The 57,671-nt window shown below is 41.3% G+C and carries 39 protein-coding genes and 1 tRNA gene (1 of these 40 running past the window's edge); 16 read left to right on the forward strand and 24 right to left on the reverse strand.

Going from position 1 to position 57,671, the window contains the following annotated elements:
- The first annotated feature begins 98 nt into the window (after nt 1-98).
- Nucleotides 99-890, forward strand: a complete 792-nt coding sequence (locus tag FO442_RS12245) for a DDE-type integrase/transposase/recombinase (RefSeq protein WP_144333490.1) — start codon at nt 99-101, stop codon at nt 888-890.
- Between the two features lie 268 nt (nt 891-1,158).
- Here the strand turns inward: FO442_RS12245 and FO442_RS12250 are convergent, their stop codons facing one another.
- Together FO442_RS12250 and FO442_RS12255 are read right to left on the reverse strand one after the other, a co-directional pair.
- Nucleotides 1,159-1,581, reverse strand: a complete 423-nt coding sequence (locus FO442_RS12250) for a hypothetical protein (RefSeq protein WP_144333491.1) — start codon at nt 1,579-1,581, stop codon at nt 1,159-1,161.
- Nucleotides 1,582-1,584: 3 nt separating this feature from the next.
- Nucleotides 1,585-3,165, reverse strand: a complete 1,581-nt coding sequence (locus FO442_RS12255; protein WP_144333492.1) for an RHS repeat-associated core domain-containing protein — start codon at nt 3,163-3,165, stop codon at nt 1,585-1,587.
- Between the two features lie 226 nt (nt 3,166-3,391).
- Between FO442_RS12255 and FO442_RS12260 the strand changes: the two genes are divergently transcribed.
- Nucleotides 3,392-4,675 carry a DDE-type integrase/transposase/recombinase gene (locus tag FO442_RS12260; protein WP_144333493.1) on the forward strand — a complete coding sequence of 428 codons (1,284 nt, stop codon included), beginning with the start codon at nt 3,392-3,394 and terminating at the stop codon, nt 4,673-4,675.
- Between the two features lie 323 nt (nt 4,676-4,998).
- Here FO442_RS12260 and FO442_RS12265 read toward each other — a convergent pair whose 3' ends face one another.
- From FO442_RS12265 to FO442_RS12295, 7 genes are read right to left on the reverse strand one after another with little or no spacing between them, the layout of a single operon-like run.
- A complete protein-coding gene (locus FO442_RS12265; protein ID WP_144333494.1) occupies nt 4,999-5,544 on the reverse strand; it encodes a hypothetical protein in 546 nt (181 codons plus the stop codon).
- A complete protein-coding gene (locus FO442_RS12270; RefSeq protein WP_186280096.1) occupies nt 5,507-19,300 on the reverse strand; it encodes an RHS repeat-associated core domain-containing protein in 13,794 nt (4,597 codons plus the stop codon). The genes FO442_RS12265 and FO442_RS12270 overlap by 38 nt, the downstream gene beginning before the upstream one ends.
- A 20-nt stretch (nt 19,301-19,320) precedes the next feature.
- Entirely contained in the window at nt 19,321-20,037 is a 717-nt protein-coding gene (locus tag FO442_RS12275; protein WP_144333496.1) for a LolA3 family protein, read from the reverse strand.
- On the reverse strand, nt 20,034-21,002 hold the full coding sequence (locus FO442_RS12280; RefSeq protein WP_144333497.1) for a hypothetical protein: 969 nt from the start codon (nt 21,000-21,002) through the stop codon (nt 20,034-20,036). The genes FO442_RS12275 and FO442_RS12280 overlap by 4 nt, the downstream gene beginning before the upstream one ends.
- Before the next feature lie 11 nt (nt 21,003-21,013).
- Nucleotides 21,014-26,713, reverse strand: coding sequence for a hypothetical protein (locus FO442_RS12285; RefSeq protein WP_144333498.1), 5,700 nt, complete (start codon nt 26,711-26,713; stop codon nt 21,014-21,016).
- A gap of 34 nt (nt 26,714-26,747) precedes the next feature.
- Nucleotides 26,748-27,467: a hypothetical protein gene (locus FO442_RS12290; RefSeq protein WP_144333499.1), complete on the reverse strand. Its 720-nt coding sequence runs from the start codon at nt 27,465-27,467 to the stop codon at nt 26,748-26,750.
- Nucleotides 27,468-27,472: 5 nt separating this feature from the next.
- A complete protein-coding gene (locus FO442_RS12295; RefSeq protein ID WP_144333500.1) occupies nt 27,473-29,395 on the reverse strand; it encodes a hypothetical protein in 1,923 nt (640 codons plus the stop codon).
- A gap of 169 nt (nt 29,396-29,564) precedes the next feature.
- Here FO442_RS12295 and FO442_RS12300 point away from each other — a divergent pair, with 169 nt between their 5' ends.
- A complete protein-coding gene (locus FO442_RS12300) occupies nt 29,565-29,810 on the forward strand; it encodes a hypothetical protein (RefSeq protein WP_144333501.1) in 246 nt (81 codons plus the stop codon).
- A 288-nt stretch (nt 29,811-30,098) separates the two neighbouring features.
- Here the strand turns inward: FO442_RS12300 and FO442_RS12305 are convergent, their stop codons facing one another.
- The 7 genes from FO442_RS12305 to FO442_RS12335 form a co-directional block, all read right to left on the reverse strand.
- On the reverse strand, nt 30,099-30,677 hold the full coding sequence (locus FO442_RS12305) for a hypothetical protein (protein ID WP_144333502.1): 579 nt from the start codon (nt 30,675-30,677) through the stop codon (nt 30,099-30,101).
- A gap of 36 nt (nt 30,678-30,713) precedes the next feature.
- The gene (locus FO442_RS12310; protein WP_144333503.1) at nt 30,714-30,971 is read right to left on the reverse strand and encodes a hypothetical protein; all 258 of its coding nucleotides are present in this window, start codon (nt 30,969-30,971) and stop codon (nt 30,714-30,716) included.
- Nucleotides 30,972-31,246: 275 nt separating this feature from the next.
- Nucleotides 31,247-32,926, reverse strand: coding sequence for a T9SS type A sorting domain-containing protein (locus tag FO442_RS12315; RefSeq protein WP_144333504.1), 1,680 nt, complete (start codon nt 32,924-32,926; stop codon nt 31,247-31,249).
- Between the two features lie 422 nt (nt 32,927-33,348).
- Nucleotides 33,349-33,756 carry a hypothetical protein gene (locus tag FO442_RS12320; protein ID WP_144333505.1) on the reverse strand — a complete coding sequence of 136 codons (408 nt, stop codon included), beginning with the start codon at nt 33,754-33,756 and terminating at the stop codon, nt 33,349-33,351.
- Nucleotides 33,757-33,759: 3 nt separating this feature from the next.
- Nucleotides 33,760-34,209, reverse strand: a complete 450-nt coding sequence (locus tag FO442_RS18820) for a hypothetical protein (protein ID WP_144333506.1) — start codon at nt 34,207-34,209, stop codon at nt 33,760-33,762.
- Between the two features lie 314 nt (nt 34,210-34,523).
- Nucleotides 34,524-34,597 (reverse strand) — tRNA-Ile (locus FO442_RS12330).
- 103 nt (nt 34,598-34,700) lie between these two features.
- Nucleotides 34,701-35,738, reverse strand: coding sequence for a COX15/CtaA family protein (locus FO442_RS12335; protein WP_144333507.1), 1,038 nt, complete (start codon nt 35,736-35,738; stop codon nt 34,701-34,703).
- A 215-nt stretch (nt 35,739-35,953) separates the two neighbouring features.
- On the opposite strand from FO442_RS12335, the gene FO442_RS12340 reads away from it, so the two are divergent.
- Complete coding sequence (locus FO442_RS12340; protein WP_144333508.1) at nt 35,954-36,358, forward strand: hypothetical protein; 405 nt, start codon at nt 35,954-35,956, stop codon at nt 36,356-36,358.
- Between the two features lie 70 nt (nt 36,359-36,428).
- Complete coding sequence (locus FO442_RS12345; protein WP_144333509.1) at nt 36,429-37,214, forward strand: NAD(P)-binding domain-containing protein; 786 nt, start codon at nt 36,429-36,431, stop codon at nt 37,212-37,214.
- Here the strand turns inward: FO442_RS12345 and FO442_RS12350 are convergent.
- The 3 genes from FO442_RS12350 to FO442_RS12360 form a co-directional block, all read right to left on the reverse strand.
- Complete coding sequence (locus tag FO442_RS12350; protein WP_144333510.1) at nt 37,204-38,049, reverse strand: DUF4412 domain-containing protein; 846 nt, start codon at nt 38,047-38,049, stop codon at nt 37,204-37,206. The genes FO442_RS12345 and FO442_RS12350 overlap by 11 nt on opposite strands.
- Nucleotides 38,050-38,142: 93 nt before the next feature.
- Nucleotides 38,143-38,868 carry a LytR/AlgR family response regulator transcription factor gene (locus FO442_RS12355; RefSeq protein ID WP_144333511.1) on the reverse strand — a complete coding sequence of 242 codons (726 nt, stop codon included), beginning with the start codon at nt 38,866-38,868 and terminating at the stop codon, nt 38,143-38,145.
- Nucleotides 38,869-38,871: 3 nt separating this feature from the next.
- On the reverse strand, nt 38,872-41,889 hold the full coding sequence (locus FO442_RS12360; RefSeq protein ID WP_144333512.1) for a sensor histidine kinase: 3,018 nt from the start codon (nt 41,887-41,889) through the stop codon (nt 38,872-38,874).
- Between the two features lie 195 nt (nt 41,890-42,084).
- Between FO442_RS12360 and FO442_RS12365 the strand changes: the two genes are divergently transcribed.
- Nucleotides 42,085-44,766 carry a PKD domain-containing protein gene (locus FO442_RS12365; RefSeq protein ID WP_144333513.1) on the forward strand — a complete coding sequence of 894 codons (2,682 nt, stop codon included), beginning with the start codon at nt 42,085-42,087 and terminating at the stop codon, nt 44,764-44,766.
- A 97-nt stretch (nt 44,767-44,863) separates the two neighbouring features.
- Here FO442_RS12365 and FO442_RS12370 read toward each other — a convergent pair whose 3' ends face one another.
- Complete coding sequence (locus FO442_RS12370; RefSeq protein ID WP_144333514.1) at nt 44,864-45,211, reverse strand: group III truncated hemoglobin; 348 nt, start codon at nt 45,209-45,211, stop codon at nt 44,864-44,866.
- Between the two features lie 277 nt (nt 45,212-45,488).
- Here FO442_RS12370 and FO442_RS12375 point away from each other — a divergent pair, with 277 nt between their 5' ends.
- A complete protein-coding gene (locus FO442_RS12375) occupies nt 45,489-46,094 on the forward strand; it encodes a hypothetical protein (RefSeq protein ID WP_144333515.1) in 606 nt (201 codons plus the stop codon).
- A gap of 62 nt (nt 46,095-46,156) precedes the next feature.
- Here FO442_RS12375 and FO442_RS12380 read toward each other — a convergent pair whose 3' ends face one another.
- Both FO442_RS12380 and FO442_RS12385 read right to left on the reverse strand, forming a co-directional pair.
- A complete protein-coding gene (locus FO442_RS12380; protein ID WP_144333516.1) occupies nt 46,157-46,669 on the reverse strand; it encodes a gamma carbonic anhydrase family protein in 513 nt (170 codons plus the stop codon).
- 93 nt (nt 46,670-46,762) lie between these two features.
- Nucleotides 46,763-47,683, reverse strand: coding sequence for a LysR family transcriptional regulator (locus tag FO442_RS12385; RefSeq protein WP_144333517.1), 921 nt, complete (start codon nt 47,681-47,683; stop codon nt 46,763-46,765).
- Between the two features lie 173 nt (nt 47,684-47,856).
- On the opposite strand from FO442_RS12385, the gene FO442_RS12390 reads away from it, so the two are divergent.
- From FO442_RS12390 to FO442_RS12405, 4 genes are all read left to right on the forward strand, one after another.
- On the forward strand, nt 47,857-48,303 hold the full coding sequence (locus FO442_RS12390; RefSeq protein ID WP_144333518.1) for a Dps family protein: 447 nt from the start codon (nt 47,857-47,859) through the stop codon (nt 48,301-48,303).
- 229 nt (nt 48,304-48,532) lie between these two features.
- Complete coding sequence (locus tag FO442_RS12395) at nt 48,533-49,150, forward strand: peroxiredoxin (protein ID WP_144333519.1); 618 nt, start codon at nt 48,533-48,535, stop codon at nt 49,148-49,150.
- 6 nt (nt 49,151-49,156) lie between these two features.
- The gene (locus tag FO442_RS12400) at nt 49,157-49,471 is read left to right on the forward strand and encodes a thioredoxin family protein (RefSeq protein ID WP_144333520.1); all 315 of its coding nucleotides are present in this window, start codon (nt 49,157-49,159) and stop codon (nt 49,469-49,471) included.
- Complete coding sequence (locus tag FO442_RS12405) at nt 49,452-49,709, forward strand: DUF6952 family protein (RefSeq protein WP_144333521.1); 258 nt, start codon at nt 49,452-49,454, stop codon at nt 49,707-49,709. The genes FO442_RS12400 and FO442_RS12405 overlap by 20 nt, the downstream gene beginning before the upstream one ends.
- Before the next feature lie 100 nt (nt 49,710-49,809).
- On the opposite strand, the gene FO442_RS12410 is transcribed toward FO442_RS12405, so the two are convergent.
- Both FO442_RS12410 and FO442_RS12415 read right to left on the reverse strand, forming a co-directional pair.
- A complete protein-coding gene (locus FO442_RS12410; protein WP_144333522.1) occupies nt 49,810-50,256 on the reverse strand; it encodes a cold-shock protein in 447 nt (148 codons plus the stop codon).
- Nucleotides 50,257-50,347: 91 nt separating this feature from the next.
- The gene (locus FO442_RS12415; protein WP_013684866.1) at nt 50,348-50,542 is read right to left on the reverse strand and encodes a cold-shock protein; all 195 of its coding nucleotides are present in this window, start codon (nt 50,540-50,542) and stop codon (nt 50,348-50,350) included.
- A 413-nt stretch (nt 50,543-50,955) separates the two neighbouring features.
- On the opposite strand from FO442_RS12415, the gene FO442_RS12420 reads away from it, so the two are divergent.
- The 5 genes in view from FO442_RS12420 to FO442_RS12440 are tightly spaced (at most 57 nt apart) and all read left to right on the forward strand, a layout consistent with a single transcriptional unit that may run on beyond the window.
- Nucleotides 50,956-51,510 carry a phage tail protein gene (locus FO442_RS12420; RefSeq protein WP_144333523.1) on the forward strand — a complete coding sequence of 185 codons (555 nt, stop codon included), beginning with the start codon at nt 50,956-50,958 and terminating at the stop codon, nt 51,508-51,510.
- A gap of 30 nt (nt 51,511-51,540) precedes the next feature.
- Complete coding sequence (locus tag FO442_RS12425; protein ID WP_144333524.1) at nt 51,541-52,095, forward strand: phage tail protein; 555 nt, start codon at nt 51,541-51,543, stop codon at nt 52,093-52,095.
- Nucleotides 52,096-52,144: 49 nt separating this feature from the next.
- Complete coding sequence (locus tag FO442_RS12430; protein ID WP_144333525.1) at nt 52,145-53,299, forward strand: ABC transporter substrate-binding protein; 1,155 nt, start codon at nt 52,145-52,147, stop codon at nt 53,297-53,299.
- Nucleotides 53,299-54,228: a methionyl-tRNA formyltransferase gene (locus FO442_RS12435; RefSeq protein WP_144333526.1), complete on the forward strand. Its 930-nt coding sequence runs from the start codon at nt 53,299-53,301 to the stop codon at nt 54,226-54,228. Before FO442_RS12430 ends, FO442_RS12435 begins: the two co-directional genes overlap by 1 nt.
- 57 nt (nt 54,229-54,285) lie before the next feature.
- Nucleotides 54,286-57,671, forward strand: the 5' portion of a protein-coding gene (locus FO442_RS12440) for a T9SS type A sorting domain-containing protein (protein ID WP_186280099.1). Its footprint extends 1,810 nt past the window's final position; the window shows 3,386 of its 5,196 coding nt (coding positions 1-3,386); it begins with the start codon at nt 54,286-54,288; its stop codon lies off the right edge, out of view.

The raw sequence follows: 57,671 nt of genomic DNA on the forward strand, positions 1-57,671 counted from the left end.
CAAATCATCCACACAAATCTTTAGCGGGGCAAAGCCCCTGGTTGTTTAAGGGAAGTAATAGATTGGAAAAAGTAAAACAGAATAATTATATTTAATCATTGTCTGAAAACGGGGAAGGTTACAACTGGTTGTCAAAACCGGAGTATGCACATTGGGGAATTCACTCCATTTGGGCATTGGCTTTTAAAACCGGTGAAACCAGCCTATCCAAACAGGCATGGTATCATTATAACCGTTTATTGGAAATAAGAAAACAAGTTAGAAAAGGAAACAAACCTAAGTACAAAAGCATCCTCGCACAGAACGTCAATCAAATCTGGCATGCAGATATTACCGTGTTCAAAACATTGGATGGAGTGAAGCATTATATTTACACGGTCATGGATAATTATTCCCGGTTTATCCATTCATGGCAGATTGATACCGTTGTGTCAGCAACCCTTAGACTAAAAACTATTCAGGATGCTATTCAAAGTGCTTTTCAGGGAAAAAAGTATGAGAACCTGCAACTAGTCACAGATGGAGGTCCTGAAAATGATAATTTAACTATCAAAGAGTTTATTCAAACAAACAATATCAACCACACCATTGCTCTCAGAGATATCAAACAATCCAACTCCATGATGGAGGCTTTCTACCGAACAACAAAATACCAATGGCTTTACCTGAAAGACATTTCAAACGGAAAGCAACTATTAAAAGAGTTCGAACTCTGGATCAAAGAATACAATCATGAAAAACCTCATTATGCATCGGGAATCTATACTCCCTGCGACATTTTAAATGGAAATGACAAACACGAATCTTTCTCTGAAAGAATGAAAAGTGCTGCCCAAATGCGAAGAGAAATCAATAAAAATGCAGGATGTAACGCAAAATGTATTGAGTAAATGAACTTCGAAAAACCAAATTCAATTGTTCATCCTTTGTACAACTTATTTATTTCAGCAATGAATCATCAGGGAAGAGTCCGCCTAGACGGACTCTTATTAATTCCAGTGTTTTCAATAGATTACGAAAATTCGTATGTGTTTTCTAAGAAAGTTTTGGATGTAGCCCGGATAGGAACAACCATTTTAAGCAAAAAAAGAACCCTTCCGAATTTCGAAAGGGTTCTAAAAACATATTTCAATAGCAGATAATTTGACACACTATGTACTATTTCATCTGATAATTTGAGATACTACGCTTTTTTAAAGGGATTTGATACAGGTCACATATTTCTTGTATTATTTTTACTGTTTCATCATTTGCAAAAAACTTAATTTTACCTCCCTCTTTTGAATAAAGAACGTAATTCCTTTTCGCTTTGAAACCACCCCGAAACTCAACCGCTTTAATATTATCCCATAAAATTTTCTTTTTCTTTCCGAAAAAAATTGATTTATAAAGAATATATGTGTCAGTCAAGTTTGCTGTTTTAAAGCAACTATTTAGTAGTAATAAAAATATAGTCGTTCCAATTCCAATTCCAAAAACATTTTTGGAAAAGAAAATGAAAAATATTGCAAAGAAGCTCCCCACTATAAATGAAAGCCAATCATATGGGGTATAATGATTTATGTTCTTAGTTTGATCCATTTTTTAAAATTGAACAGCAAATTTCCCCTTAGATAATCTATCTGACGGCTCTTTTGGTTTTAGCATATCAGCACCGGACAAAGTTGTAGTGAAAGTTGAATAACCAATATTAAAGAGACCAAAATTTTCAGCAGTTGTTAGCGCAGATCCAAAATTTGGCGTCTTAGCAGCTGTTGAAATAAAACCTTTTGTACCATTAGCTAGGTCGGCTGCTCCAAAAACAAATTTGATATTATTCAAAGTTCCTGGAGCAATACCCGTAGTGCTCGAAAGAAAGGTTTGTCCTCCTCTTCTTGTGGTCATATCATCTGCACTGGAAACTAAGCCTCCATAAGCCCAAACACTTCCGCCTTCCAAAGCAATTGTTCCTCCTGACAAAACGACTCCAATCGTTCCAAAAAAGAGTTCTTTTCCTCCATTCTCATTCCATCCCTTCTCGCCACCAAGATAGCCCCCAGCATTCGCTCCATCATCTCCACCTTCCATAGGGTCATAATATGTTGGATCAGATGCATAATAATCACTTCCATGAGCAAATGATTGACTAGGTGGGGCTTTCGCAGCTTGCGTTGATTTAAACTGCATATAAACATTGTCCATATTTGGCTCTCCTTTATACTTTACAAAATAGTCTTCACCATTTTTCTTTCCATGTACTTTTGTTTCAACAATTTTTTTGTCTTTCCAAGTATGATACATGTTAATATTTTGCTTCAAATTATTATCTATTTCTGTCCATTCATGTTTTAGTTTTTTTGTTGTAGGATTATAAGAATAATGTTCAATTTTTTCTAATCCCTCTAATTCTAAACAATGAATAACATTATTCTCACTAAATGCGTAGGGACTATTCCATGGATAATCTTTTGTCAATGGATCAAGTGCAAAGAACCTTCCCAACCTCGGATCGTGCATTCGATATTCAAAATTCAAGCTGTTTCCTTCTCCTTTGATCTCATCATCCCTTTCTTGACCTTGGAATCCGTATCGATAACTCCCCCTCGCAATCAACGTATATAGCGTGTCCACATCAATACCCACCAATTTCATATTCGCCAGCGAGTAAGCTGCGCTGCCACTGTAGCGCACACGCACAAAGGCCTCAGTTGGTGTAAAATACTTCGTTTGCGTTCCGTTCATACTCGTGGTGTTCACTAAACTTGTCCAGCCGCTGGTTCCGTTCGGACTTTGTTCTACCGTGAAAGTTACCGAATTATTTTCACTTTGTGTATACGTCAGTTCATAATCGTCATTCGGTGAAACCGGGAAATTGCGCTGAATAACCGGTGTTTCCCCTGCTACGCGCAGTTTGTTCGGTGAGCCTGTCAGCACATTCATATACGCCGTAGCCCAGTTGGTACTCCAGCCATCGGTGTTTTGTGAAACAATGGTTCCGCTAACAAAATTGGAGGTGTCCAAATTCGTTCCGGTCATACGCGCTAAACGCAGGTTATCCAAGTAATAGCCATAACCAACGGCCGTGGAGGTGTTTCCCGGCACAAACTCTGCTTTGATGGAAACGCTTCCCGCAGGGGCCGTGAAGGTGAGCGAGGCCAGGAAACTGCTGGTGTTATTGTATCTCAAAGCTTTGATGCGCGTGGCAACGCCGCTCGAGTTGATACTGCAAAGGATTTGTTCGGGTCGTATTTTGGGCACCCCGCTGATGAAACCATTCCGTTCCTACATGGTTTATCAGGGCCGGGCTTTCCACGCTACAAGGTAGCCTGCTCCAATCCCTGGTGCAGAGATACTTTTAACAAGTACAATTCGAAGTAATTCCCGCTATTTTTGTTGAGTTGAATAATCAAGTATGAAAACCTACCAAACCTATTCCACTGCACTCAAAACCTATTACTCGTTGGGTTTACACGAACAATTTGTAACTAAAAACATCCGTTCTCAAATTCCAGCAACCACTTCAAACTCCTGGAAAAAGAGTTCTTTTACTGCCATCATTGGAACCGATTTGGAAAAGAACATTCATAAAAACCTGTCAGAAATTCAATTACTCTATCATCAGCACGCAACTATTCCAAGGAAGATAGCAACTGCTCAAATTCGTTTGATAATTTTTATAATCTCTTGTTTTGATAAATCAGTATTCCAAAAAACTCTCAGGAATAGAAAAACTGAACTCATCAATTTTATAGAACGCTTTGAGGAGCAAATCTCCTATAAACAACTCTGTAAAGTTTTGGATATTTCAGCTAAAACACTTTACCACTGGAAAACACAAGTCAAGTTCAAATGTGATCATTCCCCATTGCTGTTATGTGTCAAACGGCATCCCAATCAGGCAACAATTCATGAAGTAAAAACAATCAAAAACTGGTTGTCAAAACCGGAGTATGCACATTGGGGAATTCACTCCATTTGGGCATTGGCTTTTAAAACCGGTGAAACCAGCCTATCCAAACAGGCATGGTATCATTATAACCGTTTATTGGAAATAAGAAAACAAGTTAGAAAAGGAAACAAACCTAAGTACAAAAGCATCCTCGCACAGAACGTCAATCAAATCTGGCATGCAGATATTACCGTGTTCAAAACATTGGATGGAGTGAAGCATTATATTTACACGGTCATGGATAATTATTCCCGGTTTATCCATTCATGGCAGATTGATACCGTTGTGTCAGCAACCCTTAGACTAAAAACTATTCAGGATGCTATTCAAAGTGCTTTTCAGGGAAAAAAGTATGAGAACCTGCAACTAGTCACAGATGGAGGTCCTGAAAATGATAATTTAACTATCAAAGAGTTTATTCAAACAAACAATATCAACCACACCATTGCTCTCAGAGATATCAAACAATCCAACTCCATGATGGAGGCTTTCTACCGAACAACAAAATACCAATGGCTTTACCTGAAAGACATTTCAAACGGAAAGCAATTATTAAAAGAGTTCGAACTCTGGATCAAAGAATACAATCATGAAAAACCTCATTATGCATCGGGAATCTATACTCCCTGCGACATTTTAAATGGAAATGACAAACACGAATCTTTCTCTGAAAGAATGAAAAGTGCTGCCCAAATGCGAAGAGAAATCAATAAAAATGCAGGATGTAACGCAAAATGTATTGAGTAAATGAACTTCGAAAAACCAAATTCAATTGTTCATCCTTTGTACAACTTATTTATTTCAGCAATGAATCATCAGGGAAGAGTCCGCCTAGACGGACTCTTATTAATTCCAGTGTTTTCAATAGATTACGAAAATTCGTATGTGTTTTCTAAGAAAGTTTTGGATGTAGCCCGGCTTGTAGCGAAAATAGCAATTGTTAATAAGTTTCTTGGATTTAACGGACAGGAACGACCATTTTTAAAGATTATGAGCAAAAAAAGAAAGCCCTCCCGAAAATTCGAAAGGGCTTCTAAATGTTTATTTCAATAGCAGATAATTTGATAGCGTTATAAATTCAAAATATATTTTTGAAGTATTTTTTTTTCAATGCTATCTAGGCAATAATAATTCCAATGCACATTCCCCTTTTCGATATAAAAAAAATCGCTTTTAGATACGCTTAGTACCTTTGGCTTATACTTCAATAATCTCTTATCCAAATTGATAATCTCGTCTTTTGACAAAGGTTTTTGGACATGACAAGCAAAACAATTTTTTTGAAATAAATATAAACCATTATTACGTTCTTCAATTGCATTAGAGAACTCAGAAATATTAACAGTATAGTTACTCTTAATTTTAGTATCTACATAACTACCTAGTTCCTTAGTTCCATAATATAAATAAAATACATCCAATTTATCTAAACGACTTCTTACCAAAAGAGAATCTCCAAATTTAATAGTATCCACTCCTCTATCGACAAGAAGATTTGCTATTCCACAATTAACTGTTTTACAATTTTTCTCATCCTTACAACCGAGTAAAAGAAATAGATAAGCAACAATAAAAAAACTAAAGGCCTTGTAATGATTCTCCATTTGTACTTTCATTTACATTATATCTTATCGTTCCTCCCGCATCCTTGTTTTTCTGATAATCTGCAGGCTTAGTAATTGGAACTATCCAATTATTCCAATTTCCCATATTTGGTTTTTGAAGTAAAACATTATGAGCTTGCCTAGCAATAATCAATAAATTCATTCCTAATTCATATTTTGTTATAGGTGCTAAGGAAAAATTTCTAGATGCGGACCCCATAACGCCTATTCCTGGGCTTGTTTTTGTATATGTATCATCTGCACCATCTAAATGAAGTAATTCATGAATAGAAACATTACTTGCCTTAAAATTCAAATCGAGCGTTGTAACATCTCTTGGCGAAATATAGGATGCTTCTACCACACAAGCCTCTGCTCCTTTTGAGTCCGCCAAACCAGCAGGGTTGTTAACTTCTCCTGAGGCTGCCAAATCATCACGGATTCCTATTAAAGTTGACTCATCATTAATTTTACTGGCATCATCTTGTGCTAAATATGATACTTTACCAGCAACAAAATTTACATTTACATTAAAGACAAGCTTATAGTCTTTTGGTATATGTCCATACTGAGGACGTATTAACCCATCCAAAACTTCAGCTTCTTTTCCAGCAAAACTATATGAGAAATCACTATTTGCCCATTGTTGTGCAATTGATTTTGCTAATTCTAATCCTTGAGCAACTGTTAAATTTAATGTTGATTGATTAACCAGGGTTATATCTCTAGTAACTGTAATGTCGTATGTAATAGTATAAGTTTTTGTTTTGTCATCTTTAGCCATGCTATGAACCTTCCACCCAATAATTGGACCTTCACCATTTTTATCTGATAAATAAATAGGATTATTAGCCGCATAGCAATAAGATGACATAAATGGATAAGCAGACGCCTTTGGATCAAGGCTAAAGAATCTACCTAGTCTTGGATCATGCATCCTAGCTCCAAAATCATAACTGTTTCCTGCTCCTTTCAGTTCGTCATCCTTTTCCATTCCGTTGAATGCATATCGATAACTCCCCCTCGCAATCAACGTATATAGCGTGTCCACATCAATACCCACCAATTTCATATTCGCCAGCGAGTAAGCTGCGCTGCCACTGTAGCGCACACGCACAAAGGCCTCAGTTGGTGTAAAATACTTCGTTTGCGTTCCGTTCATACTCGTGGTGTTCACTAAACTTGTCCAGCCGCTGGTTCCGTTCGGACTCTGTTCTACCGTGAAAGTTAGCGAATTATTTTCACTTTGTGTATACGTCAGTTCATAATCGTCATTCGGTGAAACCGGGAAGTTCCGTTGAATAACCGGTGTTTCCCCTGCTACGCGCAGTTTGTTCGGTGAGCCTGTCAGCACATTCATATACGCCGTAGCCCAGTTGGCACTCCAGCCATCGGTGTTTTGTGAAACAATGCTTCCGCTAACAAAATTGGAGGTATACAGGTTGGTACCCGTCATGCGTGTCAAACGCAGGTTGTCCACCACATACACTCTCCCGGAAGCCAAACCGGCGTTCCCTGGTTTAAACACGGCCTGGATGGAAACACTACCAACTGGCGCCGTAAAGGTGAGTGAAACAGGGACTGTACCGGTTAATAAATTGTACCGCACAGCTTTCAATCGGGTCAATGCTCCGCCAGAGTTCACACTGTATATAATCAAAGAATCTTGCGTACTTCCTGTGCTTGGAATACCTGTTGAAGGGTAGCTCACATAGTTTACATCCCCTCTGAAACGGTAAACTGCCCCTGCGGTTGTGCCGGTATACGTTCGTTGAACTCCTGCAATCAACACATTATTGGACGAGATCGTCACTCTGCGTAAAAGCTGTGTTTGGGTATCGATCGTCCATCCGTCCCAACTCGGTTTGATAACTACCGGTGAACTAAAGTGTCCTTGATAAATCGTCGTACTTCCAACAATTAATTTGCAAACGGTTAGTTTGATTGCGGCATCAAATATTCCTGTCCATACAAGGGTATATTTGGACCCTACCGTTAATGTAGGCAAATTAAAGGCATAATTTCCACTCGCCGTAATGTCTCCAAGGGTTGCTACCAATCCGGTTAACTGACCCGATGAATTCACGGAATAAACATGTAATTGTGCTTTGCGGGACGGGTTAGTACCCAATAAATTCGCGGTGAAGTTTACTTTGTGCAATCCGGATGTTGCAACAAACGGGGTCAGGTAAATGAGACCAGATGCGTTCGGATAAATAAAATCAGCATTACTCGCATTATACACGATGGCAACAGAAGGATCATAATTCCAGCCATCCACTACCGGTGCTACATAAGTCGGGCTCTCCAGGTCGGTAAAATGAACATCCGTTAAAGTAGTGTCGGTAATCACGATATCATCCAGGGTGAACACCCCGCCCTCGTGGAATTTTAAGCGCATTCCGGTTGCATTAGGTGTTACCACAAACGAATAAGTGGTCGCAGTAGATCCTGCAGTCAACGCCTGTGACAGGATTTGTGTTGGAACTCCACCGGTAATCGAATAAGCCTTAAAATAGGCTCCTGTAGATGCATCGGTCACATTAAACGTTACCCGGTACTCATGTCCGGCCTGTGTGGTGAAATCACGGATTACTCCGTCATTCGCATCCGTACTTTCTACCCGCAGTCGGTTTGTTGCGCCGGTGATTCCCAGTGATACATCATTGGTTTCTGCCTTCCAGTTATCGTAGAATGGCTGTGTCCAGGCACCTGTGGTGAAATTAGACAGGTAAACCGTATCGATGTTTTCAATGTAAGTAGTATCATACATCGGCGCAATCTTCTCAGTGGAACGTCCATCCAGCATCACCCCGAACGGAGAGTAATCAAACACAAGATCAATTGCCACCCGGTAGCCGTCCACATCTCCATCGGAATTTTCATCCAACGGTGCAATGTGGTCGTTGATCACGGCCAGTACATTCCCCAAGTGGTTGCTAAACTCGTAGTTACGCAATCCAAGCTGTCCGTAACTTGGCATTGGCTCAGGGTTCATCATGTCCACCTGTTCCTTCAACGTTCCCAATCTACTGGACCCGTATAAATTGCGTTCTTCCAGGAAGTAATGAACTTCCGAGGCTTCCACCTTGTGTTCGTACATACTCAGTTGATTCCCCTGCGCATCCAGGACATAATACGTTGATTTCTTTAAGATCGACGGCACTGCATTGGTATATTCGTGTTTGGCAACCCGGTGCCCCATGGCATCGTAATCAAAACGCAAATGATTTTTTACAGAGGTCGACATGCGCTGAATTTCTTTTACCTTGCCGTCTACACGCCACACAATGCGCTCAATCTCTTCCTGGGTATCGTGTACCAGACGTCCTTCGGCATCGTATCGATAGTTATTGCTTGTGGCAATCACGGCTGAAGCCGGGTAGAAAGGTCCCATATCATCGATATCCGTACTGTCCAGTGATGCGTTCTCACTGTCATTGACATGATACAGGCGGTTTCGGACCAATTTGTTGGTGGTATTGTCTAAATGGTAGCGATAGGTCAGATCCTCTATTCTCGTTCCGTCTCGCTTATGGCGTTTCTGAAATAAGATGTTCCCCATAGCGTCGTAACTAAACTCATTGTAATACGAATTCGTGTAGGAATCCGGCCTCCATTCGCCGCCACTCAATCCATTCTCGTAACTTCTGCTTTCCTTCAAACGATTCAGCTGATCGTATTTATAAGCATTCAGCATCGGTAGTTGGGCATGCGTTTCAGGATGTGTAATAGCCGTTTGCATGTACCGGATATTTCCGTTGTACAGATCCGAACTGTTTAGTCCGGCATGACTGCTTGCATTTACCGGTGCCTCCGGTGTGGCTCCTGAAATAGCCGCATAATCTCCTTCATAATAATGCAATCCGAAACCAAAGACATCTTTTGCAAAATAAGCATTCACTCCGTCCGGATCACTGTCTTGCCCCGGATCGGTTCGGTCTCCGGCATTCTCATCTGCTTCCAGGACGGAAGAGTTCACCCCTTTTAGCCAGCCTTGCAGGTTGTAGTAATAATCCACTCCCTGCAGGTTGTTTTGTCCCACTTCCACACGTGCCAACGGACCATGCGCATAATAATAATACTGCGCATCATTCTGCCAGTCGGCATTTGCAGACAATTCATTCTCTTTATTCTGGGTCAGGCGGTTGATTTTCGTCAATGGTTCGTGTGTATTCGTATATACTTTACGGATACGATTATCCGCGTCATACGTATAGGCATGGTGCCACTGATCTGCTTGTCCTGCCTGAACGCTCATACGGTGCACATTTCCACTCAACAGATCATACGAATACTCCATTTGCTTAAATCGCTGGGAAGCCAATGAAGGATAAGTCACCGCCATTTTCTGGTTATCATGGACCAACAATTTCACATTTCCGTGAATGTCGTAGTTGTAATGGGTTGCATGATCGAAAGTCTGATCGTCTGCATCGTAAGTCTCTTCATACGTAACATGCATAATCCGTAAACGCATATTAACCGGATTTGAGGTCAGTGCAGACGGTAATCCTGTTATGTAGGTGGTATCGTAGTAAGATCGGGTAACTTGAGAACGCGTCCCCGTTCCACTAATCCAATCGGTTAAACGGGTATCATCCATCGTAACAGGACTGAAATACCCGTTCACAATGGTTCCGAATAATTCCCTGAAGTTTGTTTCGGCACCCGGATTCTCCTGTTTCTCCCCCGCTTCATAGACACGGCCAAGTTCATCATACAAGGTGTAGCTATAGAGGTTATCCGCTTCCTGTCGTGCATTGCGGCTTACAACTATGCGTCCTAAACGATCGTAATAGAAATGATTCGTATAGCGGCTGCCCTCATCGTAAATATGTCGTACATACGGATAAGCAGCCGTTGATGCAGAAGCCGGGTTTTCACCACCCACCAAAATCGTTGTGGCAGAAGCAAGTTCGATGGTATAAATCGGTGGTAAAGCCACCGATAACGGATCCGTAGTTGTCAGGTTGCGGGCTTGCCAGGTACAAGCTGACATAAACCCGTTCGTTGTAATCACCGGACTCGCATTTCGGTAATAGGTTCCGTTGTCCCCCACAATAATTCCGGATAAATTATCGAAGAATGCAATATCCCGGAAATTAGCAGATGACAATCCTGTTGGATACGTCAGTGGAGCTCCCGCAGCTGTATAGTGTTGGTATAGTCCGGCATTACCCACCACAATATAATCCCCGTTTCCGAAGACATGCAGCGCATTCACACCACTTGAGACTGTATTCACCGTTGTTTGAGTAAACGTGCTGTTCAAATCAATGCGTTTGACCGTAGTTCCGTCAACCACATAAATATTCTGCGGATTCGTTCCTTTCGATACGGTCAAGATGTTCGTTGCGGCAAATGCAACCGAAGTGGTACCGGTATTGGTATTTGCCTTCAAAGTAGATCCATTACCAAACAACAAGGCCTCACCGGAAGACAAAGTCCAGACAAACTTGTACGTCGCTACCGGATTCTGTGTCCCCTGAGGCCTTCCGATCTCCCAGCTTCCTCCACCGTTCCCTGTGGTACGAACCACGTAATTCTTCGCCACAATAGATCCCAACGAACCATCTTTAAAATGCACATCCGTAATACCCGGAATAAACACATTGTTGTTCACCAGGGTAGCCGCACCGAATTGCTGCTGTACATGTCCTTGTTCTCCACCGATCAGGACATTCTCCGAACTACTCTTTTTAGCGATACAGCTCAGGTTCATATTACCCTGATTGATCAAACTCAATGGAATACCCGATACTCCGCTCACTGCAGGAGAATAAAGGAGTGTTCCGTTATTTCCGGCAATGTAAATTCGCTGACCCGGGGTCACAGCTACGGCATTCAAATCGGTTGTTGGTAAACCTTGCAACACGGTGTTTCCTGTGGTCATCATCAAATCGGTGCTGGCCATACTGGTGTAAGAAGTCAGTGTTCCTTTTTTGGCCAACCCATTCTGCCCCACAAAATAAACGGTCGAAGCGTTGACCTGTGCATCATAAATATGCTCGTTCACGCGATTCAAAATACGCTTCAATGTGGAAGTGCCTGCATCCCAATGATACACCAATCCGTCATTACCAAAGGCAAGCAGTTTATTTTGTGCTTCGTCCTTCACCAATACGTTGAGTTTATCTGCATACACTTTATTGGAGTAATCGATTGTGGAAGTAATCAATGAACCTGTTCCGTTTAGGGTCACAAAGCAGCTGTTTCCGGTCGCATTGGCAGCCACCAAACTTGTTCCACGGGCTTGAATTGTTGTGGAACTAAATGGTAAATTCCCAATGCTCGTATTGGTTGTCGTCGCATCCAGAGCAACCGAACCGCAGCTTGTTCCGCTTACATTACTCAAATAGAAACGCTGATCTCCCAAACTCACTTTATTGATCCCGGAGCTTGCTATAAGGGTTGATAAAGCCTCAATATATGCAGTGCCAACGCGTCTTAAACGAACTGCCTGGCCGGTTTCCGTGACAGCCACCCCGTAAATGGTACTGCCGGATACCCAATGTGCTTCCAGTTGGATAATTGGATCAGCAATACCAGAATAACTAAACTGCTGCCAAACCGGCTGTGCAACTGTTGCGTCTTGCGTATAGAAAATCGTTTGATCATTAGAAACAATCAACTGAACCGCGCCCGTTGTTGTTTTTGTAACACTGACTGCCGTTAAATTACCGGCACCGTTTGGAGCAACGACATCTACCAAGTGGTCCTGACCCGAAAGATAAGGGAATATAATTGCAAGGTGCTTGTTTTCCCCGACTGCCGCAATCACATTGCGGTCTTTCGAAATACTCATCGCTTCATAGGTCGTATCGGACAGCTTGGCCCAGTTCTGAGCCCCGTCAATGGTACGATATACTTGGCGCTTTCCATCTTTTTCAACCAAGGCAATCCCCTGGTTCTGATCAAAGAAACGAATGCTGTTGATAGTGTCAGACAAATTAGATGAGCGATGCACCCAGCGGCTGGAAGAGTTGGTGATATCCGTATTTGCATAAATCCGGCCTTCCAAATCAGATCCGTATGCTTTATCTGTATCATAATAATCTACATCTGTGAAGTTCAGGGTGCTTGCATTCGACAGTTCTACCCAACTTGATCCGTTAAACTGGTAGAAACGGGATAACTTCTCTGAAGGATTATAGGTTGTACAAAAATAACTTCCCGACACCACTTCAACACTCAATACGTCATTTCCGTTCAGACCGCTGTTCAGCAGGGTAAATGCTGGTGTAGCAGATGTAAAATTCGTACAGTGTGCAGCCAATCCATTATCACCCACAAACAGGATAGATGATGAACTCAGCACAGCCACATCATTAATTGTTTGAATCATTCCTGATGTCCCCCATGAAATCACTAAATCCCAGTTTTGGCCGCCGTCAACAGTTTTCAATATTGTTCCGGCCTCTCCCACAGCAACTCCATAATTGGCATCTATCATCACCATTTTCTTCAGATCCGCCGAAACCAAATTCGTAACACGGCTCCAACTTTGGCCTCCATCCTGTGTTTTATATAGATAGCCTCGGTTTCCGATTTCTCCAACCAAATAACCATTGGTTTCGGTCACCATCTGAATTTTCCGTGTAATCAATTGACTGTTTAAGCCATTGGGTAAAGTCTGCTCAAATCCTGTCATCGGATCCATATCCGGAGAGGACTGAGCTACCAATTGGTTCAGGCTATTATACTCATATTTTGTCTCCAACCGGTGCGTTGTGAAAACAGTCTTCAATCCTTGTGTTCGGTCATTGTTAATCTGAACATTCAAAGGGTCCGTATCCGAAGTAATGTCCAGTAATTCCACTCCTGCCGGTGGAACTGTTTTGATCAGATTACCCGCTAAATCATAATAATAAAGCATGTAATGATGTTGTTTGTCGCGGTAATTCGTAAGCAGTTTTTCCTGTGTTTGCAAACAATGATCCAGGTACTTTTGGCGTGTAATGGAATTCACACTATCGATGTATTGATTGTATGCATTCTGTGCATTTACGGTTGCAAGGGTAACTTGCATGGCAATACAATCATTTTCCAGTTCTACCTCCGGCATTTCAGGGAATATCCCGGAAGTCGGCTGCGGGGTACATGGTGGTCGCTGGATACAGTTCATTTTACCCAAAATGTAATTGTCAAATTCGGTCTGACTGCTAAACGTTACAAGTCCGTTAATTACTGCATCCAGCGCCGCACAATAGTTATTCATACAGTTACATAATTCCAGACTGTCAAACACCTCATAGGTAAAATAAACTAAAGTATAAGTCGATTGAAGAGTCAAAAAGTTACGTGTACATACCAGATACTCCGAATAAGCAGTTTTACAAGGATCTTCGGTTACATTAATCAGATCATTGCTACACATACGCGCAATGCTGGAATAATTGTCAAAATGCCCCTGGGTCGCAAAGGAAATGTTGTTGGCAACTATCGACTCCAGGGTATCGATGAATGCTGCTGTACAATTACACAATCCATAAGCATTAAAAAAACCGGATGACATGGTGTCCTGGATAAGATAAGTGGCAGTGGTAGAATTATACGTCCCTACGGCTTCGAGGTAATCATAATATTCCGGACATGAATTACAAGCGTTGTCGATGGAAACAAAGGCATTGAAGTCGTTCACATTTGCAAACGGAACATGATACGTTAATAAATCATCCAGCAAGTCATTATATGTTTGCACACAAGCACAGTATTTGGAAATGAACAATGCCTGCGATATCGGTGTTATATCATAGGGGTAATTCGAATTTTCATTGAAGTTAGTGACGGCATTCAGATAATTGGTATAAAATTCGGAACACGTAACCGAATCATAACCTACCATCGGCATCATTTCAACCATTCCGGTAAATGAATTCTCAGATGAGTAACTAAATGCTGAAATCTCATTGTTTCCAACTGTTAATTGGTCGAATTCTTCAACAGATTCAACAACTGTTCCCATTTGAGCCAGGAATGATACTCCCAGAGAAGCAGTATCCGAACATGGCTTACATTCTTTCAGCGTGAAGCAGGTAGATCCATGAATAGTATCATAAACCAACCCTGACGGCGTATTAAAACTGGCAACACAAATAAAATGAGTATAACCGGATTGATTGTCCAACTCACCGGTCAGTTCAAAATTACCCACACTGGAGATATTGTCAAATTGAACGTATGGAGAAGTATTCAAGGTTAATACCAGGTCACAATTCCCCGAACTGATTGTCAAGACACTATCTGCATCAATACTTGTTGTTGCAGTATCTCCATAAGGAAACGCACCTACAATTTCAGGTGTGGTGTAAATACTTGAATACAAATCAATGGTATTCGTTCCGTTGTAATTTACAAGTTCATCAGCCAATAAGACCTTCAAATCTTCAAATACTTCGAAAGCCGGTCCCTGACAATTCGCCGGTGTCGGTAAATCACACTCCCCTGCAGAAATCCCTATGGTATCCCCATTGTGAATTTGATACATTACTCCACTCAAAAGAACAGGTGCTGCACCATTTTCAACGTATTCCATCTCAAAGGAATAATCGCTCGTGGAAGTCATCGTTCCGAAATAACCCTGTGATGAAAACGGACCGCTTAAATCAGCAAAATTAAGGTACAATCCGTCTGTATTCATTACCGACGCGTCATAAATCCGTAACGCTCCCGAAGTAGTGGTTTCCAGCATCAGATTAGATCCTGTATTCGATGCATTTTCAATGTAAATAGACGTTAAATTAACTGTGTTTCCCATAAAAGAGGAAGCGTAATTAGTCAAATTAACCGGGCTCGAAGGAGCGAAATTCCCATCCAGTAACAATACATTCATGGCGGTCGTTAAATCCAGTGCCAATTGATTCGAAGAACATTCCTGTTCAAAGGTACAACCGTCCAGTTCAAAATAGGTCAAGCTTCCTGTCATCGAAAACACATGCGACATCGTATCAAAATAAGTAGCTTCTGCAGTAAAAGTATGTTCACCCGTTGCAAACAAATTGGTCACACCTGTAACATCTGCCCAGTTCTGAGATGCAGATTTGTTTAAGGTTAAGGTTGCAAAAGTAGTTCCTCCTTCCTTCCAATCAGCAGTAATCGTATTCGTTCCAACTGTTGCTTCATAGGTTAATGCAGGAATGTTTCCCGGGTTGTAAAAGGAATTGCTGGCCTGGAATAAACCGCTCAGGAAGGTGTTCAAATTCAGGTTATACGAACCTGAGGTCAAATGATCCGACGTTGCCAATTCATTCAGTAAATACTGCAGCGTAAATGCTGTGGGACACTGACCTGTTTGAAGGTAAATATTGTATGAAGTACTGTTTGCGTCTTGCTGTGCTGCATCGTCGTGATTCGGGAAACGTTTCGTCTTATTGCGGTAAAGTATATAAGAAAAAACCGAACAGGGCTGGCCCTGATCCCAAAAAGGAAAGTAATAGGACGATGGTCCTGTCGGGAAAAATCCGAACAAAGGATGCGGAACGTATCCTTCATCGCCGATACACGCGTTGTAGGAATCACAATTTCTAATGGCCTTACAGGTTGCTAATGCTTGCTGATATTCTTGTTTGGTACTCATGTACAATGCTTTCAGAATACTCCATTCCATATTCAAAACAGCTGTATCCGTTACGCCATTGTATAGTTGTCCGAAATTATAACAATCCACATCCGGAAGAGAAGGTAAATTGGATCCGCATCGTGCAGTATATGCGGCGATTTCCGGCATCGAATGCCATTCTCCGGATACAAACTCATATTGCCCGAACTTCTGCATAAAATCCAGCCAGTACCCGTCACAGGTTGGTGTTTCGAAATCTCCGTGATAAAATACAAACGGATCCCAGGGTTTTAATGAATCCAAAGGATTATTTCCAGTTGGTGCAAACCAAAAAGTGGGTTCACCCTGCGAATCAATAAAGCCATTGGCTTGGGCAGCGGCAAAAGAATTGGTATTGTACAATAAATTATCGAAGGAAGCACTACTGAAGGCATCAGTAAGCGCGTGTTTATCCTCGTATGAAATACACGATTCATAGTAGCAATATTCCGGATGGTACTTCACCAACGAGTTAGCCCAACTTAGTTCGAAGAGATCAACAAAATCAAGAACTGAATTTAATTGCTCCGGATAAATATAATAGTGGTTCAATGTTGCATCATACTGAACCATGTTATTGTTTACCGGTGCCGGCAGATAAGCACCCGGATTCAACGGGTCTTCCTCTACAACTATTCGCGAACGTATACCGTTTTCATCTGCATAGATATTCAATGTCCCGTTCGGAGTCTCCAATATGGGTAATCGCCAGCTTGCTGATGGTTGCGGTAAAATATTGGATGTGTTTAATATGGATAACGGACCACTTAAATCAGTTGCCCCGGTTGAAGGATTTCTGTACTCCGCATACTGTCCTCCCGGAGACATATCAATCTTTAATGTACTCAGATAAATCTCGCAATCTGTCTTTTTATCCTTACACAATTCCTGGCAATCCTCCACGCGCTGGTAATACTCCTGAGCAGTTCCGATTCCATTGCTCACAAAGTTCTGAAGTGTCCCTAATTCCTCCAGGCAATTATCGCAGGTAATAGCACAAATCGAAGAATCAATCTGCGCCATTTCAGCATCCAAAAAGTCTTGATATGTTAAAATACAATCACTCGAGTCTACTAAATTCACATAGGCCTGAACGGCTTCTTCCAATACCTGAATCTCCTTCGACAAGGTATATTTACCCATCGGGAGATTCACGCTGTTCTGAGCGGAATAAATCACCGAATCCGGACACGAAGAAAGAAAAACCAGGTTACCCAATGTATCCCGTGTAAAACTGCCTATCAGCTGATTTTGAAGTGTATCGGAAAGCAAATCAATCCCACATTCATCTTTTAAACTCAATTCCAATTCATAGATACAGTCCACACAGATACCGTCCAAACAGGTATCAGCCAACGGAAATGTAATCAGCTGATAATTAACGCCTACCAATGTCGGAGATGAGACTGTGAATGAAGTTGAAAATGTCACCTTGTTCGATAAATAATCAATCGTCTGATTCGATCCGTCTGCATGAATATGATTGTTACTAATGGAATCAAACTCTGGTAAGGATAAAGGCTCCAGATTCGCCGGTTGTTCCCCTGCAAGAGCCGTTGCTACTACTCTCCCTGCCATGTCAATATAAGAAACCGATACCTGTCCATTCGGATCAATTACCATATTTTTCTGGTAGTGCTCTGCATACCCGACTTCCGAACCGAACATCCGGTTCAACTCCACCTGATTCGGATTCGAATACAAATAGCGTGTCTCCTTATTGGTTCCTATTTGAAAATCGGGTCCAACACCACTCTGACTGGAAACTCGTCCTGTATTGTCAGGAGTGTAAACAATCTGTGTAAACGGAAAGCCTTGTGCATCAGGAACGTATGCCTGTTGAAGAGTTTGATCCGGGTTATTCGGTGAGTAATATTGAGACGCACCGCTTGAAGTATCCATCCCCGCAGCATTTGCAGCACAGGTTGCACCTTCACCTCCGTTATCGACATCAAAATCGGTTTTGGAATAAGGTATCCCGTTCATATTCCGGTTGAAATTATCGTAATACTGAATAACTGGTTCCCCATCATTTACTCCACAGGTCGGAACATTAACCGGTGTCGGCAATACCTGAACGGCCGGTCTGCCCTGATGATCATATAGTGTTTCTCCAACAATCACGTTCTTCTCCGTATTCACTTTTGTAACAGACTGACGATTACGCAACGTTCCATCAAAATAACTGATCACCTCTTTTCGCTTTCCCTGCTCGGCATAGGTAGCTGAATACTGCCAGTTCAACTCCTTGAAATGAGCTTCGGCAGCCGTAATTTCTTTCTTATTCGTTGTCCCGATAGATTGAATCGTTCCGCTCGTCTGGGAAATATCCCAATCTCCCATAATCAAATGATCCGGGTTAGTGATATCAACCCCAACCGGCCGGATGCGATACACCAGCCATCCTCTATCAAATATTAAAGGCAACTCATAAGAAAGGTTACTGGTACTAATACGAGTAGAATTGTGCTTAAAATCATATGCTAATAATGATGCGGAAAGAACTGTATTCTGGGCTCCATAATTGCTTACATGTACAAACTCCAACTGGTATTCTTCTGCTCCGGTCAGGGGTTGCCACGATAGTTTAATACCATCACTCTCCAGATTACAGTCGATATCCAAAAACACAGGCTCATTGGTTACAACTGGTGTGGCCGCAAGTGTGGTATAACGTTCTACAAACAAATCTGTTTGAACGAATAAATTCTTGGGTAAAATATTGGTCAATGTCCCGTTAACCCGGATCGTATCAATTTGGAAAAATACGCGATAAGCTCCCGTAAATTCGTAGCTGTCCAAAATTTTTGATTTGGCCGTGTCTGCATGATTGAAATCAATGTTCAATTTAAAGTGCAGATCCGGTAATGGATTATTATTTACGTCCCATTGCTTAACGAGCATCGAAACCTGAACCTTTTGGTTGCTTGATACAAATTCGGGATACTGCAGATCGACTCCGAAACTTACTCGGTCGAGAACGTTGTAATCCTGCTGCCCCGAACCTAAAGGGTCCAGTGAAATAGTATCTTTAGCAGTTGAAGTTAACAACTGCACAGGAGATCCACCAACAGGCGTGTGAATCGATTTTGTTTTATCTCCTCTGCCCCCAAATGCAGAAAAACTTACTAAAAATACAAGCAAAAATAAGCTGGTTAGTGCTTTCATGTGGTATGTTGGTATCATAATTAGTTTCTTAAGTCTATCAGTTCGTAGTGAGAATAACTCCCCGTTGGAATCAGTTTCTCCCTTTCCTGTTTAATAAAATCGCCAATGGTTAAAAACCCCTTAAAATCAACGGATTTACCTTTTCTAAAGTCCCGCATATCCATAACTATTTTGGCCCGGGCATTGGAGTAATCCGTATTATCAACCTGGTATGGCTGATTACTGTAAATAATAACTTGTGTAATAGTACCCTGCTTAGTTACCGTTATCTCCATAGATTTGTAGGGAAATCCCTTTTTCAATTCCAGGATATAAACATCCTGTTCAACCAGCTTTTTTCGATATATACCCTCTGCCATTTCAGAGAATTTCAAATAATCATCTACCGTTTTACGATAGAAAAAAGAAGGATCTGCTTGTTGAATAACCAGTTGTTTGCTAACCGTATCAATGGTCAGGTTCATTGCCGGATTCTGAATCATCAGTTGTCCCATCTGCCTCACATTCAACTCTTTTCCTGATTTACAAATCAAACTCCCTTTAAATTGTTTTACCGGTGTTTGGTCTTTGTGATCATTATAAATACTGTAATGTGTTTCAAAGGAGTAACTCTCACCCTCCGCAATCGTTTTTTCAAACGTGCGCAAAACTTCCACAAACACTTGTGGATCCACTTTTTCCCAATCGCCCTGAGAAAAGCTTATAAATGGAATAAAGATTAGCAAATACTTGATCATGGCTTCTGAATGTTATTTCTATTTTCCTGGATGGTCATTATCCCTTTTTCGGTTTCTTTTTTTGTACGGATCAATTGACCTTCTTCATCGTACTCATACAAAGTGGCAAAATTGCGCTCATCCAATTGAGCAGTTAATTTCAAGGTAACCGGATCGTATACATAAGAAATCATACTTCCGTCATTCGGTATAAACCGGATGTCGTCAAACAAACAATTGCCCGTCTGACATTTCAATTCAATCTTGATCTCCGTAGCATTAGCAGGAATGGTGGCAATACCTTCTATTCGCTGCCACTCATCAATGATTGGCCCGCTTGGTGAAAACGTGAAAGAATTGGTCGAGCCCACAAAGGAAACCGTTAAACTTGGATTGACATACGACGTATTCTTGTTTTGAGACTCGCCTTTAACCCACGCTGATACCAAATACTGGCCCGCACCGGGTGCAAAAGTTCCCAAACAATCTTTACAAGTAACAGATTCTCTACAGTTTGCATTACTACTCCCACCAACATTGATGTGAACTTGCTTGTTAGAACCACTCGTAATACAATTGGTTGGCTTTACACGTAAAATATAATAACCAGCAGTGGCCATAGTTATTGGAATTGACCCTGCCAGGTTCCCGGTAGAAACTTGAGTTACTTGCCCCAAATCCAGTTGTTCACAAACAGATATACCGAATCCAGTATCAGGTTTATACAACGTGTAAGTTCCCGTATGACCGTATGTATTTAAGGTAATACTTCCCGATACAAGCATATTGAACTTAAAATACTGAGCATCAATACCGGCGGTACAAAAGGAATCATTGGTGCCGAAATTGCAAAACACATCAACTGCAGTATTACATACCTCGGCTGCCGTTACACAGCTATTATACACCTTTAAAGGTGCGTCCACTTGACCTATGGAACAGAAACCAAGGCAAGTAATCAGGATAGAAAAAACAATATATTTCATCGTTCAATTTTTTAAGGTTGTGTACTTACGGGTATGGTAATAACACATCCCGGAGCTTTTGTAAGTTTAACGTTCACCAGGAAGGCGCCCGCTGCGGTAAAACTAATTTGATATCCTCCCACAATTTCTGTCAACTGAGGAGCTGGTGTTCCGTGAATAATATCATATGTCATGGTGACTCCTTCACTGGCCATAACCCTCACCGTATGTACAGGACTTCCAGTTTGATAGGAACTAAAATCACACGGGGTATCTTCCGGACAATCATTATTAATCTTTTTCTGAAGCACAATCGGAGAACCGGAGCTAACACTTAAACTATACTTGCCCGTATGTGCATCACTGGAGGTAAGATTCGCATTTTCTCCTAGTTTAAAATGCTTATCCTGACAATTGTTATACAAATAATCTTCAAATCCGGTATATCCTGATTGTGTACGCTCGCTGTTGACGGATACCGCAACAGGTAACGTTTGATTATACCCCAATTGTGTAGTCGAATAACGATCAAGAGCATCCCTCGTTTCCAATCCCTGGCCATTCGGACTAAATTCCGTTACTTCTGAAACTGATGTCCAACTTTCCTTATTCAACATCCATTTACCATTCAGTAATCTGAAAAACGGTAAAAACGATTTCATAATCCCGTCTATCCGGATATTCGTATTGTTGTTTTCATAGGTTTGAGTCCTGCCGCTTAAATGCGTATAATCTGCTTTTGGGTTCCAATTCCCTTTGATTCCCGTTACGTATGGATTTCCCTCATCCTCCGTACATTCACAGTACGATTTCCAGGCATCACTGTATTCGATACTCTGAGCAGACAACACTTGATCCAGGATATTACCGGTTAACGTATTCAGGGGATTTTTCATCAATGCAATACTTCCAACAGGCGTAGCTTGAAGATTTCGATTTCCTGACCGCAGCACTTTCAGATATGTAATGCTTCCGCTTAGTGGGGTACCATCTTTCTTTAAAATACGTACACCGGTAGCTCCGGATTCGGTTACCCATCCTTTCACATAGTTTCCGCTCTGTAAAACCATTACTTCATCTCCGGGCACCAATTGTGTATTGTTAAAACCACTGCAATATCCGTCGCTGAAAGTTTTCGTTATCGTTGATGTATATCCTAAATTTCGGTAAGCCTGCCCCATTCCATTATAAACCCAGTGTGCCGGATAAGTAAAGTTATAAACAATGTCACGGTAGTTGTTGTTTACAGAGGTAAGCAATATGTCCCCTGTTTCAGAATCGTAAGCGAGGTTTTCCGTTTGGATCACAGATTGATTGTCCATAGCCACCGTCTTGGACAATATCCCTTTTCGTTCGATACTTTTTGCAAAAACCGCACTTCGGAATTCCGTTTTGGATTCACTAAAATTGGAGCCCAAAATCATGGGTATAAAAACAAATGGCATAGTATAATTCAGGTTGATCCCAATATTAGCGGAGTACATGTCTGAAGTATTTTCTCTAAAATCAGAAACAGCTTCGTACGTTCTTCCAACTACAACCGATTTGATGTTTCCATCAGGCTGAATAACAGTAACGGTATTATTCAAGGCATTCGCTGCAATCCCATCAACGTAGCCCGGGGAAGATTGATAAAAATATTCCACCGATGAAAAGGCAGTTGTCTGTCCTTCTCCATACATCTTAACCGATTTGGGTTTTCCATGCATATCGTTGTTCTCAATAACAAATCCCTGGCTTACAGCCAAACGATCTTCACTTCTGGCATACAACAACAGGTTCAAGTTAAATTTCATGGGCTTTTTATCCACCTTCGTGCGATCGGTGATCGTTGGGAAATCTTTCGCCGTATAAAACTCGCTGATAGTATATCCGGTTGCCGTTTTGGTTACATTGGACGGTGAAACATTCTTTACGAGTACCTTACCGTAACCAACCGTTGCCATTGGAAATAATTGTTCCCCAAAAGGTGTTTCCATATAATTGCGGATATCCGGAGCCCAGGTCTTACTAATATCATTAGCGACATAACTTCGCCATGCATTTTCTTCACCACCAATTATTGGTTCGTAACTCGCCACTCCGCTTGATTTCCCATCAAACGAATATTCGTATTTCTGTTTATAGCAGCTTTCGGTACCGGTTGTAACCATGTTGTCCCAATTGTCATAGGTGCGAATCTCCTTCACGCGATAGCCGCCACCCAGTTTTGCATAATTCGGATTGTTCAAACGAATAAAACTTTTGTTGACACGAAGTTTTGTTCCAATCTCCAGATTATATAGTGGTTTATTCGGACCGATAAATAATTCCTGAAAAGAAGAAAATGCACCTAAAAGAGCATCCACAAAATCCATGAACGTTGCATCTTCAGGTTGTTCTTGCCCGGATGGAGGGATCAATCGGGATAAATAGTTTCGGGCAAACTGCACTCCTGATACTGCAATAGGATTGTATTCTGCCGAATTCTCCGAATCCTTCATTTTTCCCGGATTTAATCCGATAATCCCACTATTACCGCTGCTTCCTACATAATCCACACGTGCATAACCCGGAACATAATCGTAACGATCTCCGTTATCATTCATGGATAATAAGGCACGGAAATAAATGAGATCACCTACGTTGACGTAATCAGTTATAGTGGTTCCCGGAAGCATTTCAAAATAAAGCTTTAAATTTTTATGATCATCGGTACTCACCGAACAAACTGATCCGGAACAATCCTCAACCCCTGTAATTTTAAACATCTGTTTCGCCCGTTTGTGCTGCACAAAAGCATAATCATCGGATTCATAGATCACTTCAATCATTCCACCTGTGGGCAACTTTATTTGGGATAAATTCCAGGCAGAAGCATACAAATCCGAATTCGTTTTGTTTGTTCCAACATAAGGGTTTTCTGCATTGGTCATTTCACTATCATCCAATGCATTTCCCGTTAATCCGGTTGGACTGGGTTTATAGGTTCCCCAGCGATCAATGCTATTCGGATTATAATCAGGATTAAATCCATACACAAATTTATACGGTGTTTTCTCCCCCTTATACGAGTTTTCATACGTAAAATAAACCGAATCCAATGTTAACTTTCCTCCTTTCAAAGGATCGGAAGACGTTGCTTCAATATTTCCGGAATAATTTCGGCAAAGCCTGTAACTGTATCCGAAGTGCACTGTCTTTATTGATTTAGCAAGAGCACCATTCAACTCAAAATCACGTAGCGAGTAAAGTTTTAAACTATCCAGTTGCTGCATTTTTGTACCGCCGGAATTTAATCCTCCACTTTCACCAGTAACGGAAACGGCATCTTTTCGATCCGAAGTATAAAAAATCACCAAATGATTTTTTGTTTTAATGGTGTCTAAATACCACAACTCCTTTTCACCGTAGATATAGTTTGCACGTTCATCCGTAGGATCTGCATTTAATCCATTGTCATGGAATGCCTGATTCTCCTGAACCGGATTACGCCATTTGTAATTCGCGATTTGTTTGTATTTAAATTCTACATAGCCTCCCAAATCTCCTTTACTTGGCCCCGAAATAGCATCTGCATCCACATAATCCTTGCTCAAAACGGCTGTCAGCATATACGAATGCGCATAACCGGGAATTGTTTGAGAATTATAGTGGCGATCAAGTCCCCGCTGGTTATTGATCGAAGCATCTTCTGAAGAATAGCTTACCAATCTCGAGTTCCAATCCGGTGTTGCACCACTGATTGCAAAGGATACATTCTTTTGGGTAATATTGTAAGCGGGTAATCCATAATAATAGCGAGAGCCATCTGTTTTAGTAACCGTAAATGCACCATTGTGATGATTAATGAGCGGTTGTGTATTTGCATAGGAATTGAGAGGCAAACGAGTGGGGCCAAAGCCATTTTTCACCTCGCTTATCGTGTAACTTGTCAAAGGTTGATTTCTTCTGAACTTAGCACTTTTGGTAAATGGAGACACATAGGTATTCCCGGATGTAGTTTCCAAAGTACCTGACAAAGTCTTCACCCCTTTCAATTGAAAAAATGCCGCTTGTGAACCTCCGATATTGTTAAAATTAACATCGCTTTCGTCAACAGCCATTTCGGAAGCTTCCCTGTAATAATTCGTTCTGCTGTAAAAATTGGCAACACTGGAAGCATCGTTTCCTTCCTTCCAGGCCATCGAATATCCATTACTAAATACAGCCCCCACATCTATTCCTGCCTTAAACGTGGCACCCATACCAAATTCACCTCCGAGTGTATAGGAGTCGGATGAACTTGTAATCAGGGGATCAAAAACATAACCGATATCCTGTCTGTCCAATCGGTAGCTTCCGCTTACACCCTGCCCACTCACCGAATAGGTATCATACATCAAATGAGGAATAGGTAAAGCAGGTGTGTTTTTGGTGAAATTTGAATTATTCTCCCGGTTAAAATCCAACATAGCCGTATAATTATTCTGACCAAATTGGAGATTGTTGTAGCCATAGGCTGATACAATCTTTTGATTGCCCGATAAAGTACTCTTACTGAAAAAACCGGAAAACTCACCGGTTAAATCATTCCCGGCAGCATCACCTCCCAGTTTAAACTTTGCCGTGAACGAATTCGCCTTGGTATCAAATGGAATTTGCGCGACGTAAGTGGATGTCCCGAACGCAAAACTGGCCCCACCACCACCACCGGTTGTTCCTGGTGTATTTCCCACCGCATTTTTCTTAGAGTCCGTTATTTTTCTATAATTATTCTTAATGTTATAATTTCTTGAGTAATCTACTGAAACCTGCTGCAAGCCTTCTCGCGAATTGAGTGCAGATCCAATTCCCAACCTGTTTTTAGCTTGTTTATCAGTAAGACTTAACCCGGCATTCAATCCGATAGTAGCCCCACCCTGACTGCTTCCCGTGAACTCCAACCCAACGTCAAACCCAAGCTTTTTTGCAATGCTAAACGATCCTCCCAGTGAAAAATCAGCTCCAAACCCTTGATAATTATTATACTGTATCCCAAGCTTTGCCGAAATACTAACACTTCCATTAGTATCCGTTTCATTTCCTTGACCTAAGGTTAGAGCAAAAAGCTCATAATTACCCGCCACAGAAGTCCCAACCGTCCAATTCGGGCGCTGGTTGTAATCTTGGGTAATTTTGTCTATCCCGTTAAAATCATCCGGTATCCCACGCATATTGCGGTTGATCACACCTGGATTCAAGGACCAGCCTAAACCAACCCAGGAAGCTTCCTGTTCCATTCCCACTCCGGCGCTATAAGCCATATTGATCGGATAACCGTCTATGTCCAGCAAAGGAATATTGTAGGAGAAGTCGCCCGTAAATAAATCTACCATGTTGTCGGCACCAATTGGGGTAAAACCACTGGCTTCCGGCTGATCCGGGCCACCAGGAATTCGAACAACGTATGAAGCCGGCTGCTCATTAGGTGTTTCAACTCTTTGAATCTCTGCATTCGGGTCTATCTCCGGCTGATACTCTGTTTCATTATTTTGAATGTCAGGATAAGCTTCGATCACTTGAACCATTGCAGCATTTTCACCTCTCACATCTTCAATATAAACAGGCTCTGTTCCTCGCGCAAAGACCGGTGATATCGACTGTATAAATACCAATACAGCTAACGCAAACACTTCCATGCGCAAGTCTGCTTGCTTCACATCAATCTTACCAGTTAACCCGGTAATTTTTGACTTCTGTCTGTTGATTTTTAACTTTTGAATAATTCTCATCGTATTCTGAATTCAGTTCTTTTTATTTCTCGAATTACTTGATTCTAAATCGCGTATTGTATTCATTCCCTTTTGGATCTTTCACAATCAAAGTATAGGTCCCGGAAGGATAACCAGCTGTTTTCAAATAGTAGAAATCTTCCCCTGTCTTTTCAAGCTCCAGTTCCGCAATCTGTTTCTCATCCTTCCCAAAATTCACATCCATTTGCTCCGATTTATCGTTGAGGACTTTAAACTTCAACCCGGTTCCTGATTTATAGCGACTGTTCAATTTGAAATAAAACCCTTCTCCCACTACCTCATAATTTGCTGCGGTATAATCTGTATTCAATATCGCATACTTCATCGGAACACTAATCTCTTTATAAAGCGTAAATTCCCAGGCTTCCGACTTTTCGGTAATGACATTGTTTACAGTCTTTTCCAACTGCCATCCGTAGCGTTTTCCATACTCTAACTCCGGGGCATCGAAAGGATATACATATTGAAAACCCTGAATATCGTTGATGCGAATTAAGGGTTGATTGACCAAAACACCTGCCTGTGCACTCTGCTCTGAATTCAGCTGGGTTAACACGTAGTTGTATTTAACAATCTGTCTGCTATCATCCATACTCGGATAAAACCAGGTAAATACCGGGTATTGGTAGTCAATCGTATCTTTGTCAGGAAGGGAAACCAAAACAATATTGGTCTGTCCATATGACATTCCAAAAAAACAAATTAGCAAAGCAGTTAGTGCTGATTTCTTCATGGTGTTTAAATTTTAAATCGTGTTTGCAGTGTGAATAAATAAGGAAATTGCTCATAGTTGGAGCGGTAAAAACTGCGGTAAAAATTACCCAGTACGAATCTTTCTGCTTTGAAACTCACATCCAATAATCGATGAACCTGCCAGGTTGCTTCCAAAGTCCCTCCCACACTAGTTAAAAGATTAAAGTCGCTGGCAAATTTCAATGAAGCTCCGATTTTCAATTTCTTAAAGGAATACTTTCCACCGAGCCCAAAAACACTCATTCCTGTTTTCAAGCTATCAGTATGCTGAAAAAAATAATCATATGAAGCGGAAAGCGAATAACGTTTCTCGAGAAACGTCTGGACAAAACCAAACTGTGTAAACTTACCCACTCTAGCTGTATCGGTTAACAAATAATCATTATAGGAAAGGGAAGTACTTGCTTTTGAATGCCCTACTTCGTAATTACCATTCATCGATAAGCCAACCAAATAATTCCTTCCGCGTTGCAATTCAGAGGTATACGGCTTACCAATTTCGTGATTTACATGATTTACAAAGAAGGAATAATTGAAGTATTGCGTATAACTTCCGCTAACACTTCCTCCGGCGACATGAAGTCGAATAGTATTCATTCCTGCTATTGAACGCAAGGACTCTTCAAACCGGTAGTTTAGACCAACTTTCATAAACTTCGCAACACGATGTGTTGTCAACATTTCAATCCGTTGATTATTGGGTTGCATCATGCCGTAAGTAGTGGTATTGACATAAGGATCCATCCGGCGATAGGATAAAGTAAACTCGGAACGAAGCTTCGAAATTTGTTGTGTATAACGGGTCAATAACACATGTGACTGATAATAGGAAAAGACGGATTCAAAAACACCTTTTGTACTGAGTGAATCCAGTTGTCGGTTTCGGGAAGTTTTTCCATAAACCAATTCAAACGAGCTTCCGCGTAAGAAATTTGGAACAACCTTCAAATCCAATTCAAATGCCGCTGCCGGATCATACTTCTTTTCAGTTGGATCACTTCCTGATGGATTCGTAAATCGAGTATTGGTGAGATAGTTGAATCCAATAAACGCGTGAGTTCCCTCCGGAGTTCCATATCCGGTTTTAATCAAAGTCAGCCAACCGTTGTTCAATATCTGTTGGAAATCAAAATTGTTAAACACATTGTGATTATAATTCAGTTTATTCTGAATCTCATTGGTACTCAACATCACATTATTCAGTGTTAAACCACTTGCAACAGATAAATAAATAGGACCTTTTTGAAGCTCCACATGAAATCCTTTAATGGGTACATTCTGATTCGATAATCCAGTGGACTTCGGATAGGTTAAACCAAGTTCCAGCTTTTGAATGGTTTGCAGCAGGTTAAAATCCCCTTTCAACTGATTCACATTTGTTTCCGGAGTATTTAATGATCCTAGTTTTGATTCCAGAAACCCTTTATTAGCTTCCAACTTACCCGAAATACTATCAATTCTATTCTGCAACTCCGTGATCTGACGATAAATCTTCATGATGCTGTCGTAGGATTCCGTATATGAATTGATAGTATAATCAATCGGAATTTCCCTGTTAAAATTTACCTGGGTTAAGCTATCAGTAATGTGAGTATATCTTCCAATTGTATCGGATTCAATTCTATTCATTCCCGAACGATAGGTACTATCCGCTTTGCGATTAGCCTCAGACTGAATCCTTTGCCTTTGTTGCTCTATTTCCGATTCTGCCTTGCGCTTCAAAGCATCCAAATAAACTTCAACGTATCCCATCAAACCCTGAACGTCTGCCCGTTTTTTAGTGAGGAATTCCTGTTGCTTTTCAATAGTTGAAATCGATCCTGTTAATCGCTCTTTTTGTTGCTGAATCAATCGATCCTTATCCAGGCACAAACGGAAATAATTATTAGCTCCTAAAGGAACCCGCAAGGTTGAATAATTAAAACTCAAATGAAGTGGAAGTCCTAAAACCGAAGCAGAATAATCTCCGGTTGCCGTAAAAATAGATCCTATGCTTCTAGCTGGATCAAGATAAACTGTATTTAATCCATAATTATAACCTAAATCCAGCTGACCATGCGTTTTTTTTAAGTCCTGTATGAGTCTTTTATTAAGAGTTTCGGGAAAACTATCAACCTCAAGAGATGGCACAGAAATATCAGACAACCCGGTCAGTCGTTTTGAAACACCTTTAAAATCAAACTCTTTTGTTTTTATTCGCTTTACTAAACCAATTGAATCTTTGGTATTAGATTGTGCAAATGATGAACAATCAAGAAAAAAAATAAGTATTATCAGAAAAAATTGTATGCTGGCTTTTTCAGCGTTTAGGGTCATTCAATAGTTAGTTCAAATAAGTGGCAACAAATAATAGTAATGCAAAACTACGCAAAAATTAAACTCAAAAATCAGATTTAATAAAATCTTGTTGATACTTTAACAAGAAAAGTTATTTAACCAGATAACTAAACTTAGAATAGTGAATTAAAAATAAATCCGTTTGATCTTAATAACACCAAAGGTAATATGCTAGATCGTAAGCTATTTACGGACAGAGACCCAAATTTCAACCAAATCAATCCCAAATTAATCCGGATTAATTTGCATGAATACGCTTTAATAAGGGTGTTTCTTAAAGTTTTTTGAGACGATCGACTTCTGCCTTAAGCTCTGCGATCATTTGCTTCAACCTTACACCAGGCTGAAGTGCACTATACTCCCAAAACAATTTTCTCATACCTCCAGGAAGATCATCTAAAGAATTACTGATATCAGTCAATGTATATGATTTGAAGCTCACATATGTTTTGTCAACAAGATTGTTCTTTTCCAAATTGGTTTCTAGTACATCCCTATATGTAAAGTAATAGATGTCACTTATTTCCTTGTTATATTTTGTCGTAAAAACTGTCTTACAATCTGATACATTTGGTTGAGCTCTAAAAAATAAAGATGCTACATCAGATTTAGGGTCAAGAAATTGATTGAAATAAGAATGAATCATTTCATCAGTTGGTATCGTATCTAAGTATGAAAATTTAATTTCTGAATAATATTCAAATCCAATCTGAGGGTGTTTTAGCATTAAATCCATTATTCTCAAATGCCCCCAATGTTCAATAATTATTCCGGATTCTTTTGAAATTTCTTCTATCCATTTTAAAGTATGTTTATTTGGATCATGTGGAGTTATTAAAATCCATTTTGACATGTCTGGAAATTTTGTTCTTGCTGTATTCAGTGATTCCTATATTGATCGCTTATGTTCACTTGATAAGAGAATAGGGAAGAATTTATATTGAACTCCTATTTCTTCTTCTCCCTGAATTATTATTGCATCTACTCCTTTGTAATCCCCTGAAGCATCAAAGAAATTTACAAACCGGAACTTTTGCAATCCTGATTCTGCGATTAAAAGAAGATTCAATATCCTAGAAAACTCTTGTCCCCCTTCACTGCCTTTATGAATACGCTCATATAGCGTTGAAACATTTGGAATTGGCATTTATCTAAGTTTCAGTGATTGTGAATGTAATAAAAAATCCAATCAAAAAATATTATGAGAATTAAATTGATAATGGTGAGTAGACCAATGATTAAATCGTTCACACCTTAAATGAAAAAATAGCTATTTGTTTACCCTAAGTTTACCCTGAAACTAAAAAAGCCTCTGTAAACATATATTTACAAAGGCTTTTCATTTTTAAGAGTGGAGAAGAGCGAACGGAAATGGAACCGGAAAGAATAAGTATTCTGCTTTAATTTTCCAGGCTCCACATGCTAAAGTTTAACAAATTTCTTCCGAACGATCTGATCATTAACTGTTATTTCCAGTGTGTAAGTGCCCCCGCTTAAATTTGCTATATTGATTGATGTCTCAGGAATACTGAATTCATTTTCAAAAATCATTTTTCCATCAGCTCCGAAACCAGTTATTTTACAATGATCTCCAGCTTGTTTTTTGATTGTTAATGTGTTTGAAGCAGGATTCGGATAAATACTAAAATCTGCTTTTGAAAAAGAAGAAACTCCGAGTGATCCATGAGATAACTTTTTAAGATAACTATTGAAGTAGGGAGTATTTGGGGATGTGGTTGTCGTAAGATTTGCCACACCAATCCCCGGATCGAAATCAGTTGTCCCGTAAAATGAACCAAATACGATCAAGTTGTCTTGGGTATCCGTACATATGTGAGTTCCATAACGGGCCACATGCTCACTCCAAAGATAATTTCCACCCGGATCAAGAGTGACCACAAAACAGCCCAGATCATCTATTGAGTTAACGCTATTTGTTCCTGGGCCCGGATCTAAATCCACAGTTGAAGTATACACTCCTAACAGACAAACTTCATTGTTGCTGGTTAACGCAAGATTGTTTACATAATTGTATTCTGTCGATCCGAAGGTTTTAACCCATTCAAAATCTCCATCATGATTGATCTTTAAGGCAAAGCCATTTTCCGTGCCCAATGCGGATAAAAGATAGGAAGCGGATCCCGGGTCAAAATCAACGTTATTCCCGGCAAATACTCCTGATAGTAAAATGCTGCCCATATTATCAATCAGAATATCTGTCGGATATTCTCGGGCGCCTCCTCCAACAGATTTAGCCCATACAAAGTCTCCGTCTAGAGTCAATTTCACAAGAAATATATCTTGATTTCCAACTGGTGTCAAGGTATGAATTCCTGGTCCTGGATCAAAATCCTTAGTACTTTCATAAACTCCTGATATATAGATGTCTTGATCATCTGAAGCCATATACCAGGCAACTTCAGATTGTAAGCCGTAGATTTGTTTTACCCACATCAAATTCCCGCCGGAATCTACTTTTTGAATAAAAAAATCGTCACTTCCCGATGAAGATAGGTTGTAAATAGACGCACCGAGATCAAAATCAATTGTTTGCGAGAAAGAGCCTAAAATGATTGGATTCTGATCATTGTCTAGCGCCAAAGCGTTCGGATAAGCAATCCCTGACCCATTCATCATTTTGACCCAATACAAGTTACCGTCCGTATCAAATTTGACTAAAAAACCTTTACTTGTCGACGTGATATTATTCACCCCAATTCCGGGATCGAAATCAATGGTTCCGTTGAATATCCCAACCCCATACAGATTGCCGGCAGTATCAAGAGTTAATGAGTTTATATTAATTAATCCGTCTCCGTTGAATTCCCTGATCCAGATCAACTCACCTTCCGGATTGAGTTTTTGAATAAATGATTTTCCGACTCCTCCTCCATCCAAAATGATATCAGATGCCCCAGGGTCTCCGTCAAATGTATCAGAGAATATTGCAGTTACGTAACTATTCCCTTCCTGGTCGGTTAATAGATCTTGTCCCAAAATAGAACCTTTATAACTGAAAGCCCAATCATAGGAATAAACTTGAGCTTTTCCAAATATAGGAAGGATTAAAAGCAGTATTAAACCAGTTAGATTTTGAATCATTAGAATATATGTTAAGCCCAATACTACCAAAAAAATCTGAAACACAATGCCTCAAGAAAAAGGAATCGAACCGCGCTAAATTTTGGGAAACTGAATGAAATTGGTGTTTGTGGAAGATTTGAACTCACCACCCTCCTTAATCCTCCCTCCGAGGGAGGAAACAGATTTCAGCTTCGAACCACAATTCCACACTCAGTTCTCACGCTCACACTGAAAAAGGAAAAAGCCTGGAAAGAGTGAGTGTGAGAGCGAGTACAGAGGGACAAAAAGAAAAAAGCGAACTACTTCCGTAATTCGCTTTTTTCTTTTTGTGGAGAAGAGTGAACGGAAATGGAACCGGTAACGGTTCTCAACACTAGATGCGGACTGCTCTGATATGGTTATTCTGTTCGTGGCTTTTAGTTGATGTTACCAGCTGCTTTTTAATCTCCGATTCCAATAAGTTTTTCATTCTTTTCAATCGCCAATTCTGTAATTTCCAGCCATTTCTCCATTTTAGCGAGCAATAGCTTTCTAACAACTGGCTTATAAATTTCTTTTTTTATTGGATGAACCTGAGTCCCCGTATGAATTTCTCTTTGCTCAAAAGATTCAGATTTTAATCTATTTATTTCGGCAACCAACTCATGTTTTAGTTTTTTCAGATTATCATTTTCGAAAATGCAATCACCATAAGGATCTATTACTTGACTTGTTTTAGTTCTCAGTTTTTCAAAAAAGGGTTGAAGGAAGCAAAAATCTCCGTTTGAATCATCATCAAACCTGATAGATGTCTCTTCATTGTATTTAGACTTTTTTCCGTTTACAGTTAGTACAATATCTACAGCCATTTTTTAGCGCCAGTTATGGTTACAGTATCTACATTGTCTAGCGGTTGGAGTTCTTGCAATCCCACCACATTTCGGACATGTATTCAATGTCAATTCACATAAGTGTTCATTAAGAACCCTTTCTGCAGCATTTCGATGAAATTCTTGTATTCCATTTTTCAATAATTTTAGAACTTCTGAGTCATTCGAGCTATCTCTATTATAAGCAATAGTCATTTTCTCAACTCTATCCTTATATGGTAGAAATTTCACCTGAGCTACATAGTGTCTCATTGCTTTTTTCTCCAATTCATTATAAAAATCTGTGCAATAGATTGAAATGTATTCTATGATATCCTCTTTATGCTCCATTCTTATTACTGATAACGGTCTTGGTATATGTCTCGTAGCGTACAAAATAACGATAACTTTTCTGTTGAGCACAAGCCGATTTTTAATTTTCTTAAATTTCATCATTGCTAATTGATTCTATCAATACGACCAAAAAAATCTGAATAAAAAGCCTTGAGAGTGAAAGGGGATCGAACCGCGCCAAATTTCAGAAAACTGAATAAAATCTGTTCTTGTGGAAGATTTGAGATAGCCACCCTCCTTAATCCTCCCTCCGAGGGAGGAAACAGATTTCAGCTTCGAACCACAATTCCACACTCAGTTCTCACGCTCACACTGAAAAAGGAAAAAGCCTGGAAAGAGTGAGTGTGAGAGCGAGTACAGAGGGACAAAAAGAAAAAAGCGAACTACTTCCGTAATTCGCTTTTTTCTTTTTGTGGTCCCACTTGGGATCGAACCAAGCACCTACTGATTATGAGTCAGTTGCTCTAACCGACTGAGCTATAGGACCGTTGAAAAGATGAGTTCAACTGAAAGCACAAGGCACAACAGTTATTTTCTTTCGGGTGCAAATATAGCACTTCTATCCAATTTCAAATCGAAGCAGCGGAAAATTATCCGCGGATGCTGCTCTTTGAAAGTGGTTTTGTCAAAGGTCGTAAACGAATGAATTGCAGGAACAAGATTCCGAATAAAACAGTAGCACACAATAAATGAGACACTTGCACGAATCCGGGCATATCCACATACGCCAGTAAAACGCCACCTGTCAATTCAATGACCAAAACCAAAAATGCCCAGTAAACGGATCTCACTTTGTCGGTTTTATAATTCAGGAATACCAATAAGATCATCAATACCAATACTGCCCAGGAGAATGAACGATGAATGAAAAATGCCCATCCGAACCGGCTAGTCCAGGAATCTCTTCCCAAACCTTGTAGTGCGAGCTGGTCAATGTACTCCCGCACTTGTGTACCTAGGAACATCTGATAAGCTGTGATTACCAAAATGATCCCGATCAGCCATTTCATTGCTACCGGGAGATTCAGGGTCTTTTGATGTACCGGGCTGATCCTGCGGATCAACATCAGCTGCAAACAAACGACCAGCAACGCCAGGAACATGTGAACGGTAATTGTCCATGGAACAAGATTCGTTGCCACTACAATGGAACCAAACCAGCCGTTTAAGCCGATAGCGACCAGGTTAAAGAAAGAAAGCCACACCAAACGGCGGTCTTTTCTATATTTCCAGAAACCCCAAAGAAAAATGATCAAAACCCCGTTTCCAGCCAGGAATCCAACCAGCCGGTTTCCGTATTCGGTCCAGGTGCGCCGTGCATTGAAAGGTTCTTCCTCGTATGTTCTCGGATCTTTTTTGATCTTTTCAGCAGTTTCTTTCATTCCCAGCGCCGTCAGGAACCTGGCGAATTTCTCTACTTTGGCGACCCGTTTTTCACCGTAAACTTTGCGGTAATCCTTAGGCAATTGCGCTTCATTGGTTGGCGGAACCCAGTTACCAAAACATTTCGGCCAATCCGGACAGCCCATCCCACTTCCTGAAGTACGCACAACACTTCCAGCAATAATTACCAAAAAAATGAGCACTAAAGTGATCCAGTTTAATCGTATAAAGTTTTTTGAGAACATACTTGTTGTTTGATGTTCAAAAGTAGCTATAAAAGACTCTCATATTTTATGATTCCCGTCATTTTTTTTGGATAATTGACTGGTGTTAAAGGATTCGAAGGTGCATGTAAGACACGCGACGTTACACAGGTACAAATACTGTCAGAATACGACAAATGCATTATTGCAGAATCTAAATTTCCGGCGTTTCTTTGCTCTATCTAAATTATTACGCCATGAAACAAATTCTTTTAATCATCAGCCTGCTTTTCTCCTCTATCCTTTCTTTCGCGCAATTGAACATTTCCACGAATTACCGCCAGGACGGTGTCTGGAATGAAGAAACTTCCCAATGGGACATTTTATCGACCGATGAAGGGGGAACCTTATTCGAATTCAACAAGGAACTCACGACTTTCCATCACACAACGGCAAGTATTTCTTCCGATTATTTCATCAGTAAATACGATTACAACGAAGAAGAAGTGAAATACACCATGAACATCAAAAGTGATGTCGGGAATGAATACGAAATGATTATTGACGGAGTAAACAACTGTGTGTGTTTCTTCTACTGGAGAGACAGCAAATACTATTTGGTGCGCCACACCATCAAGAATACCTGGATCAAGGAAAACTAGGTTTTAATCAATAGAATAATCAGCAGGGGCGAAATCCACCGTGACGTCCCTTTTTTCGTAATTTTACCCCATGAAGATCGGAATAATCGGATTGGGATGGCTCGGACTTCCACTCGCCAAATCACTATTGAATAATGGATTCCAGGTAATTGGAACCACACGCTCACGTTCCGTGGAACTTTTCCACGAACGCTTTTCCCACGTTTTGTTTGACCCGCTTGTAAAAAAACAAGCCAGTGCAGTTTATTTCGGTGATCTGGATGTATTGATACTCGCTTTCACACCTTCCAAAACAGGGGAAAAAGCTTACGCCAGGGATTGTGTTCGGATACTGGACCTGATACCGCCCACCTGTAAAGTAATCCAGCTAAGTTCCACAAGTGTTTATCCGCAACGAAACGATGTATTTAACGAGTTCGATTATCCGGCGGGTTCCATCAAGACCAATGCAATCGGTTACGCAGAACTGGCTATCAGTTCCATACTCCGGGACCGACTGACGGTTATTCGCTTAAGCGGTTTGGTTGGTCCGAAACGCTACCCGGTAACTGCCATGACCACATCTGGAAAGACCTACCAGGCGATGGATCGTGTAAACTTAATCCACCAGGAAGATGCAATTGGATTGATCGAACACGTGATCCGGCAAAAACTCTGGAATAAAACCATCAACGGATGCGCAACAGCACACCCGTTCAAGGGACAGTTATATACTGAAATGGCTTCAAAGCTTGGAATTGATCCGCCTTTTTTTGAAAATGAAGTGCGTTCCGAACGCATCATTTCGAACCGGTATTCTCTGGAACTCGGATACGCATACATGTACCCGGATCCTTTGGATTTTCCTATAGCCTAGTGATTTTGTAAGCCCCGATATTGACGGTTTTGCTTTCTTTTGCAAGTGCCGTAACGACCATGTTCATTTCCACTTTTCCTGCGGCATCGTACCCGTTCATTTCCATAAGCATTCCTCCATCCGAAAAAGCTTCATCCGGGATTTGAGACGGTGATGTTTTGTTCATGTTTGCAAAGGTATTGCTCACGTCAATTCCTGCGTCTTTGGTAATCCAAACCTCTGTTTTCTTATCGGATTCGATGAGGATTTCTTCGCATCGGTACCCCAGGATCATTTTCGTTCTTCCTGTTTTTGTGATCTTTGCAGCCGGTTTTTCTCCCTGATTCATTTGCTGCTGTTTCATGGCTGCTTCCATTGCTTTGGTAGACATCACCATGGCTGTTTTCTCCTTGTTGTTCAGCATGATCATCACCCCATTCTTTGAATCGATGATGGAGGACATGTCCTGACCGACTGCTTCCATTTGGATCACCTGATCTCCGAAATTGTAATGAATGCTTTGAGATTCACCCGGTTTTTTAGCGCTTTCGACCTTGTAAGTCACGCTGCTGGTAAAGTTGTAAGACGCCTGGTATTCTCCGGATGGTTCCGTTTCGGCCGGTGCTGCCGGTTCAGAAGCTCCCGGCGCAGGTGCCGAAGCGGGCGCAGGAGCAGCTTCTTTGGATTTCTTTTCATCCATGAGGTTTCCCCGTTCCTTGTTATTCCTGGTTGTATTAAAATCCTGGGCATTTACTTTTTCTTTAGCCGTATTCCCGATTGATTTAACCAAGCCTTCCTGACCGAAAAGCATGGAAGATAAGCAAGATACCAGTAATACCAATAGAAGCGCTTTCATAACATAGTCATTTATGAGCCAAATGTAATGAAAGACACAGAACCAGCCATCCAAAAGGTGTGGATCTTCCGTTTCAATGAGTAATTTCCTTACTTAATTGATTCCCAAAACTTCAAGCAACTCCATTTTCTTGCTTCTGGAAACCCCGATCTCTTCCTGGTTGGATAAGATGACGGAACCGCCTTCTCCCCGAATGTATTTTACGACCTGGTTCAGGTTTACCAAGTGGGAATTGTGCAATCTGAAAAAGAAGGGAAAATCCACCAATTGCTTTTCAATTTCTTTCAGGGTTTTGGAAACGGTGATCTTACGTTGCTGCAGTACAATCGTGGTATAGTTCCCGTCGGATTCGCAACGAATAATCTGGTCGACCTCGATCAGCTCTACCCCGTTCAATGAGGAGATCGGAATTTTAGGTTTCAGGCCCATTCCATTAATCCCGGAAGATCTTCCTTCCGTTCGTTTTTTCTTCACCCGCTGAACGCTCTCTACCAAATCTTCCGCATCAATTGGTTTTACCAAATAATGCACAGCGCCCTGTTTAAAGCCTTCCAGCGCGTATTCGTCATATGCCGTTGTGAAAATCACATCGGAATCTTTATAGGTCAATACATTCAATAATTCAAAGCCATTCATCTTAGGCATTGATATATCAAGAAAAAGTAAATCCGGTTCTTCCGTATTAATGATTTCAACCGCATCGATCGGGCTTTGCAATTCTGCAATAACCTCTACGTCCGGACAAAATTTTCGAATTAATATAGCAGTAGTTTCTAAACTGTGCCTTTCATCATCTACAATAATTGCACGTAATTTCATATTTTAGTTTGGTGTTTCAAAGTACAAGGTAACCAAAGTTCCGATTGCCCGACCATTTTCATCAATTAAATCTTCAATTTCAAATTCATTCTGTCTTTTCGTCCGCAAAGTCAATGAGCGCAAACGATCCTTCGTGATTTGCAGCCCGACACTTCCTTCTTTCAGCGAACGTTTCCGGTTATTCTCCTTTGCTTTTTCTCTTCCGATCCCGTTATCCTGAACCATGACATAGAGTCCGCTGAGCTGCTTTTGAAAGGAAACCCGGATTTTTCCTCCTGCTTCTGTCCGGGGCATCAGGCCATGCCAAATGGCATTTTCAATAAAGGGTTGAATAATCATCGGCGGAATCTGGCAATCCAGTACTTCCTGCCCGTCAATCTGCAAATCAAAATCAAAATCCTGGTCGAAACGCAGGCGTTCAAATTCCAGGTATAATTTCAGGGACTGGATCTCATCGTAAACCGTAATCATATCCTGGCGCGAATAGTTTAGGATCATACGCAGGAGCTTGGAAAACTTAGCAATATAATCCGCTGCATTATCCACCTCATCTTTTAAAATGAACAAGCGAATGGAATTCAAACTGTTGAACAGGAAATGCGGGTTCATTTGTGCCCGAAGTGCTTTCGATTCCAATTCATTGATCTGGAGACTGAACTCTGCTTTCATTTGTTCGGTACTCTGGATCCGTTTGATCCGCGAACGCATGAAAAACCAAATACTGAATGCCGCCGCTAAAGCGGCCAGTGTAATAAACCACCAGCGCCGCCAAAACGGACGTGTGATTTTGAATGCATAGGACGTTATCGCGGATTCATCCCCTTCCAGGACCTGGACCTGAAAAACATACTTCCCACTGGGGAGATTGTGATACAGCGCTTCGTTTTTTTGGTTCCCGTTAATCCATTTCTCATCGAGTCCAAGCAAGCGGTAACTTACCAGGTTATTTTCCGCATTGGAGAAATCGCGGATCCCGAATTCAAACACCAGGTTGTTCTCATTATAGGCGTATTTGAACTTATCGGTGGAAAAACTGCTGAATCCGTTCATATCCCGGATCTGGATGATATAAGGCACTGCCTTTTTCTGAATCGGCAGATCTTCTTTGGCGTCACCCACAACATAAGAGTTTCTTTGCAGGAAATAAATCGAATCCGGTGTCATAGTTATTCCAAACACATCGTTGATCCCGTTTCGTTTTTCCAGGCTCTGAACTTTTTTTGAAAGGGTATTCACGATGGCAATACAGGAAGGATTCAAAATCCATAACCTTTCCCTGGAATCTAAGGTCAGCTGGTTCACTTCGTCATTTTGCAAACCGTTGAAAGAGGTAAATTCATTCCGCAGTTTTTTTGTATCGAGGTTATAGCTCCACACCCCGCTTGCCCTTGTGCCGATCCACAGTTTCCGTCGCGGACTGATTGCCAGACAGGTAATCTGGTCCGTGTTTTCGTGATTGAAGAGCCTGATCCTGTCCAATCGTTTCGAATTGATCTGGTAGCGGTACAATTGTTCGTTTTCAGAAAAGTAAACCGCTCCGTCCAGGTACACCATTGCCAAAGGAAAATACTCCCGCGTTTCATCTAGTTTTGTTTCTGCGGAAATGGAATAAATCCGTTTGAAGCTGAAATCCGAAAGTTTGTAGCAGAGCAAGCTGGCGTCGAGTGTCCCGATAAACAAGAGCGAATCACCTACCAACAGGGAATTCTGAAACCGTTTGTCAATCGATTGATGATCCGGATACAGGATTTTTTTCACTATTCGGTAATCCCGGACGATCCGTACCAGGCCATTTGCCCCGACCACGAGCATACTTCCGTCTTCCAGGTAATAATACGTTTTCGCATCGATCAGGCCTTTCAATGAAATGGTTTCCGGTCCATTTCCCCGGAGCTTTTTTAAGACCGCAGTCGAATTGCCCATCAGCCGGTAAGCGTTCTTTTTATCCGGTGAATACCGAATAGCGTGTAATTGCGTTTCCGTGCGGATCTTCGTCCCGTAAATTAACGATTCGTCGTGAACAAAAAGACCGGCATTGGAACTGGCGATTGCCAGCTGAGAACCGAACTTGATAATATGATAAGGCATTACCGCACTTCGCTCGGCTTCTTCGTAACGCACATATGTTTTCTTCTTGGTATCGAAGAGTATGATTTCCTTATTCAAAACACACAGATAAAGGTACCTCGAATCACGCCATTGAATAGACGAAATTTCCTGGTATTTCAAATCCTCAATGGAAACTGGAAAAGATTTAAATAATCCCTGGTACTGATCAAAATATAACAGTCCGCCTTTTTTCAAACCGATAAACAGGTTTCCTTTACTGTCCTGCACAGCACAGGACATTTCGTTCCGGTAGACGGAGGCCGACCCCGAATTGATATCGGTTGATTTTTTAAACTTAAAGTGTTTCCAACTCCGGGTTTTAATTTCAAAGCGGTACAATCCATCCATACCGTTAATCCAAAGATTGGAGGAATCCAACCGGTCGAGAATCATGGAATTTAACCCGATTACTTTCGAATCGGAACGATAAACGGAAAACGGGGTTGTTTTTTTCTTTTTCGGATCGAAGGAATACAGCTTTCCTTCCACGGAAGTATACCAAATAATCTTGTTCCTGATCACTACAGAGCTGATACGATTACTCCCAAAGGAAGCGATATTTCGTTTGCTGTAATTGGAAATATGGAAGGTTTCGGTTTCAATTCCGATGAGTCCTTTGTTGTAGGTAAAGGCCCATATGGTTTTATCGCCGTCAAAAACCAATCCCTGAATATCGTTTGAAGCTATGGACAGCGAATCGACCGGATCGTGTTTGAAGTGAATGAAACGCTGGCCGTCGAACCGTTCTATTCCTTTCGGTGTGGCTAACCAAATGAATCCTTTCCGGTCGTATGCCACATCGCGGATTTCATTAGAGATCAGTCCATTTTCCCTGGAATATTGAATCAAGCCCCTTTGAGCGAAAAGGGTGAAATTTATCACTGAAAAAAGCAACCAAAATCCAAATTTCATGTCACCAATTTCGAAACTATATTTTAAATAGCGTAAGTTTGGGATAAGAATATTATCAGTTCATTTTTTTAAATGGCATGAACTTTGAGAAAAATGTCCCGTTGACACGAGAAATTAAACCGTTTAATCAATAGAGGGGTAAACTTTTAGAGATTAAAGAAAAAAAACTGAATTTTAACGAGCTTTTCTCCATTTATGCGTAAAAACCTCATACTGTTATTTTTGTTGGTTTGGGCTATCCCTTCGCAGGCGTCACATATCGTGGGAGGAGAGATTTATTATGACTACCTGGGAGGAAACAATTACAAATTCTACATTGCACTTTACCGGGATTGTGCTTCGACCGGAGCATCCTACGATTCTCCCATGCCTTTAAGTGTTTTTACAGGAACGGGAATCCGTATATCGGATGAAAATGTAGCCTTCCCGGGGAGCACCGTTCTTCCGATAATCTTTAACAACCCTTGTATTACACCACCGACCGGGATCTGTACAGAAAGAGCGATCTATACGGTCATCTTAAACTTACCTCCGTCGGTCAGCGGCTACATTGTTGCTTATCAGCGTTGCTGCAGGGGCCCGAACATTACCAACCTGGTAAATCCGGATGATACCGGTTTAACCATCAAGGCAATTATCCCTCCCGGAGGAGGAAATCAATACATCAACAGCTCTGCCCGCTTTGTGAATTATCCACCGTTGGTTATTTGCAACAATGAGAATCTGAACTTCGATCACAGTGCAACTGACCCGGACGGGGATAGTTTATCTTATGAATTAGTAACACCACATGCCGGTGCAAATTCGCTGAATCCTGCTCCAAACCCAATCCCAAATCCACCCTATCCCAATGTGACCTGGGGTGGATCATTCAGCCAGGCCGTTCCGCTTGGACCGGGATCGACTACAACTATCAATCCTATAACCGGGCACTTATTTGTAGATGCAAATAATCTGGGACTGTACGTTGTTGGAATTCGGGTGAATGAATGGAGAAACGGGGTTTTAATCAGTTATGTTACCCGGGATTTTCTTTTCCGCGTGGTGAACTGTAATGTACAGCTTTCAGCCGTGGTAACGGAACAAGAAAATACACCCGGATTTGTTTCCTACTGCCAGGGACTGAGTTTTACTTTTGACAACCAAAGTTTTGGGGCCAGCAGTTATTACTGGGATTTCGGAGTGAATGGCATCACAACCGATAACAGTACTGCTTTCGAACCGACTTATGTCTATCCTCAACCCGGAACTTACCACGTGATGCTTGTTGCCAACCCCGGATGGCCTTGTACGGATACCACTTATATCGACCTGATTTTGGAAAATCCGTTCCAGGTTAATTTCAGTTTTGCCGACTCCACGTGTTTTATTGATAATACACTGGATTTTCACAGCCAGATTATCAATGGGCCTCCAACTACCCAATTTAATTGGGATTTCGGTCCGAATGCAACACCTGCAACTTCTACGGCAGCAAACGTTAACAATGTTGCTTTTAGTTCGTCGACCGGAAATGTGGTCACCCTGATCGGAACCTACAGTGTGTGCGCGGATACTATTTCAAAACCCGTTTTCTTCTTTGACAAACCCGATCCGCAGGTCGGTTTTCAAACAAATCACGAGTGTATCGGCTATACCCAGACCTTTACCAACAATTCATCCGGTTCGACCAATTACTCCTGGGATTTTGGTGTTCCTGGTATTACAACCGATGTCAGTACGGCTGTTTCACCTACTTACACCTTCCCGGCGGAAGGAACGTATCCGATTACACTCATTGCAAGCAGCGGACCGAATTGTTCCGACACCCTGGTCCAAAACATTACGATTTATGAACCATTGAATGTTTCGTTTACACACAACGATTCTCTTTGCGTTACAACAAACAGTTTTAATTTTGTCGGGACTGTAAGCGGCCCTTCCATTACAGAATATTCCTGGGATTTCGGAAGTCATGCCAATCCATCGAATGCGACCAGTTTAAATGTAAACAACGTCGTTTTTGATGACTCGGGAATTTACCCGGTAACACTGACCGCCAGCTTTTTAAATTGTGCCGAAACTGCTCAATCGAGTGTATTTATCTTCTCCGTTCCAACGGTGGGATTCACAATCAGCGACGAATTGAAATGTGAACCTTATCCTGCGCAGTTTATCAATCTGAGCCACTACGAAGCACCTCTCTTCTATTCCTGGGATTTTGGTGATGGCGGATCAAGCACGGTGGAAAATCCCCTTCACATTTATCAGTCTGCCGGAACTTACTCGGTTGAATTGACCGTTATTTCAACTATCGGCTGTATCGATACGTTTACCGTTCTACAGCAGGATTTGATCACTGTCCACCCGAAACCAATTGCAGGTTTTTCTGTCGATAAAACGGAAACAACTATTTGTGATTCGGAAGTGCAATTCACGGATTTATCCCAGGGAGCAACCCATGTTACTTACTTCTTCAATGAATTCGGTTCCGGAAGTACAGATCTTAATCCGACCCATACATATTATTCCGACGGGATGCATTATCCGAAACAAATTGTATTCAATCAATTCGGTTGCAGTGATACCACTTTCCGGACGATTGCGATCGAACCGTTTGTTGTGTATGTTCCGAATACATTTACACCTGACGGAAATGAACACAACAATGATTTCTACCCGAAATTAGGCCTGGACCCGGTTGAGTGGGACCTGAAAATTTTCAATCGCTGGGGAGAAGAAGTCTATCATTCCACCAACTTCGAAGAGCACTGGGACGGGACCTTTAGCGGACTTCCTTGTAAAGAAGATACTTACAGCTATGTGATCCGGTATACTTCCTGTGCACCGTATGCCAACGCAGAGGTAATAACCGGGCATGTGACCTTGCTGAGATGATTCATGTCTTGTCGAGTTTCAGCCTGTATTCTCGATACGCTCCGCACTCGAATTGACGCAGGCTAAAGTATCGAGACAGACATCATTAAAAAACTCTTTATTTTATGAATTTCGTTTTCATCGTCCAGGCAATCAGGGTCGAACGCTGTTTGGCCAATTCGGCCTTCTCACCGGTAAAAAACTGATCGACTGTTTCATGAAATAATTTTAACCAGCGATCAAAGGATGCTTCGTCGAGGTTTAATCGTGCGTGTTTTTCCATCATATTGGCACTGTAACCTGCTTCATCCAATAAAATGAAACTCCAAAACTGCACCACTTTCGGTAGATGTTCTTCCAAGTTCAGCTTTGTAAAAAAGTGAGAAACCAACTCATCCTTCACCAGTTTTTGATAGAAGGTATCTATCAATAATTCGACATCCTGTTTTGATTCGATTGCTTTCATACTTCAAAAATAATATGCTTTCCGGATTTAATTTCTGATAAAAATCAGTTTCCATGTTTACCTTTTTAAATTCCCGACATTAACAGGTAGGTATCCATTACTTTATAGTTTTTTAGTTTAGTTTTTATCTACCTGCCCAAATCTAAAACCCAAAACAAAAGAGACATCTCCCACGGGATGTCTCTTTTCGTAAACCACTCTTTTAACAACTTGATTTTTGGGATTTCGAACCGGATTATTTAAATTGGAAACACATTATTCACTCAAAATCAGTATCATGAAAAGATCATTGACTTTACCAATGGCTTTAATCGGCCTGTTTCTTGGAGTATTTGCATTCAATGCTTGTCAGAAAGAAACGAAAGAAACCTTTTCTTCAGTAAAAAACGGAAAAGAGGATCCCGCACAAGTTGATACCAAAACCTGTGTACACCCTGTGTTTTGTAATAAACAAGTAGATGCTGCCTGTTCTGACGGATACAGTTGCGCCTTGGCCATTTTTCCCTCAACCAACCGGAACAGGATCAGATGGCATGTAGGTACCCAATGCAGTTGCAGTCAAAGTTATAGCTCAACAGTTTATTACACCCTGTATAAATGGACTTCCAGCACACCACCACAATATACCAAGGTGGCAACGTTTAGCTGCAACAATGCAACTATGTGGTATGCGAAAACATTATTGACCAACAGTACTGTTTTTAACTTACTCATGAACGAAACTTCTGTAATCCATCCGACAACCATTACGGAAGATTCATTCGGTTTTCTTTATGATACCGGGGGAACTCCATTGAATTACAACGACAATTGGAAATTCACAACCGGTTCCACTGCCGGAACAATCAGTTGTGTTGTCAAAGATCCAGGAGGTCTTCAGTAAGTTTTTTTTACTATCTCAACTCAATACCAGGAAAGCTGTCCCGAATTTTGGAGGCAGCTTTTTTATTTGAACCACCCCGAATACATCACATAATTATTCGCAATGCGCTGTACTTCTCCTTCGAACAATTCGGGAGACAAGGTTTTCACTTTCTTAGCCGGAATTCCTGCATAGACGCTCCATGATTCGACATGTGTATTTTCCAAAAGAACAGCTCCGGCAGCAATGATGCAATTGGATTCAATGTAACAATTGTCCATCACGATAGATCCCATCCCGATCAGCACGTTGTCTTCTACCGTGCAACCGTGAACCAAGGCATTGTGCCCGATCGAAACATTATTTCCCAGGGTGGTTTTGGTTTTTTCGTATGTACAATGAATGACTGCTCCGTCCTGTACATTGACCTGGTTTCCCATGCGAATGGAATTCACATCCCCGCGGATTACTGCATTGAACCAGACAGAACAGCGATCTCCCATTATGACATCACCGACGATTGTTGCATTTTCTGCCAGAAAGACATCTTCTCCGAATTGAGGTTCGATTCCTCTGCATGATTTAATAAGCGCCATATTTTTCATTAGAATTATCAATTACAAAATTATCAATTATCAAGAGCGAAATCCACTTGATAATTATTCCATTCATAATTGATCATTAACCCACTATTTCCAACTCAACAGCTCCAATTCTTTCGAAACCGGTTTTCCGTATTTATGCTGTACGGACCGAACAATTTTCTCCATCGAGTCCCAGTTTGCATGGCGAAAAGCACTTACCGCAATGATCGATCTTCCCGGAAAAGAGCCCTGATTATCACGGATTGATTTGAATTCCGTAGTTTGAGAGGCAAACGGGTGATAATATTCCGGGATCAAGGTGTAACCTCCCTGTTGATCCACCATCCGCATCAGCAGATCCATATTTCCTCCCTGGTAATTCCAGCTGGAAGGCAAATCCTCGTCGATCGCACAAAACTGCATCATTTGGGTCCGCAGGCAATTTCCCTTATTCAACAACCAGGGTTGCAAATCCTTCAACTGATCCACCAGGAGTACTTCTCCCGAAATACTTGGGGCATACGCTAAAATTTCTTCCATAAACAAGGGCGTTACCCGGTAATTATTCTGATTTAATGGCCCGGCAAGAATCGCAAGGTCCACTTTTCGCTGATCCAGTGCTTCGATGAGTTCTTCCGTTTTCAGTTCTTCCACAAATACCTGAGTATTGGGAAGCAGGGTTTGCCATTCCCGGAAATTATCCAAAAGCAAGTATGCCGCAACTGTCGGGATCACACCGATACGCAAGCGCTCCTTGTAGGTTCCCGAATATATTTGGCTGATCCGGTCGATTGCTCCAAAATCTCCTTGGATTTGCTGCAACAGTGGAATCAGTGATTTCCCAAAATCGGTCAGTTCCATGGAATAGGCATCCCGATGAAAGATCGTGTGACCCAATAATTCTTCGGCCTTTTTCAACTGCATGGAAAGTGTGGGTTGAGTGACAAAACAGTGTTCTGCCGCCCTGCTGATGGATCCCGTTTCATAAACGGCAAGCACATAAGCAATTTGTTGTGGTGAAATCATTATAAATTAATTCTATGGATTCATAAAATTAATCAATAACATTTATATTTACAAAATCTGCAACTTTGCATGGAAGAGACATTAGGGTTTTAGACATCCGGATATTAAGACTTTTAATAGAATTACAGTCTTAAAAGACTAAAGTCAAATCATAAAAATCTAAATAAAAAGCTATGAGTTCGCAACAAGATTTAAATAACAAACTGAATCGTCTTTTGGCGACCTACCAGGTCCATTATCAAAATCTCCGTGCAATTCACTGGAATATAAAAGGGACCAACTTCTTTGAATTGCATTTGAAATACGAAGAGTTATACACCCGGACACAAGTCATTATTGATGATCTGGCGGAGCGGATCCTGACTTTAGGAATCACCCCTCTCCATCGTTTGGAAGATTACCTGAAGAACAGTGATTTAAAAGAAAATATAACCATTCATGATGGTAAAGAAGGAATGACATACATTTTAAACGCTCAGGAAACAATCTTAAAACTGGAGCGTGAAATCTTAACCGAATCAGCTGATTTGGAAGATGAGGGAACCAATGCCATGATGAGTGACTTGGTTCGTGAAAAGGAAAAAACAAACTGGATGTTTGCAGCATGGCTGGGAAAGTGATTTAGGTATTAGGACATCAGGATTTCAGGACATTAAGACGTGAAGAAATTCTTAATTCTCCTCAACCTGATATATGTCATAGGAAAGTATTCAATTCTTTCCGAAAATTGAAGTAGCAACTAAAATTAATTTCAGGATCAAGGCATTCAGACTTTAAGAACAAAATCAAAGTCTGGATGTCTTAAGATCCCAAGGTCTTAAAATCTTAATAAATAAAAACAAATAAAAAATGAGTGTAGTAGGTAAAAAATTCCCTTCGGTATTAGTGAATGCAATGGATGAAATGGGAGATACTTTTCAAATGGATGTATTGAAACATGCAATCGAAAACAAGAAGAAAATTGTATTGTTTTGGTACCCGAAAGATTTCACCTTCGTTTGTCCGACAGAAATTCATGCTTTCCAAGAGGCTTCTGCTGAGTTTGCAAAACGCAACACGTTGGTAATCGGAGCATCTTGTGATACAGCAGAAGTTCACTTTGCGTGGTTAAATACACCAAAAGACAACGGTGGTATTGAAGGTGTTAAATTCCCATTGATTGCAGATTCAACACGTCGTTTGGCTGAAGAATTGGATATTTTGGATTTTGATCCGTACGATGAAGATTCTACAGGTGATAATGTCACATACCGTGCAACGTATTTAATTGACGAAGAGGGAACTGTTTTCCACGAGTCGATTAATCACATGCCGGTAGGCCGTAACGTTCAGGAATACCTTCGTTTGGTTGATGCGTACACACACGTTCAGACACACGGTGAAGTTTGTCCTGCAAACTGGGAAGAAGGGAAAGACGCTATGAAAGCGAACCTGACAAGTACAGCGGAATATTTAAGCAGAAACTAAGAAATCATGTTTACAGAGTTAACGGAAGACAACTTAGAGCAGTTATTGAGCAGCCATCCAAAGGTGATGGTTCAATACGGAGCATCCTGGTGCGGGAACTGTAAGATCACGAAGCCAAAGTTTAAGCGCATGGCAGAGGAAAATCCGGATATCGAATTTTACTACGTGGACGCAGAGAAATTACCGAACTCACGTAAGTTTGCCGATGTTTCCAACCTGCCTACTTTCGCCGGCTTTGTAGGAGGAGCATTGGTAAAACAAGCCCAGGGTAATAAAGTAGAAATCATTCAAGAGATCAGAGATGCGGTTGCCGGTAATTAAACACATGGTAGCTTTCATTGAGCAAAACGATGAAGACTACGTGAACGAAACCATCGAGACGCTGGAGCATCTCATTGATGCACCCGGACTGAAAGATGAAGAGTTGGATGTAATCGGCGAATTGCTTTCCAATTTTTCGGGGGCGCTTGAAGTCCATAAGGAAATCAAAGCCGGTAAATCTCAGAAAGATGCACTGAATGAGTTTATGAAGCGGGTTACCGGCTCCATTGACAAATAAATTGAAAGGTCCTCGAAAGAGGGCCTTTTTTTTGAAACAACGCGTTCAAAAAATTCCAATCGGTGACCTTTTAAACGTTTGAATTATTTTAAACCTGGGATCAATCCTTCTTAACCCTTACCGCAGTTGGTCCGCGCTGGCCTTTTTCAACTTCGAAGCTCACTCTGTTTCCTTCTGTAATTGCTTCGCTCAATTGATTTGCATGGACAAAAATGCTATCGCCGGACGTTACATCTTTAATGAAGCCATATCCTTTGGAGTCGTTGTAAAAAGTAACCACCCCTTTACGCACTTTATCTTCCGGTTCCACATCTTCTCTTTTCGGAACACCGATTACGATATCCTCTGCATTGAACTCTAGACGTTTGGAATGGTCCGGCGGAGTCGTTGTCTGATTTCCATTTTCGTCAATATAAACGATCATATCTTCAAAGCTAGCTTTTCCGTTTTCTTTGCGCTCAAGCATCTTTTTTTCTTTGTCTTTGCGCTTTTTGTCTTTTTTGTTTTGAATCTCTTTTTTATTAAAAGTCTCTTGTGATCTTGCCATTTACTATTTTAAAATTTCTACTTTGATAAAATAAAAAAGAGTTTATTCGCCAGCCGACGAACAAACTCTTTCGTTCATTTATTAAAATCAATTATTGGATTACGCGAACGTTTACTGCGTTCACTCCTCTTTTACCTTCTTCTAATTCGAATTCTACTTGGTCACCTTCGCGGATTTCATCAACTAATCCTGATACGTGTACGAAGTGGTCTTTTGCGGAGTCATCTTCTTTAATAAAACCAAATCCCTTAGTTTCATTGAAGAACTTTACTGTTCCTTTGTTCATTAAACTTGTTATTAAATAAATACTTGGAACGAAGGTACGCTTAAAAATCAGTTATTCGACAAAATAAATGCGCTTTCGATTAAATTAACTTTTATACTGTACTCGTTTTTGACTGTTTTTTCAACTGTTTTTTGAGTTTATCTGGTTAAAACACACTTTTACCGAAACTTGAATCCCTAAGGGTTTCCCCTTGATTTTCGCTGTGATTACTGCTAATTATCGAAATCATTTTTAGTTTTGTTTCTATATGGTTAAGCGTTTATTCTCTTTTTTATACTTATATTTGTTTCACAATTAAATTAAACATTCACTGATGACGAAACCGCTCTTTACAATTTCCTTTTACAGGCCTGCGTTCAAATTGCGCATACGTTATCATTTGTCACATTGTAACTTTTAAACAAATAATAACTATGTCTACTGAACCATTTATCGGAGAAGTAAAACTTTTCGGTTTTAATTTCGCTCCAAAGGGCTATGCAACTTGCCAAGGGCAAATCTTATCAATTGCACAAAACACTGCACTTTTTTCATTACTCGGGACAACTTACGGAGGTAATGGGACAACAACTTTTGCGTTACCGGATTTACAAGGCCGTGTTCCAATCGGTCAGGGTCAAGGACCAGGCCTTCCATATTACTCAATGGGAGAAGTTGCAGGAACTACAACCACAACTCTTTTAACAAGTAACATGCCTCCACACGTTCACACGTTGAACAGTGTAAGAGTACAAGTTAAGGCTTCCTCAGGCACAGCAACTGAACAAGGTGCAGATGGAACCTTTCCTGCTACAACAGTTACCGCTGCTTATGCAGATTCAGCTTCTCCGAATGTATTTACAGGAGGAACTCAAATTACCGGGACAACTGATATTACAGGAGGAGGACAGCCATTCAGCATTCAAAATCCTTATTTGTGCATGAATTATTCCATTGCACTTCAGGGGATTTTCCCGAGTCGTAACTAATTTTTTTACTTACTCTAATTAGATTGAATTATGTCTACAGAACCATTTATAGGAGAAGTAAAACTTCTTGGATTTAATTTCCCTCCTTTGGGTTATATGACTTGCCAGGGACAACTGCTTTCAATTGCGCAGTATACAGCCTTGTTTTCATTGATCGGAACTACTTATGGTGGGGACGGTCAAACTACTTTTGCACTTCCTGATTTGCAGGGACGTATGCCAATAGGGCAAGGCAATGGTCCTGGTTTACCTGCTTATGATATGGGAGAAGCTGCCGGAAACACCTCTGTAACGCTTACAACTGCTAATATGCCACAGCATATTCATACACTTGTAAATATGCATGTTCAGATAAAAGCATCTTCTGGAGCTGCAGGTGAGCAGGGAGCGGACGGAACATTTCCTGCCACTACCGTTACTGCTGCATACGCTGATTCTGCTTCAGCAAATGTATTTACCGGAGGAACCCAGGTATCAGGAACTACAGATATTGCTGGATCCGGTTACCCCTTTGGTGTTTTGAATCCCTTCTTATGCATGAATTTTTCAATTGCAGTGGAAGGTATTTTTCCAAGTCGAAATTAATAAACGATAGGAGTGCTTTAATAAGGCACTCCTTTTTTATAACAATATAATGCAACAAACGATTGGTCTGCTTTTACCACGCTCAACTTATTATACCGGGTTGAGTTTTGATTTATTTGAAGGAGTTCGTGCTTCTTTGAAACAGCTGGAACGAGATGATATTCGAGTTGTTACTGAGAACATTGGATTCGGTACAGACAAGCAATTATGTTATAAAGCAGCAGAAGAACTGATTATGCATGAAAATGCGACTGTTATCCTTGCCTATATCGGACATCGTATGGCTCAGGTTCTCAGGCCTTTATTTCAAGCTGCCAACCGTCTGTTGATTGTTTTGGATGCCGGAGCAAACGCACCACATGAATGGCCCGAGACACCGAACATCATCTATCATTCCTTCCACAATACCTTTGGCTCCTGGTTAACTGCCAAACGAGCAGTTAATGATGGTTTTTCACAAGGTGGAATGGTTACCGGGTATTACGACGGCGGATATCTTCAAACCTGGGGAATTTGCAGTGGTTTTACAGAAGCAGGAGGAAATATTTCCTTTAATCATTCAACGGGCTACAATAAAAATGATTTTTCGATGCTCCCGCTAAAGGAACATACCGAAAACCATCCAAACGGAGCTTTATTGAGTATTTTCAGCGGGGACTATGTTCAATGGTATTTTGAATGCTTGAAAGAAGTCTTCGGTGAGAATCATCTTCCGGTGTACCTCCCTCCTTTTGCATGTGAGGAAACAATGTTAAAAAACGCCGTTCATCCAGGCGGACTTATTAAAGGAATTGCTGCATGGTCCTATCATTTAGACAATTCTGCAAACAAGATCTTCATTGCATCTATTGAATCCAGCGGACGAACAGCTAACTTATTCTCACTATTGGGATGGGAAGGAGCAATCATCGGTGCTGAGGCAGTAAATCTGATGTCGGCACACAAAAATAACGTTGCTTTCGTTGCTGACACACTAAATGATTTCTCCTTTGAAGGACCTCGTGGAAAAGTTTATTTTCATGCACCAACCCGCCACACACTGGCCCCCATGTATGAAACAAACATCCAAAGCAATGGAAACAATGGCTGCTCAGTGGTTGTTGAAAAACAGATTAATGAAACCGTTGCGGATTTTGAAGCATTTATCGCATTGCCAATGAAAGATGCTATATCCGGTTGGTACAATAGTTATACCTGTATCTGATGGAACTGAAACGTATACTTGTTCTTTGCGGAGGTAAATTCGCCTTTCCTTCTCTTCAAACACTTGGAGTGGAAAAATTCCTATGTGGAATTGGCATTGGAAAAGGAGAAAAGGGAATCCTTTCAATTTTGGATCAGGAAAGTAAAAATAGTGGTTTGCCATACATGTCTTTTCCTACGAAAGAAAGCCTTTCACATTTACGAAATTGGATCGACGAAATTCAACCGGATTACATTTTCAGCATCTCATTCCCCTTCCTTCTCTCGGAAGAAGTTCTCTCCTATGGAGAAGATAAATTCATCAATTTCCATCCTGGTCCGCTTCCTGAATACAGAGGGCCGATGCCTCTTTTTGAAGTATTACGTTACCAGGAAAAAGAAACAGCGGTAAGTGTACACTTCATGAGTGAAGAATTTGATGACGGGGCCATTATTTTAAAAGAGACATTACCCATTTCCAAAAACGAAACTTATGGAGAACTGGCAATCAAATTGAGCTCCCGGACAGCGATGGTTGCCCTCAATATTGCACAAATGCTTCAATATGCATCAACTATCCCCCGTACTGCACAAGATGAAAACAAAGCACGGTATTTTGAAAAACCGGAAGCTATTGACACATTTATACAATGGAACAGAATGCCGGCAGACGAAATTATTGCATTGATCAATGCATGTAATCCGTGGAATCAAGGAGCTGATGCTATCTTATTTGGCAGAAGTGTTAAACTACTTGCCGCAACACTATCCGATGAACTGCACTCGGAACTACCCGGAAAGGTATTACAACTCACTCAATCAGGATCAATAGCTGTTTCCTGTATCGATCAAAAAGTTATTCATATTCAAATTGTAGCAGGAGATTTCGGTATTCTAGCAGCAGAGCGATTTATAAAAACCACATCAATTCCTGAATACATTCTTAATTAACACTCAAAAACAAATAGCTATATACTACTAATAACTAATAATGTAAAAATGAAAAAAATGAAATTTTTAACTCTTATCACTTTGCTCTTTACTGGTTTCAATGGAATCGCACAGACGCAATTCTGGTCGGATGATTTTGAAGATGCAGGGTCACCTTCATCTGGTTCCAGAACTCTTTCACTTTCGGAGTTCTACTGCACTGGTGCAGCTTATTTTACCAGAACAACCGGATCTTCACCAGCTATTAATGCTGCTTATTCGGGTTTTGCAAACAGCAAGTTTTTTGCCGCTGCTGATATTGACAGAGGTCCCACTTGTAGCAGTAACAGCATTAGTCCTGGCCAGTCAATTACCTGGTCTTCCATAAACATTTCCGGTAAAAGCGGATTGTCTTTCAAGGGTTTCTTCGGTGCCGAAAGTTCTGCTGTTTTTCAGGGATTATTTTTTGCAAACTCTACCAACAATTTCACCATGGATTCGATGGCTATCGAATACAGAATAGACGGAGGCGCATGGCAAAAAATAATTGGTATTTATCCGAATGACGCAACGGCATCCGGCGGTAGGTTTGCATTAGATACCGATAATAATAGAATAGGAGATGGAACTCTTTTAGGAAATACGCTAAGTGAGTTTTCTGCAAATATCAGTGGTACGGGAACAACTTTGGATTTACGTTTTGATATTTTCCTTAATAACGGAGCTCCCGGATCAATATCGATTGACAACTTCCGTCTCTTCGAAACACCTTCCTGTACAGCCCCTGTTATAACTGCCAACCCACCAAACAGAAGCATTTGTGTCAATGGAAATACAACTTTCACAGGCGCTGCAACAGGTGCAACTGCCCTCCAATGGCAGGTAAACACTGGATCAGGTTTTACAGATATTACCAACGGAGGTGTTTATTCGAATGCAACAACAAACACACTGACAATCATCGGTGCAACTGCAGGAATGAACGGGTATCAATACCGCCTGGTAGCAATTAACGGTGTCGCTTCCTGCTTTACGAATTCGAACGCAGGAACTTTAAACATCTCAAATATTACCTCTTCTTCAGCTCAAAATAATGTATCGTGCAATGGAATTTCCAACGGTTCTGCTGCTGTCTCACCAACCGGAGGAATCGGATCATATACTTATAGCTGGTCTCCATCCGGTGGTACGGCTTCGATTGCTACCGGTTTGTCTGCTGGAAGTTATACCGTAACCATTACCGATGCAATTTCGTGTCAAATCACCAAAAATTTCACCATTACTCAGCCTCCTGTTCTCAACGGAACAACCGTGGTGACAAATGTTACGTGTTTCGGTGGAAATACGGGTGCTATTAACCTCACTCCTTCAGGTGGAACTCCGGGCTATACCTTTAACTGGGTAAGTGGACCAACCACAGAAGACAGAACTTCGCTTACAGCCGGATCTTACTCCGTAACCATTACAGATGCAAACGGATGTACCAAAACGGTTTCATCAATTACTGTTACACAACCGGCTGCTGCCATTTCAGGAACAACAGTTGTTACGAATGTAGCTTGTAACGGGGGAAATACAGGTGCTATTAACCTCACCCCGACAGGTGGTGTAGGACCGTATACCTTTAACTGGGGCGGTGGTGTCACTGCAGAAGACAGAACTTCGCTTACGGCAGGGTCCTACTCCGTAACCATTACTGATGCAAACGGATGTACTGGAATCGTAAACGCAACTGTTACTCAACCTACTGCCATTTCAGGAACTACGGTTGTAACCAACGTTGCCTGCAACGGTGGAAATACTGGTGCAATCAATCTTACTCCGACAGGTGGTGTAGGACCGTATACCTATAACTGGGGTGGTGGTGTGACTACGGAAGACAGAACTTCACTTACTGCAGGAGCATACTCCGTAACCATTACAGATGCAAACGGATGTACTGGAACCGTAAACGCAACTGTTACTCAGCCTACAGCCATTTCAGGAACTACGGTTGTAACGAATGTAGCTTGCTTCGGCGGAAACACAGGCGCTATTAATCTCACACCGACAGGTGGTGTTGGTCCATATACTTACAACTGGGGAGGTGGAGTAACTTCGGAAGACAGAACTTCGCTTACTGCAGGATCATACTCCGTAACCATTACAGATGCAAACGGATGTACCGGAACTGTTAGTCCGACGGTCACACAACCGGCTGCTGCCGTTTCAGGTACAACTGTTGTAACCAACGTTGCTTGTAACGGAGGAAACACAGGTGCAATTAACCTCACTCCAACAGGTGGTGTCGGGCCATATACTTTCAACTGGGGGGGTGGTGTAACTACGGAAGACAGAACTTCGCTTACCGCAGGATCATACTCCGTAACCATTACAGATGCAAACGGATGTACCGGAACTGTTAGTCCGACAGTCACACAACCAACAGCTATTTCATTAACGGCTTCTTCTCAAACAAACGTTTCCTGTAACGGAGGCGCAAACGGGGCTGCCGCAGTAAATGCTGCAACAGGAGGTGCCGGTGGGTATACTTACAACTGGACGCCTGGAAACCCAACAGGTGACGGAACAACTTCCGTAACCGGGCTGACTGCCGGAACATGGACATGTACCGTAACAGATGCAAATGCGTGTGTGGCTTCAGTGAACTTCACGGTTACTCAACCAACAGCTATTTCATTAACAGCTGCTACACAAACAAACGTTTCCTGTAACGGAGGCGCAAACGGAGCTGCCGCAGTAAATGCTGCAACAGGAGGTGCCGGTGGGTATACTTACAACTGGACGCCTGGAAACCCAATCGGGGACGGAACGACTTCCGTATCCGGATTGACTGCCGGAACATGGACATGTACCGTAACCGATGCAAACGCGTGTGTGGCTTCAGTTAACTTCACGGTTACTCAACCAACAGCTATTTCGTTAACAGCTGCTTCGCAAACTAACGTTGCTTGTAACGGTGGTTCAACCGGTGCGGCGGCTGTAAATGCTGCAACAGGTGGTGCCGGCGGATATACTTACGACTGGACTCCGGGAACTCCAACAGGTGATGGAACTGTTTCAGTAACAGGTCTTGCTGCAGGAACATACACCGTAACAGTAACGGATGCGAATGCATGTACTGCTTCTCAGTCATTCACTATTACCGAGCCAACAGCTATTTCGTTAACTGCTTCTTCTCAAACAAATGTTTCCTGTAACGGAGGCGCAAACGGTGCAGCGGCTGTAAATGCTGCAACAGGCGGTGCCGGCGGGTATACTTACGACTGGACTCCGGGGAATCCAACCGGTGATGGAACTGTTTCAGTAACAGGTCTTGCTGCAGGAACATACACCGTAACAGTAACGGATGCGAATGCATGTACTGCTTCTCAGTCATTCACTATTACCGAGCCAACAGCAATTTCGTTAACGGCTGCTTCGCAAACTAACGTTGCTTGTAGCGGTGGTTCAACCGGTGCGGC

This window comes from Fluviicola chungangensis (assembly GCF_007558725.1).
GTDB lineage: Bacteria > Bacteroidota > Bacteroidia > Flavobacteriales_D > Crocinitomicaceae > Fluviicola > Fluviicola chungangensis.

Coding starts and splice junctions, on each gene's coding strand:
- FO442_RS12350 (WP_144333510.1), bottom strand. CDS start 38,049: ATGAAAGCGCTTCTATTGGTATTACTGGTATCTTGCTTATCTTCCATG.
- FO442_RS12385 (WP_144333517.1), bottom strand. CDS start 47,683: ATGATTTCACCACAACAAATTGCTTATGTGCTTGCCGTTTATGAAACG.
- FO442_RS12280 (WP_144333497.1), bottom strand. CDS start 21,002: ATGAAATATATTGTTTTTTCTATCCTGATTACTTGCCTTGGTTTCTGT.
- FO442_RS12345 (WP_144333509.1), top strand. CDS start 36,429: ATGAAGATCGGAATAATCGGATTGGGATGGCTCGGACTTCCACTCGCC.
- FO442_RS12425 (WP_144333524.1), top strand. CDS start 51,541: ATGTCTACAGAACCATTTATAGGAGAAGTAAAACTTCTTGGATTTAAT.
- FO442_RS12365 (WP_144333513.1), top strand. CDS start 42,085: ATGCGTAAAAACCTCATACTGTTATTTTTGTTGGTTTGGGCTATCCCT.
- FO442_RS12375 (WP_144333515.1), top strand. CDS start 45,489: ATGAAAAGATCATTGACTTTACCAATGGCTTTAATCGGCCTGTTTCTT.
- FO442_RS12305 (WP_144333502.1), bottom strand. CDS start 30,677: ATGTCAAAATGGATTTTAATAACTCCACATGATCCAAATAAACATACT.
- FO442_RS12260 (WP_144333493.1), top strand. CDS start 3,392: ATGAAAACCTACCAAACCTATTCCACTGCACTCAAAACCTATTACTCG.
- FO442_RS12435 (WP_144333526.1), top strand. CDS start 53,299: ATGGAACTGAAACGTATACTTGTTCTTTGCGGAGGTAAATTCGCCTTT.
- FO442_RS12270 (WP_186280096.1), bottom strand. CDS start 19,300: ATGAAAGCACTAACCAGCTTATTTTTGCTTGTATTTTTAGTAAGTTTT.
- FO442_RS12320 (WP_144333505.1), bottom strand. CDS start 33,756: ATGGCTGTAGATATTGTACTAACTGTAAACGGAAAAAAGTCTAAATAC.
- FO442_RS12410 (WP_144333522.1), bottom strand. CDS start 50,256: ATGGCAAGATCACAAGAGACTTTTAATAAAAAAGAGATTCAAAACAAA.
- FO442_RS12400 (WP_144333520.1), top strand. CDS start 49,157: ATGTTTACAGAGTTAACGGAAGACAACTTAGAGCAGTTATTGAGCAGC.
- FO442_RS12355 (WP_144333511.1), bottom strand. CDS start 38,868: ATGAAATTACGTGCAATTATTGTAGATGATGAAAGGCACAGTTTAGAA.
- FO442_RS12265 (WP_144333494.1), bottom strand. CDS start 5,544: ATGAAAGTACAAATGGAGAATCATTACAAGGCCTTTAGTTTTTTTATT.
- FO442_RS12310 (WP_144333503.1), bottom strand. CDS start 30,971: ATGCCAATTCCAAATGTTTCAACGCTATATGAGCGTATTCATAAAGGC.
- FO442_RS12370 (WP_144333514.1), bottom strand. CDS start 45,211: ATGAAAGCAATCGAATCAAAACAGGATGTCGAATTATTGATAGATACC.
- FO442_RS12430 (WP_144333525.1), top strand. CDS start 52,145: ATGCAACAAACGATTGGTCTGCTTTTACCACGCTCAACTTATTATACC.
- FO442_RS12335 (WP_144333507.1), bottom strand. CDS start 35,738: ATGTTCTCAAAAAACTTTATACGATTAAACTGGATCACTTTAGTGCTC.
- FO442_RS12275 (WP_144333496.1), bottom strand. CDS start 20,037: ATGATCAAGTATTTGCTAATCTTTATTCCATTTATAAGCTTTTCTCAG.
- FO442_RS12340 (WP_144333508.1), top strand. CDS start 35,954: ATGAAACAAATTCTTTTAATCATCAGCCTGCTTTTCTCCTCTATCCTT.
- FO442_RS12405 (WP_144333521.1), top strand. CDS start 49,452: ATGCGGTTGCCGGTAATTAAACACATGGTAGCTTTCATTGAGCAAAAC.
- FO442_RS12415 (WP_013684866.1), bottom strand. CDS start 50,542: ATGAACAAAGGAACAGTAAAGTTCTTCAATGAAACTAAGGGATTTGGT.
- FO442_RS12420 (WP_144333523.1), top strand. CDS start 50,956: ATGTCTACTGAACCATTTATCGGAGAAGTAAAACTTTTCGGTTTTAAT.
- FO442_RS12390 (WP_144333518.1), top strand. CDS start 47,857: ATGAGTTCGCAACAAGATTTAAATAACAAACTGAATCGTCTTTTGGCG.
- FO442_RS12300 (WP_144333501.1), top strand. CDS start 29,565: ATGAGTCTTTTATTAAGAGTTTCGGGAAAACTATCAACCTCAAGAGAT.
- FO442_RS12250 (WP_144333491.1), bottom strand. CDS start 1,581: ATGGATCAAACTAAGAACATAAATCATTATACCCCATATGATTGGCTT.
- FO442_RS18820 (WP_144333506.1), bottom strand. CDS start 34,209: ATGAAATTTAAGAAAATTAAAAATCGGCTTGTGCTCAACAGAAAAGTT.
- FO442_RS12380 (WP_144333516.1), bottom strand. CDS start 46,669: ATGGCGCTTATTAAATCATGCAGAGGAATCGAACCTCAATTCGGAGAA.
- FO442_RS12290 (WP_144333499.1), bottom strand. CDS start 27,467: ATGAAGAAATCAGCACTAACTGCTTTGCTAATTTGTTTTTTTGGAATG.
- FO442_RS12285 (WP_144333498.1), bottom strand. CDS start 26,713: ATGAGAATTATTCAAAAGTTAAAAATCAACAGACAGAAGTCAAAAATT.
- FO442_RS12395 (WP_144333519.1), top strand. CDS start 48,533: ATGAGTGTAGTAGGTAAAAAATTCCCTTCGGTATTAGTGAATGCAATG.
- FO442_RS12315 (WP_144333504.1), bottom strand. CDS start 32,926: ATGATTCAAAATCTAACTGGTTTAATACTGCTTTTAATCCTTCCTATA.
- FO442_RS12360 (WP_144333512.1), bottom strand. CDS start 41,889: ATGAAATTTGGATTTTGGTTGCTTTTTTCAGTGATAAATTTCACCCTT.